The sequence below is a fragment of the Shewanella sp. GXUN23E genome (genome assembly GCF_050865035.1).
GTDB lineage: Bacteria > Pseudomonadota > Gammaproteobacteria > Enterobacterales > Shewanellaceae > Shewanella.
Window position 1 is genome coordinate 230687 of sequence record NZ_JBOZWP010000002.1, and the last position, 57671, is coordinate 288357.

Genomic DNA, 57671 nt, shown 5'->3' on the forward strand with positions numbered 1-57671 from the left:
GTGTCATATGTTCCGCAGAACCAAAATCGTGACCACACTCGGCCCTGCAACCGACCGCGATGACAATCTTCGCCGTATCATCGCCGCCGGTGCCAACGTCGTCCGCATGAACTTCTCCCACGGCTCCCCTGAAGACCACCTAGAGCGTGCCAACGCAGTCCGTCAAATCGCCAAAGAACTCGGTACCCACGTCGCTATTCTGGGCGATCTGCAGGGTCCAAAAATCCGGGTTTCGACCTTTAAGGACAACAAAAAAGTCCAGCTCAATATCGGTGATACCTTCACTCTCGATGCCGAACTGGGTAAAGGTGAAGGCGATCAGCATGCTGTAGGTATCGACTATAAAGAACTGCCAGATGATGTCGCCATTGGCGATATTCTGATGCTGGATGATGGCCGGGTTCAGCTGAAGGTGGAAAAGGTTGAAGGCCGCAAGGTTATCACCAGTGTGGTCGTCGCCGGTCCCCTGTCCAACAACAAAGGCATCAACAAGCAAGGTGGTGGTTTGTCTGCCGCGGCATTGACCGATAAAGACAAAGCCGACATTCTGACCGCGGCAAAAATCCAGGTGGATTATCTGGCCGTGTCTTTCCCTCGCTGTGGTGCCGATTTGGACTATGCGCGCAAGCTGGCCCGAGAAGCCGGCAGCAATGCTCTTATTGTGGCTAAAGTGGAACGCGCCGAAGCGGTTGCAACCCAGGAAGCCATGGATGATGTCATCAATGCCTCTGATGCCGTAATGGTGGCCCGTGGTGATTTGGGTGTTGAGATTGGTGATGCCGCGCTGGTTGCCGTGCAAAAGCGTCTGATTGCCCGCTCCCGTCAACTGAATAAAGTGGTGATTACTGCGACGCAGATGATGGAATCCATGATCTCCAGCCCTATGCCAACCCGCGCTGAAGTGATGGACGTCGCCAACGCCGTCCTGGATGGAACTGATGCCGTGATGCTGTCAGCAGAAACCGCTGCCGGTGACTTCCCGGAAGAAACCGTAAAAGCCATGGCTAACGTATGTCTTGGCGCTGAAGCACATCCAAGCGTGCGTGTGTCCAAGCACAGACTGGATGAAACTTTCACTACCGTGGAAGAAACCATTGCCATGTCAACCATGTACGCCGCCAACCATTTGCCAGGCGTGAAAGCCATTATCGCGCTGACCGAATCAGGCTCCACGCCGCGATTGATGTCCCGCATAACCTCTGCACTGCCGATTCTGGGTCTGTCCCGTCATGAGACAACACTGGCCAAAATGGCACTGTACCGTGGTGTGCAGCCAATTTATTTTGACTCAACCGCTTATACCGCAGATGAAGTCGCTTCCAGTGCGCTGAAAATGCTGCAGGAAGCCAACTATCTGCAATCAGGTGATATGGTACTGATGACCAAGGGCGATGCCATGGAAACCATCGGCGGAACCAACACCTGTAAAGTGCTGATTGTCGCCTGATAGAGGGCAATCAAAACAGAAAAAAGGAACGCTTAGCGTTCCTTTTTTGTTTGTGTCAGCTGACAAGCTAGCAGTTAACTCACTGAAAAATAATTACTATACATCCGCGCTTTCTGCCACAGTCCGCTCATTGTCAACGTTCAGGGCGGTTAAACGTGGCAAACTCATCCACGGCAATCGCACGGCTTCTTAACTTATCCGCCTCTTTGAGCGCGATGCATCCCTCTTCGTCTATGATGCCAGCAGCCCAAGCCGCCTCAAAACGGCATTGACCAGCGACAACTTTCAACTCACCTTTACGCAGCGCAGTGTCTACCCTGCGACGCAACGCCCGGGTTTGATACATAGCGTTAAATGCCTGTTCAACCTCAGCAATGCCACTGTTATCGCCAGGAACATCCGGGCACAGGAACGTCAGTCTGGCGCGGACCGGACCAGGCTTCAGCATGCTGCCGGCCACCTGGCGCACCAGTTCATCCCCCGGACCATTGAAGTGATTTCCCAGCGGGAAGATCAGTGCCTGCAATTTCCATTTAAGCAACCTGCTTGGGAAGTTGCGAATGACCGCTTCCAGTGCGGCCGCCCCCTGCTGCAGACGGCTTTGCAGGACATAATGCACCAAGGGCAATTCATCCTGCTGACGACCGTTATCCTCGTACAGTTTTAATGTCGCCGACGCCAGATACAACTGACTGAGCACATCACCGAGGCGGGCTGACATCATCTCCCGGCGTTTGAGCTCGCCCCCCATCACCAACATGGCGAAGTCGGTGGCAATGGCCAACGCCGATGACAATCGCTCAAGCTGCTGATAGTAAACTTTGGTGTCACCGCTGACCAGAGCTCCGGCAAAGCGACTGCCACTGAGGGCGTGCCCAAAAGCCCGCGCACCGTTCTTCATCGCATACAGAATGTGAGAGATCAGCAACTCATCAAACTGCTCAAGGCCGGCTTCCTCGTCAGTCATCGATGCAGCCGCCATCTCCTTCAACACAAAAGGGTGACAGCGGGTCGCACCCTGGCCGAAAATCATCAGGCTGCGGGTAAGGATATTTGCCCCCTCCACAGTGATGGATAACGGATTGGCCATGTAGTGATACCCCAGGTAATTCTTTGGACCCAGCTGGATCCCCTTCCCGGCCTGAATATCCATGGCATCATTCATCACCTGACGGCCAAACTCTGTCATGTGGTATTTGGCTATCGCGGTCACCACGGAAGGTTTGACCTTCATATCCAGCCCGGTAGTGGTCAGCCGTCTGGCCGCTTCCAGCTGATAAGTGTTGCCGATCAGTCTGGCCAGCGCTTCCTGTACCCCTTCAAACTGACCAATGGCGACACCAAACTGCTCTCTGACGGCGCAATATGCCGAGCTGGTTTTAGTGGCCATATGCCCGCAGGCAGTAGCCAGTGCCGGCAGGGAAATACCACGACCGGCAGACAGGCATTCCACCAGCATACGCCAGCCATGTCCGGCATACTGTTGACCGCCGATAATCCATTCCAGCGGAATAAACACATCTTTACCCCGGGTGGTACCGTTCATAAATCCAAGTCCCAAAGGATCATGTCTGGCACCGGTTTCAACACCTGGATGCGACACCGGAATGAGCGCGCAAGTAATTCCGATGTTTTTGGTTTTCCCCAACAATCCTTCAGGGTCATACAGTTTGAAAGCCAATCCCAGCACAGACGCCACCGGCGCCAGCGTGATATAACGCTTATCCCAGTTAAGACGAATGCCGGTGATCTCCTGTCCATTAAATTCACCGCGACACACAATACCTGTGTCAGGGATCGCACCGGCATCAGAGCCAGCTTCCGGTCCGGTCAGCGCAAAACAGGGGATCTCGTCACCTTTGGCCAGTGCCGGCAGCCATTTCTCCCGCTGCGCCTGCGTACCATAATGCGCCAACAGTTCTCCCGGTCCCAGTGAATTGGGTACCATGACTGTCACGGCGGCGCTGATACTGCGACTGGCCAACATGGCAACTATCGTGGAGTTGGCATAAGCGGAGAATTCCCGGCCGCCATACTGCCTGGGGATGATCAGTGCAAAAAAGCCTTCTTTTTTGAAAAATTCCCACAATGCTGGCGGCAGATCCCGACGATTGTGCACAATGTCATAGTCATCGATCATCTTAAGCGCCTGTTTAACCTGCACTTCGACAAATGACTTCTCTTCAGCGGTCAACTGACTTTTACCAAAGCCGTGCAACCTGTCCCAGTTGGGCTTGCCACTGAACAGCTCCCCCTCCCACCAGGTATCACCGGCTTCCATCGCCTGCCTTTCCGTATCAGACAAAGGCGGCAGGACCCGTTTAAAAAAGCCAAAAGCAGGTCTGGATATTACCTGCCTGCGCACACTGGTTACACCCAGCAGCACTATAAGCAGTGCTGCCAGCAACAACAGAAAGCTAATCATACAACACCTACTTATCTGCACTCAGTTGTGAAGCCTTCACACCCGCAGCCATATAAGGAATAACCCGGCGGATAACAGCCTCAATATCATTTTGTTCATTGAAGTCCGCTGCGGCGATCTCCATCAGGGCGTCCGCAGACGCCATGGTGAATACTATGGTGCCCAGAGTAAAGTGTAATCGCCAGAACATCTCTGCCTTGGGAATTTCCGGCGCACTGGCGGAAACTGCATCAACGAAGTACTGCAGATGTTCACCATAGTGCGTGGTGATAAACCAACGAAGATGCCCCTGACTTTCTATGTAACCCCGTCCCAGCAACTGCAAAAACAGCGTGGTTCCCTCGGGCCTGAGGCGGTTGAGTTGCAGCAATGGATTGACCAATACCGAAAATACCTGTTGCAGCGGGATATTATCACTGCCGGCGCGCAGGACTTTCAGCTCATCAGTGGCCTGTGGCATAAATACATCAAGATATCGGGCCAACACGGCCCTGATGAGCTCTTTTTTTGAGCCAAAATGATAATTGACAGAAGCCAGGTTCACTTCCGCTTTACTGGTAATTAGGCGTAATGAGGTTTCTGAGAACCCCCTTTCGGCGAACAACTTCTCAGCCGCATCAAGAATTCTGGTTTTAGTATCACTTCGGCTTGCCATTGAGTTTACCCGCTTATTTAAAACACTCGTTTAAATTAAACAGAGGTTAATAGATTGTCAAACGGTAAATCATCAATGTTGACAGCATACATCAGGAAAACCAAAGACCTCAGGCTACCTGCCTGATTCAGGATAAGGTAAACTCAGCAACAAAAAAACAACACAGGAAGGAATTATGTTTCAAATGAGAGCCAATGCGGTCGCGACCACGCTGTTGCTGGTGTGGGGGCTTGGCGGTTGTGACGGCGCGCCAAAAGCAGTAGCGGCTAACAATGCCATGCAAAGTCCGCAATCCCAGCCTACTGTCAACGAAGCCATCGCTTTTATTGAACAGGCCGAAGCGCAGTTGGCGGCACTTTCTAATGAGCAATCCCGCGCCGAGTGGATATACAGCAATTTTATTACTGACGATACAGCAGCGCTGGCTGCGGATATGGCTGAAAAGGTCACTGCAGCGCAGGTTAAGTTTGCCACCGAGGCCGCCCGTTTCATCGACGTTCCTCTGGATCCCGCCAATCAACGAAAACTCAATATCCTGCGCAGCGCACTAGTGTTACCTGCACCACTGGATCCAGCTAAAAACAAAGAGCTGGCCAATATTACTGCCGAGCTTAATGGCATATACGGCAAAGGCAAATACTGTCTGACTGATGGCAACTGCCTCACTTTACCTGAATTGTCGACAATCCTCGCTCGCTCTGATGACCCAAATGAAATGCTCAATGTCTGGCAGGGATGGCGGGAAATATCCCGTCCAATGCGTCCTCTGTTCGCAAGAGAAGTCGAACTGGCCAATGAAGGGGCCCGAGATCTCGGGTTCAGTGATTTGTCTGAGCTGTGGCGCAGTCAATATGATATGGAACCCGCGGCCTTCAGTCAGGAACTCGACCGCCTGTGGGGTCAGGTTGCGCCTTTATATGAATCCCTGCACTGCTATGTCAGGGGGGAACTCAATCAACAGTATGGTGACGATATCGTACCGCCAACCGGCCCGATTCCGGCCCATCTTCTGGGAAATATGTGGGCTCAGCAATGGGGCAATATTTACGATAAGGTCGCTCCCGACAATGCGGACCCCGGTTACGACGTCACCCAATTACTGGCCGCCCACCAATATGATGAATTGCAGATGGTTAAACAGGCCGAGTCGTTCTTCACCTCGTTGGGATTCGAGCCGCTGCCGGATACCTTCTGGACTCGCTCTTTATTTACCCAGCCGAAAGACCGGGACGTGGTATGCCACGCATCGGCCTGGGATCTGGATAATCAGGATGACCTTCGTATCAAAATGTGCATCCAGAAAACCGGTGAAGAGTTTGTGGTCATCCACCACGAACTGGGGCATAACTTCTACCAACGAGCCTACAAACATCAGCCTCATCTGTTCAAAAACAGCGCCAACGATGGTTTTCATGAAGCCATAGGCGATACTGTGGCGCTGTCGATTACACCGGTCTATTTACAACAGATTGGCTTGCTGGAACAAATCCCTGATGAGAGCAAAGATATTGGACTGTTGCTCAAACAGGCACTGGATAAAGTCGCCTTCCTGCCTTTTGGTCTGATGATAGATCAATGGCGCTGGCAGGTGTTTTCAGGAAAAATCACGCCGGCTCAATATAATCAGGCATGGTGGGCGTTAAGGGAAAAGTATCAGGGTATCACCTCACCTGTTGCCAGAAGCGAGACTGACTTTGATCCGGGCGCCAAATATCATGTTCCGGGGAATGTACCCTACACCCGTTACTTCCTGGCGCACATACTGCAGTTTCAATTCCATCGTTCTTTATGCCAACTGGCGGGCGACACCGGTCCGGTTCACCGCTGCAGTATCTATGGCAGCAAAGAGGCCGGAGACAAACTCAACGCTCTGCTGGAAATGGGGATGAGTCAACCATGGCAACAGGCACTGAAACAGGTTACCGGCAGCGATACCATGGACGCGGGGGCGGTACTGGAGTATTTTGCGCCACTTAAAATCTGGCTGGCTCAGCAGAACAAGGTGGCCAATCGCCAGTGTGGCTGGTAAGCCCACGCCAAAAAGCTACAACGACCGGCACGCAGGTGCCAGTGTCAGAAGCGTAAAAGCCCGCTCCGCAGCGGGCTTTTACTTATCTTCACCGACTATCGCTTATCGAAAACCCGAGCCTTTGTGATGAGTCTCCCTGGCGGCATCTTTCTGTGTCTGGGATTTCGCCAACATCACATATAACGCACCATTGCCGCCCTCTTCCTTGATGGCAGAATGAAATGCCATCACTTCATCCAATTGTGGCAACCAATTATTCACAGCCGATTTGATTAATGCCGGAAAAGGTCTATTGCCAGCGCCTTTGCCGTGGATCAGCAGCACACACCGCTCCTCCCGCTCAAACGCGGCCAACAGCCCCCGAACCAGAGTTTCTCTGGCATCCCGCAGTTTCATTGCGCGCAAATCCAGCAACGTTGGATGCTTATACTTGCCCAACCGGAGATTTTTAAACACCTGCTCCTGCACCCCCTGACGTTTAAACGACAAAGGGTCGTCCGGTGCAACAGGCTTAATCAGACCGGCGTCAAGCGTCAGCCGATCTAAATACTCATTGGCCTGCGCCGCAGCCTGCCGATTGAGCTGGGCGTGGGTTACCGTCACGGGATCATTACTGAACACCCGATCACTTTGAGCAAGAGGCTTAACATCCGCCATTTCTGCCCAAAAAAGTTCATTATCGTCTCTGGTCATCACCGCCCTCCTGACACAGCGACAAAGTTACACAACACACTTTGTAATGATCTAATACTTTAGTTAGCTAGCTGCATTTATTATATTTATTCAATCTAAAGCAGACACAGTAATTTTTTAATGCGACAGTTTTTTCGGGGTATTTTTGTCCTGCTGACACTGATGACGATCCCCTCCGTCTGGGCCCACACCAATCCAGAACTCGATCAGAGTATCAATACCCACTATCTGCAGCTGATGAGCGCCTTCAATAAGCTGGATATTGCACAAATCGACGCCCTCTATGCCGACAATGCCTGTTATTTACCCGAAGGGCAAAATAAAGCCATCATCATTGGCAAAGACAACATTCTGGAGTTGCACCGCAGTTTTTTCTCCCGCATCAAAGCCAAGCAAGCGCGTATTGAAGTAGACTTTCGGGTGATCGACAGACAGATCACCGGACAGCAGGTCACTGATGTGGGATATTTTTTGGTACGTTTCTTCCCGGCACCGGAAACCGGCGAATCCACCAGCGAATTTGCCGGCAAATATGTGTCTGTGCTTGAGCAAAATAAAGATGGTATCTGGCAAATGATGGTCGACAGCAGCCACCGAGCAGATCCTTCTTTGTTTTTCTCAGCAAAACCAGTCGATAAACTGTATTATGGCGAGTCCTTCAGTCCGTTAATCACCATGAAAGAATGAGCGCTATCCCATGCCCCTGCCAGTCCGGCAGTCTTTATGAACATTGTTGTGGCCTGCTGCATCAGGCCAAAGAGTCAGCAAGCACACCTGAGCAGCTGATGCGCTCACGCTATTGTGCTTTTTATATGCAACAGTGGTCTTATCTTATCAGCACCCACCACCCTCAAACCCGTCAGGGACTGACCGAGGAGGCACTGGCTCAGGGACCTCACCCTCAGTGGCTGGCACTGGATGTGCTTCAGGCAAGTGAAGATGGCGCCCACGGACAGGTAACCTTTAAGGCCTGGTATAAAAATGCCGGCAAGGTGGATGCTATCTATGAGTGTTCGGACTTTGTCAAACAGGATGAGCAGTGGTTTTACACCACAGGTGAGCAAATGAGGGCACGCTTGCCGGGACGCAACGATCCCTGTATTTGTAAAAGTGGCAAAAAATTCAAACAGTGCTGCGGAAAATAACGTCTCACACTAGGTCTTTCTGCCTGTCCTTCAGATTAATGAAGTCATTGAAGTCCGGTCCACGCAGGGCCGGACTGTAGAGAAAACCCTGGGCCTGATGGCATTCACAGTCAGACAAAAAGGCTTCCTGCTCACTGGTTTCCACCCCTTCTGCCGTCAGTGAAATATTCAGGGCTTTGGCCATGGCGATAATAGCGCTGACGATTTCACGGCTTTCGCGGCTGACGGTGAGATCGGCAATAAACGAACGGTCGATTTTGATTTTACTGATCGGGAACTGTTTTAAATAACGCATTGAACTGTACCCTGTGCCAAAGTCATCGATGGCAAGCCCCACCCCCAACTCAGATAACTCCTTACACAAATGAGTGGTGTGCAACACATCTTCCATCAGTTCAGTTTCGGTGATCTCCAGGATCAGAGTGCGGGGTTTGATTCGATATCGGGTCAGCAGTTGCCACACCTGTTCGTACAGCTGCCCGCCAAAGAATTGCCGGGCAGAAACATTCACGTGCATCGACAGATTAATATTATGGTGCTGCCATAAATTCAACTGCTTACAGGCAGCTTCGAGCACCCAGTTACCTATGCTGCCAATCAAACCACTCTGTTCGGCGACATCGATGAAACTCCCCGGATACAACACCCCTTTTTTAGGATGATGCCAGCGGATCAGGGCTTCAGCCCCTATGTACTCCTGGGTTTTCAGATCTCTCAGTGGCTGGTAATAAAGTTCAAACTGGCGGCCACGAATGGCGACATGCAGCTCCCGCTCAATTTCAGAGTCCTGATAGAAGCTGCTAACCAATGCACTGTTGAAAAACTGCACATGATTAGCCTGTTTTTTCTTGGCGTATTGCACCGCGATATCGGCACCGGCCATGGGAGAGATCACATCTGCTACCTCACCGATATTGACGATTGCCAGCGCAGGTTTAGGGTCAAGTTGCTCTCTGCCAACCACAATCTGCTGACTTAACTGTTGATAGAGTCGCTCCACCCTGGCTTTACATCGTTCCGGGCTGACACCCGGCAGCAGCAGCGCAAACTCATCGCTGCCGACCCGGGCAATCTCGATGGCGCTGTGAATATCGGCAAAGTGCCGGATCCGTCTTGCCATTTCCACCAGCAGTGCATCTCCCTGCTCGTGTCCATAGGTGTCGTTAAATCGCTTGAAGCCGAGCAGATCGACCAAAATCAGCACGCCTTCACGGGTTCTGTCCAATACCTGGTTGAAATGCGTGCGATTGAACAGTCCGGTCAAGCCACAACACCAGGCCAGTCGCTCCAGTTCAGCCTGGTATAAATGAGGACGGGTATTATCTTCACTGTGAACCAGCGCATAAATATTGTGACGTTCAGTCACAAAAGGAGACGCATGATATTTCAGATAGTAACGCTTGCCATCAGGACGGGTCAGCGGCACTTCGCCACTGACAGGTTTGCCGGCACGTAACTCATCCATGACCAGATCAGCATGATCCGGATACTGGCTGAAAAACGCCAGATTGCGCACACTGTGACCCTGAATTTTATCTCTGGCCATGCCGGACATCCGGCTGTGAGCTGGATTGATATATTCAATCAACTCTGTCTTCAGATTCACCAGCATGGTCACATAATCAGACTGCTCAACCGCACTTTGAAACAGCGACAGTATTTCCTGCTGCTCGTATCCCTGCTGAGTCGCCAGCGTCAGTGCCAGTTGATCCGCGCATTGGCAGGCAATGTAGATTTCGCTGTCTTGCCATGCGCCCTGAGATTGCGAGCGCTCCAGACACAATACGCCCTCAAGACGACCATTGATACGTATGGCAACATCCAGTGTGGAACTGATGTGGCGGGGAGTCAGAAACAGCAGCCGGATATCGGCGACCCGCTGGTCGGCCTTGGCATCACTGGCATCGATATAACGCTGGGATTTAAGGAAATGAAGATATTGGTTGCAGCGACTGATATCCGTCCCGCGAAACTGAAAGCCAGCGCCCTGTTGAGCAAATTGGGCCACGGCATACTGGCGGCACAAATCGAGACTGAACCGCCAGGCACTGGCGGCATCGATGGTCAGATGCTGGCACAGCAACTCAGTCACCAACTCTGCGGTCGCCCGAAAATTCCCCTGAGATTTGGCAGGAGAATTGACGACTGTTTCAACAATGTGTTGATATTTACGCCGTTTCACGTACATCCCTGAATACCGGCCAACTTACTTTGCCGGTGCTGACTACTGTTATTATTGTTGTGTTGATATCACCGCAGCGATATCACATCTGTACGTTACTAACCGCCATTGTCACTTTCAGTGCAATTCAGCGCTGAGCTGAAAACAAACCGGAAAGGCTGCCCCGAAGCATTTCCGGGACCAGACAATCCGGTTTTACTGACCGGCAGGTTACAGGAATTCAACCTGTAACATCAAGCTGTTAACCGTGATTTTTGAAATCCGGCAACAGTTAATTGCTCATTTGAAAAATCATTTTCTCCACGCTGACATCAAACGTCAGCACCAGCTCTACACCATCTTCCAGGGGCTTGATATCGAAACTGGTTTTAGGAAAGCGGCTGACTGCACGCTCAGCCAGGGCTTCAGCCTGAGATTGCGCTTCATCTCCGGAAAAGCTCACTTTCAGTTGAGTATCATCAGCTTCTATTACTGCGCCAACATCAACAAAGCTGCCACAGTATGTACAGGTATCATTAATCGCGTCAGATTGTGCATCTCGGATGGCTTTCATCACTACATCTCCGGTTAAAAACCACATTATATGCCAGCCAATCTTCCCTCACCATGCCAGAGTCACGTTAATCCGGCCAATTTGCGGCTGAAATTACGCTGGTTGGTTAATATCTCAGCCAATGGCGGTGATTGAGGGAGCTGTGCAGCGTCACCATGGTGGCGTAGTCGAGCGGACGGCTCAGTATTGGCCAGTGCCAATCCCAAATCAAAGGGTATCGCCCCCCGTATCACCAACGCTTCAGGAGTCAATGCCTGGTGCAACTGAAAACTGCGGGCTCCCTGCTCGATAAAGAACGTGCTGTTATCTGTCACCTCATCATCCTGGGACAGATCCGCCAGCAGAGGCGCTGGTTTGGGCAGTTCAAAGGTTAACTGCAAACGCTCGGATTCCGGCCTGACTTGCTGCAACCTGAACTGCGCCATATCGCCTGCATCGGCGGACAGCATCGCCAGTAACAGACCAAACTCACCCCGGCGATTGGCTTCAACCGCCTGATTCAAACGGTTACCCAAATGCAGTTCATTGATTAAAACTGACTCAACAAGCATATAAAAACATCAGAAAAACAATTCCTTGGTAGTTAATCGACCAGTTGAACCGGAACTTTAGGAGAATTTTTCAATTGGGGCTTTACATGCAAATGGATAATGCATACTATTGCCGCCGCTGATGAGGAGGGGTTCCCGAGTGGCCAAAGGGATCAGACTGTAAATCTGACGGCTCTGCCTTCGAAGGTTCGAATCCTTCTCCCTCCACCACTTCAGCAACAACAATTTGAAAGTACGCGATTGAATTCGTGGAGGGGTTCCCGAGTGGCCAAAGGGATCAGACTGTAAATCTGACGGCTCCGCCTTCGAAGGTTCGAATCCTTCTCCCTCCACCACTTTCAATTCAAGTACATCGCCATGATGGAGGGGTTCCCGAGTGGCCAAAGGGATCAGACTGTAAATCTGACGGCTCCGCCTTCGAAGGTTCGAATCCTTCTCCCTCCACCATCTTCCTTGTTGTTTTAGTTATAAAAGTTGTTCTGGCTAAAAGCAGTCATTCAGACTGTTAAAATCTCCAAATGTGGAGGGGTTCCCGAGTGGCCAAAGGGATCAGACTGTAAATCTGACGGCTCCGCCTTCGAAGGTTCGAATCCTTCTCCCTCCACCACTTTCTTCGTTCCATTCGCAATATCTATTGTTCTCTCGCTGTTCTTCCATCAACTAATTCTTTATCATTCTGCGCTATGAATAATAACGGATTGTTATCAACATGGATGCTTCCTGGGTCAATCAGGCCATAGACAAAATCGAAGCTGATTTTCAGCGCAGTGCCGACACACACCTTATCAAACTTGAATTGCCATTCCTCAACGGGATCGACATCTACCTGAAAGATGAAAGTACCCATCCTACCGGCAGTTTGAAACATCGCCTTGCCCGTTCCCTGTTCCTCTATGCCCTGTGTAATGGCTGGATTAAGGAAGGCACCACAGTCATTGAGTCTTCTTCCGGCAGCACGGCAGTTTCCGAAGCCTATTTTGCCCGCCTGCTTGGTCTGCCCTTTATTGCGGTGATGCCCAAGTCCACAGCCAAACGTAAGATCCAGCAGATCGAGTTTTACGGAGGCAAATGCCACTTTGTTGATCATTCCAGTGAGATCTATGCGGAATCAGAAAGACTGGCCAAAACGCTGGGTGGTCACTACATGGATCAGTTTACCTACGCCGAGCGGGCCACCGACTGGCGCGGCAACAATAATATTGCCAACTCCATCTTTAGCCAGATGCAACGTGAGCCGTTCCCGACTCCGGAATGGGTAGTGATGAGCCCAGGGACCGGCGGCACCTCAGCGACCATTGGCCGTTATATCCGTTATCAGCGCCTGAGCAGTAAACTCTGTGTGGTCGATCCGGAAAACTCGGTATTTTACGATTACTACACCACGGGTAATGCCACTATCAGTTGCAACAAAGGCAGTCGTATCGAAGGCATTGGCCGGCCCAGAGTTGAACCCTCCTTTATCCCGGGCGTAGTGGATCATATGATCAAAGTCCCGGATGCGGCTTCCATCGCGACCATCAATTGGCTCGAGAAACTGATTGGTCGTAAAACCGGCCCGTCTACCGGTACCAACCTGTTCGGGGCGCTATTGTTGGCGGCGGAAATGCAAAAAGCCGGACAACAGGGCTCCATCGTGACGCTGATTTGCGATCCCGGCGAGCGCTATCTGGATACCTGCTATAACCCGGATTGGATTGCCGCCAAAATAGGTTGCTACCGCCACTATTCTGAGCAGCTCGAGCAGATGGAGCGCACCGGGGCGCTGACCTTGACTCAGTGCAGTTAAACCTGCATTGACGTCACAATAAGCCCTGCCGCCCAGGATACTTACAGCACGATATTGGCAAACGCTGAGATAAGCAAAGCGTCGACTTTACTTAATCTCGGCCATGAAAAACGCCTCCACATTGGAGGCGTTTTTCATGGCTGACTGCCGATGCTGAATTTTAGGGACTAATCTAATTATCAATCAATATTCAGATACTTATGGGTCTGGATGGATAATCGCCAGTTGCGCTGAATACAGGTTGCCATCGCCAATTCAGTCGCCCTTGGCTTTTGACTGATAGGCTGTAAACAGATGGTCTTGCCTTCAAGTGCAATGGGTTTGAGCAGTGCATCCAACTCATCAATATGGGTTTGAGTCGCAACCGGATGCTTGATTTCATTGGCACGTTCGAGCGTCTGGGACAGCACACTCAGCCCGCCCTTCATATTCACCTTGGGCGACACAGTCACCCAGGTATCTGCACTGCATTTCACGGCAAAGGTGCCGCTGGTCTCTATCTGGCAGTGGTAACCCGCCATCTCAAACTCCTGCGTCATCTCAGTGAGATCATGGATACAGGGCTCGCCGCCGGTGATCACTACATGTTTGGCGTTAAAGCCTTTAGCTGCAAAGGCGACGATCAGCTCCTGCGCACTGAGCATGGCCCAACGCCCTATCTGGCCATCCACAGCGATAACCTCTGACGGGGCAACCTTATTTTGCTCCAGCACCTCCCAGGTATGACGGGTATCGCACCAGGAGCAGCCTACCGGGCACCCCTGCAGACGCACAAATATGGCTGGCACACCGGTGAATACACCTTCGCCCTGAATGGTTTCAAATACTTCATTGACCGGATAGCGCATGCTCTTGCCTTACTGTGGGTCACCGTTAATGGCCCGCAGTTATAGAGGATTTTGCCCACAGGCGCAAGCAGATGGATTTGCATCCCCCTGACCTCGGGCTACAATACGCGGGTTTCAATATGAAGGGCTTATCTCATGGCAAAAGCGGTTGTGGTATTCAGTGGCGGACAGGATTCAACCACCTGTCTTATTCAGGCAATGGGACAGTACGATGAAGTCCACGCCATTACCTTCGACTATGGTCAACGTCACCGTCAGGAAATTGAAATTGCCGCGCAACTGGCCAGCGAACTTGGGATTGCCAGTCACAAAGTGCTGGATGTGGGTCTGCTCAACGAACTGGCCATCAGCGCGCTGACCCGGGACAATATCCCGGTATCCAATGAACTGATGGATAATGGATTGCCGAATACCTTCGTGCCCGGTCGCAATATCCTGTTTCTGACTCTCGCTGGCATTTATGCCTATCAGTTGGGCGCCGAGGCAGTCATCACCGGTGTCTGTGAAACGGACTTTTCCGGTTACCCCGATTGCCGCAATGACTTTGTCAAAGCGATGGAGTCGGCCCTGATCCAGGGTATGGACCGACCATTACAACTGATCACGCCATTGATGTGGCTCAATAAAGCGGAAACCTGGGCGCTGGCAGATAAACTGGGGCAACTCGAACGGGTTCGCCACCACACCCTGACCTGCTACAACGGTCTGGTGGGTGACGGCTGTGGCGACTGCCCGGCCTGCAGACTGCGCCGTCAGGGATTGGAAGATTATCTCAATAATCAGACCAGTGTGATGCAATCGCTGGAGCAAAAATGCAGCGAACAATGAGCCAGAAGCTCAACAGTCCCTGGGGCGTGGCGCTGCTGCTGAGCTTGCTGGCCGCCGCGTTATACGGCACAGCACAGTACGCCAGCACCCTGGATGGTGCACTGGCGTTTCGCCGGACACTGATCGGTGACGGTCAGTGGTATCGATTGCTTACGGGTAATCTGCTGCACACCAATCACTGGCATCTGCTGATGAATCTGGCCGGTCTGTGGGTGATTATTGCCCTGTTTCGCTGGCCCTTCAGGTTTGCAGGCTTTACGCTGTTGTTTCTGACATTGTGCGCATTGGAAGGCGTTGGACTGTATCTGTTTTACCCGTCGCTGATGGGCTATGTGGGGTTAAGTGGCGTGTTGCATGGGCTATTTGCTTTTGGCGCCACCCGCGAAGTCTTGGGTGGCATCAAAATGGGCTGGGCACTGCTTGGCGGACTGATCCTCAAAGTCGGCTATGAAACCGTTACCGGTGGCAGCGCCGATCTGGCTCAACTCATCAACGCCCGGGTCGCGGTTGAATCACATCTGGTCGGCGCTGTCGCCGGTATCCTGCTGGCACTGCTTTATTCGCTTGGCCACAGGTGGTATCACTCAGCGCCCAAAACATGCTAATGCGTTTATTTGTTTTGATCTGCATGCTCAACAACAGAACATGAGCATTGGCACTCCCATCAAGCCTTGTCTCCCGGCGAGGGATCGCAAGGCTTAAAGATTGTCGCCCGCGGTGGCAACGTTTTGACCACTGGTAAACGCAACCACTGCAGATAAAGATCAGGCGACAATTTTTCCGGCGTTTTTCCGCAGCAACAGATCCTGCTCAATCTTGTCGATGATCATATCTGCCACCGACACACCGGTGGCCTTTTCTATGCCCTCAAGGCCCGGAGAAGAGTTGACCTCCAGCACCAGAGGCCCACGGTTAGAGCGAACAATATCCACCCCGGCAACCTTCAGCCCCATGGCCTTGGCTGCCATCACGGCGCATTTGCGCTCGGCAGCGGTTAATTTGGCAACCGTGGCCGAGCCTCCCCTATGCAGGTTGGAGCGAAAATCCCCCTCCTTCCCCTGCCTGAGCATGGCTGCCACCACTTTATTACCCACCACAAAGCACCTCAAATCGCTGCCGTTAGACTCACGAATATACTCCTGAATGAGAATATTGGCCTTCATGCCGAAGAAGGCTTCGATCACACTCTCAGCCGCTTTGCGGGTTTCCGCCAGTACCACGCCTATACCCTGGGTGCCTTCGAGCAATTTAATCACCAAAGGCACACCACCCACCATATCGATCAGATCGGCAATATTATCGGGTTTGTTGGCAAAGCCTGTAATGGGCATCCCAATGCCCTTGCGCGACAACAACTGCAGCGCCCTGAGCTTATCCCGTGAACGGGCAATGGCGATGGAGCTGTTAAGCGAATACACTCCCATCATTTCGAACTGACGCACCAGCGCGCAACCGTAAAAGGTGCTGCTGGCGGCGATACGTGGAATAATCGCATCCAAATCAACGGCCTGACCATCAAGGTGAACAGAGGATTGAACGGCATTGATATTCATGGAGCAATGCAGAGTGGATACAACCCTGACTTCATGGCCGCGTTGTTGTCCGGCTTCGACCAGACGACGGGTTGAATACAGCGAGGGGTCAGACGACAAAATACCTATCTTCATGATGGCACCAATAACAACCTTGTAGTGAAAACATCCTGTGCGGGACAATGAAGATTGCACGGGAAGCCTGTGCCAGAAGAGGGTTACTTCCCGGTTCAATCTTCAGTAAGTATCATCAGCAAAAAGCCCTTTGCAAGGGGGGTTGAGAGCCATAGACAAAAAATATATTTCTTGCTTTTTCAGGCCGTTGATGCATAACAATGACACTAACGTGCCAGCCAGTGCCCATCGGGATTCAACCCTCCTCAGGCCAGTCCGATGTTAAGCAGTTAAGACCACCACAATCGCTCAAAATAACTGCACCTGCGTCATGAATGCTGCGTTATCGTGATAAAAATCAGTAAGATCAAGGCAAGTCCCAACAGCGCACACTATGATGTTCAGAAGCACTGGATTTTTAAAAAGCTATGGATATTCAGCAACTGTGTGCCACTTTTGCAGGGAAAGGAATCAAATGACACCTTCAGAAGAAAAATACTGCCAGCACATTAGAACACTGTCTGATGAACTGGTGCGGATCCAAAAGCCCATTCAAATCCTTGATGCCATCAAATGGCCCCAGGGGATTGAACAGGCATTTCTGGCCTCCCCCAATGAACTGCCCCCCCTGCCCGCCGATTATTACCAGAGCAAACCTTTGCCCTTTGATCACGCCAGTCTGAAACTGCAGCTGTATGATCTGCGCAGCGCCATCGTCAACATCCTGGGGAAACGTGACCGGCTGGGACAGATCCTGTTTAACACCACAGAGCAGTATCTGCTGGTGCTGGATATGCTGGAGCAACGAGGCAAGCCGGCGTTTGGTGAGTTCAGCAAACGCCTCTACGGCTCCTCCAATGATAAACTGCATGGCGATCGCCATTCACTGTACGAGCTTGGCTGCGGCCTCAGTCATCTGTTTTCTCTGCCGGCAGCCAGACTGGCCGCTGCGCGGCACGAGAAAGTCCACAGCGCCCAGGCAGCGGTGGATATTCTGACACAAAAACTCACCCCCTATTTTCACAATGACGAAGTTAAAGTCAGGCTCAACGACGGCATTATGTCGGACGCCGCCGTGGGGGGCGACACCATTAAAATCAACTCCAACGCCAGCTTCAGTGATGCAGATCTGAATATCTATGAAGTGCATGAAGGCTGGGTACACGTGGGCACCACGCTCAATGGCCGGGCGCAGCCCTACGCCTCCTGGTTGAGCGTCGGGTCGCCACGGGTTGCGGCGACTCAGGAAGGCCTGGCTGTACTGCTGGAAATGCTGACGTTAAGCTCGACTCCCGGAAGGGCAAGACGCATCAGCGACCGGATAACCGCGGTCAACATGGCGGAAAGTGGCGCCGATTTTCTGGAGATCTATCGTCACTTTGTTGATCAGGACATCAGCGCCAGGGATGCTTACCGCATCACCCAGCGGATTTTCCGCGGCGGTATGGCCTCAGGTGGCAGTTACTTTACCAAAGACATCTCCTATGTCCGAGGCTATGTGGAGAACGTCAATTTTATTCGCGCAGCCATCATGTCCGGCGTACCTCAGCTCATCCCTATGCTGTTTATCGGCAAGCTGGCCATTGAAGATATTCCAACGCTGTATGATGCCTGTCAGCAGGGGATTATTCAGGCGCCCAGTTATCTGCCCCCGATGTTCGCCGATTACAGCGGCTTGTACGCCTGGTTTGGTTTCGCCAGTGGCCTGGCCAACATTGACCTTAAAGGGGTGCAGCGGCACTTCCACAAACTCTTCAGTGAACTGCCCCACGCCCAGCCCAGCACAGTGCTGGAAGAAACTGAGTTTGGTTAACCCAAAGATCAAGCGGATTCCCGATATACCATTCTCTGTGAAAAATGCCGGCGATGTTTGTTCATCGTCGGCGGCTGTTTTCGACGCCAATAAGATTGGCAATATTGGGCTGTGTTTATCGTGCGCCCGGGAAGGCGTCCGTATCACCGCTATTCCAATAGCCAGTCACACCATTAACGCCCAGCCGGTGCATACTGGCGCAGGAAGTTCGCCCCATTGCGGACATCAGGACCAAAGTTCCGGTCTTCGGTGACGTAACTGACAGATTGTCGGTAGGCATTGAGCAGATCAGATGTTCCCTCACCCATAGTCAGTTGCTGAGTACGACGCCGCAAATCCATCCCCTGTGTGCTGTGCAGCACTTCGAAAGCGTAAACCTCGTACCCGATATCTACCAGGCGTGCCAGTCTGGCAGCCACGTTGTTGACGTTACTGAAGGTTTCCTCGATACCCACAGAGGTCGGCACGCCATAGAGCGTTGCGCTGTTGGTCAGCGCCATGGCCTCAGCATAGATACCTGACATCGATTGCGCTATGTTGGCAAAGCCGTCCCCGCCTTTGTTTTCCGGTGCAACCAGGTACATGGGAAGCTTGGTTCTGCCAGAGTCAGCCAATTGGGTGGTACGCCATGCCGAAGTGTGGATCACCTGCGCCACCGCGCGACTCAATGACTCCAGCTGGATCGCCAGTTGGGTATTATCGAAATTGGCGCCGGAGTTGACGAAAACATTGGTGTTTTCCACCCTCAGCGCATTCACCGCATCCGAGTCGCTGTACCAGAGATTATCTTTGGCATTGGTGTGCACAATTGGATTATCCGTGGTGTGATTGATAGCGGTATTGAGCAACTCTTTTGCCTGGCGCAGCTCTTCCAGTGCCGCCGCCAGAATGTAGCCGGATGCACGGAACGACAGCGGGTCCTGAAGATTGCGCTTGTCATTGTTATCCCACAGGAAAGAGCCTTTCAGATGCGCCAGAATAGCTTCCCCGGCTTCATGCACCTGCGGCCAGCCTTTGGTCTCTACCGTATGCCACAGGAAAGGTGACACATTGCCATTCAACGCCTCCAGACTTGATGCGATGATCACAGGAGAAGTATTGAGCAGATGCTCTGCCGTTTTTACTGCCGCAATAGACTGGGCCTCAGCCACATTGCCATTGGATAAAATAGAAATGCCATCCATGCCAAATGGTTGATAACGCTTCAACCCCAGTTCTTTGCGGACTTCAGCAGCATCACGTCTTTGCCCCTGGTACATAACGTCCCACTCGCCCATCAGCGACAGACCTATATGGGTCACCAGACTCAGGTCATTGGAGCCGTTGGAGCCTCGTCCCGGAATGAGGGGGGTCACATCATGGTTGATGTATTCGATATAGGCGTTGGCTGCTGCTTCGCTCATGCCGGTATAACCCGCAGCCATCTGATTAACCCTTATAATCATCGCCATTTTGGACTGCTGCTCAGGCAGAAACGGGCCGAATCCCGCTGCCTGGATGCGCATTTGTCGCTCGTTGAACGCGATTGAAGCGCTTCTGTTAGGCTCATCTTCCACCGATGAACCTGAGACTCTTTTATCTTTCAGCGCCCCATAATTAACGGTCAACCCGTAAATGGCGCGGCCATCCTGAGCGGCATTGATTGGCGCTTTATAGGAGGCTCGAATGCGTTGCCAGCCTTCGTCGGAAATCTGAATATCCTCTCCCGGTTTGGATATTTCCCACAGCTGATCAACGGTTAAACTTTTGCCGTCTAAAATATGAGTCGCGGCCTGCACATTACCAAATAATAAAGTAGCAACCATTATTGCTGCGATTGATTTATACATATTCATGCCTTTATATAATTTTACTACACAAGATAATTAAGCGACTGACTACTTAAAGTTTTCAAACTCGACAATATGACAGTCAACACAAATCGCATGTGACTTTTTGTGCTCCCTGTGACAAGTCATACATTCCAGCGTATCTTCATAATGATGAGAATTATGAGGATCTTTATCAAATCTATTACTCGCCACAGGTATTTCACTCATCCCACCATGACAATTAATACAGGTTTGTGAAGAGGGTCTGCTCTTTTTACCTGCATCAGTGTGGCAAGTATCACAATGCTTACCCTCTCCGAATGCCTGTGCATGATGTGGCTTAATATTAAAAGCTGATTTATTGGTATCAGCATATGCCATGAAATTAACCAGGATTGCTGCTGCCAATACTGCAGAATTAATTAACGACTTCATCATTTTAACCTTACACATTTCGTCTGGCCGCAGAACGACCCGCAATCTGACCGAATACCAAACCATCAACAGAAGAGCAGCCCCCCAGCCTGTCCATACCATGGGTTCCTCCCGCCACCTCTCCGGCGGCAAACAATCCGGATATGGGTTCACAGGTATTGGCGTCTATGACTTCGGCATGTTGGGTGATCGCTACACCGCCCATGCAATAATGCAGTTTGGGAGACAATCTCAATGAATAGAATGGCGGTTTGAGGATGGTTTTTCTGTCCAGGGGTTTGTTGAACGGGTCCGATTTTTCACCCCGAACTATCTGATTCCAGTCTTCAATGGCCTGTTGCAACAATCCCGCATCCACCTGATGCAACTGTGCAAGTTCAGCAACCGTCATGGATTTTCTGACGGCACCATCCCGGTACGCCGCGGCAAAACCTTCGGCGCGTGTCGTGGTTTCCTCACCACAGAAGGTAAACGGATAGTTGGGGTTGGCGGTCGTGCCTTTCTTTAATACCTCCATCTGCGCTTCTGCCCGGGTGCGGCGATCGGCCAGCTCATTCATGAATCGCGCGCCGGTGGTGGGATCAATGGCAATGCCTTCGGCAAATGCATAGTCGGCGAAGAAGCTGGCGGGACCAGCCCCTTTTTCATCCGGCGATGCCCAGGGGCCAAGCTGGAACATGTCCAGCATCACCGGCAATGCACCAATCGTCAGCATGGCTTTGATCATCGTGGCTGTGGCGCCCGGTTGAGCGGTACTTTCCAGATCGGCATACACGGGCATGGAGGTACTGACAAATTGTTTGTCTTTGCCCCAGCCACCGGAGGCTACTACCACGCCTTTTGTGGCTTTGATATATTTGGCCGCACGGCCTTTGTTGGCATAAAAGTCATAATCCGCCTGAACTTTTACCCCTTCCACGCAATCGCCATTTCTGATCACGTCAACCACATTGCAGCGGTTGCGAAACTGAATGCCGCGACTGCGCAAATACTTGTGCATCGGGACGACAATCCCGCCTCCTGAAGCGTTTTCCGGCATATGAGCCCGGGGAACGCTGTGACCGCCCAGACGAATCACTTTGTCTTTGAATTTAACCCCACATTCAATCAGCATGTCGTATGCCGTGCAGGCCTGACTGGCCAGCGTCTGACACAGCAGCGGGTGATTAAATCCGCGACCGGCTTTCACCATATCCCTGACCATCAGCTCAGCCGAGTCTTCAATACCGAACTTTTTCTGCAGTGGCGTCAGCGGCATGCACATCAAACCACCACAAATGGCTGAGTTACCGCCGAACATCTCCATCCGCTCCAGTATCAGGATATTTCTCAAACCTTCGTGATATGCGCCATAGGCAGCAGCCAGTGCGGCGAAGCCACTGCCGACAATCACCAGATCAAATTGCTCATCCCAGTTCACACCAGGACTCTCAGCCCGGGCGTTAAAGGGCACCGCCAATACCGAGGCCGCAGAGGCAATGGACACCCCGGTTGCCAGCTTTAAAAAATTTCTTCTTGCTGTCATTTTTATTTCCAATAAAAACCACTGAATTATTTCCATGCTGCCGAATACTGGCATTGCATGGCTTCAAGGTATTATTTATTGAGTCATATAAACGTGATCCTCTGCCGCCATTATCAGCCATAAAAAATCGTTATACCCGCAGCTCAAATATTGATGACTGTGACCTGCCTCAAAGCCACCTCATAAATGGTGTCCACGACACAAGTTCCCACCACCAAAATTGACATATGAATTTATTAAAAATAGCCTGCCAAAGTGTATACCCGTACAGTTGCTTACCTATGTTCAACTCTCTCACCATCCACGCCTTCTATTATTCGGCGAAATTTTCTTCATTTTCCAAGGCCGCCGAAATACTGGATACTTCACAGCCAAATATCAGCAGTAAAATGATTGGACTCGAAAGATCTCTGGGTACCAAATTGTTTGTCAGGAAACAAGGACGGGTTGATTTATCACCTGAAGGTGAAAAACTGTATCTGGCCGCTGAGAAAATAGTGAATGGTCACCGTGAATTTGACAGCATAGTTCAGCACTTTATGTCTGATGATCCAATTATTATTGTGACTCAACCACGGCTTTATAAAAAATATCTGGCGGACTATATCACCAGGGAATTTGTCAGCGGAAATCGGGTACATATCCGTACCGGTGAGTTATCCAGTATCAAAAACTGGATGGAGAAAGAGGAAGCCGACATAGTCGTCACAGAAGGGTTATTTGATGACTATCCGTTGTATCGCAAATATCAGGAAATTGAATGCCTTAACTTTATCTGGGCGAAAAGCACCCAACTGCCGCCCAGCAAACCTATGCCGGTTATCGCCCATTCAAAGGTCTGGGACCACTGGCATGATTTAACCAGTGTATTGCAGCACAACGATGACTATCAGGTCACACTGGTGCTCGATACGCCGGACTTTGTCCAGTGTCTGGTTGAAAAAGGCATAGGTATCGCCCTGTTGCCCGAAACCACTGTGTTGGCCAATCCGCTGCTGGAACCCTGTCCGGGTCCGACCCAAGGTAATGTCGCGGGCCCCATCAGCATCTATATCAAAAAAGGCAGTCATCAGCGCAAGGTTGACCCGGTTCTCAGGCTGTTCAGTTAAATTGCTGCTCAGCAACAGTGCAGTTGGGTTGGCCGTCTGCGGATTAAAGTGGCACACGATGCCAGATATCAGCAACAGAAACGCGATAGCAGTCGAGAAAACCGGTGCACGCCCAATTTGAATGTTCTGCGCGATAAACCATTAAAAAAGCGGCCATACCGGCCGCTTTTGCTACAGGCGTCGGATCACGCCTTTATCATCATTTCCCGCAGTTGACCGATCTGATCCCGAAGTGCTGCGGCCTCTTCAAATTCCAGGTTGCGGGCATGTTCGTGCATTTGCTTTTCCAGCCGATCAATTTCATGACTGAGATCAGCCGCATCCCGCACCAGATAAGCCCCCCGCGACTCGGCAACCCGCGCCACTTTGGGCTCAGCCGCGCGGCGGGCGCTGCGACGATCGCTGTCCCCGACATCCATGACATCGGTGATCTTCTTGACTACGCCCCGTGGCGTGATGCCATTGGCGAGGTTAAACGCATGCTGCCTAGCGCGGCGACGCTCGGTTTCCCCCATGGCTCGGGCCATGGAGTCAGTGATCCTGTCAGCATACAGAATGACCTTGCCATTGACGTTACGGGCGGCACGTCCGATAGTCTGGATCAGTGAACGCTCGGAACGCAGGAAACCTTCCTTATCGGCGTCCAGTACACACACCAAAGACACTTCCGGCATGTCCAAACCTTCCCGCAGCAAGTTAATGCCAACCAGTACATCAAACACCCCCAAGCGCAGATCGCGGATGATCTCAACCCGCTCCACTGTGTCGATGTCCGAGTGCAGATAGCGCACTCTCACACCGTGCTCATCGAGATATTCGGTCAGATCTTCTGCCATGCGCTTAGTCAGGGTCGTCACCAACACCCGCTCATTGACCGCTGTCCGCTTACCGACCTCTGACAACAAATCATCTACCTGTGTACCAACCGGCCGCACTTCAATTTCAGGATCCAGCAAGCCGGTGGGACGGACCACCTGCTCAGCAATTTCACCATCACTTTTATCCAGTTCATAGGCCCCGGGCGTCGCCGACACAAAGATAGTCTGTGGTATCAGCGCCTCAAACTCTTCAAACTTCAGCGGCCGGTTATCCAGTGCCGAAGGCAAACGGAAGCCATACTCCACCAGCGTTTCCTTACGGGAGCGGTCACCTTTGTACATGGCACCAATCTGCGGCACTGTGTTGTGAGACTCATCGATGATCAGCAGCCCGTCAGCCGGCAGGTAATCCAGCAGCGTTGGCGGCCCCTCACCTTCAGCACGTCCTGACAGGTATCTGGAGTAGTTTTCGATGCCCGAGCAATAACCAAGCTCGGTCATCATTTCGATGTCATACTGCACCCGTTCGGTGATCCTTTGCTCCTCTATCAGCTTGTTGTTGGCCAATAGCTGTTGTTTTCTGAGCTTCAATTCCTCTTTTATGTATTCAGTGGCTTCAAGGATTTTTTCTCTGGGAGTGACATAGTGAGTCTTGGGATAGACAGTCGTGCGCGCCAGTTTGCGTGTTACCTGTCCGGTCAGGGGATCAAATTCACTCAGGCGCTCAATTTCATCGTCGAATAATTCCACCCGAATGGCGTCCCTGTCAGAGTCTGCCGGGAAAATATCGATCACTTCCCCACGCACCCTGAAAGTACCGCGCTGCAGATCCATATCATTGCGGGTGTATTGCAATTCACTCAGACGCTTGAGTATGTCCCGTTGTCCCATGAAATCACCCTGGCGCAGATGCAGCAGCATCTTCATGTAAGAATCGGGATCGCCCAGGCCATAAATGGCGGATACCGAAGCAACCAGCACCACATCTTTGCGCTCCAGCAACGCCTTGGTCGCGGACAGACGCATCTGCTCGATATGGGCGTTTACCGACGCGTCTTTCTCAATGAAGGTGTTGGATGCCGGTACATACGCTTCCGGCTGGTAATAGTCATAGTAAGAGACAAAGTACTCTACGGCATTGTGGGGAAAGAACTCTTTCATTTCCCCATACAGCTGGGCCGCCAGGGTTTTATTGGGGGCCATGATAATAGTGGGTCTGCCCAGGGTGGCGATGACATTGGCAACCGTAAAGGTTTTGCCTGAGCCTGTAACCCCCAGCAGCGTTTGCCTGGCCAGCCCGGACTCTATGCCTTCCACCAACTGTTTGATGGCGGCGGGCTGATCCCCGGCAGGGGTATAATTTGATTGCAAATCAAAGACGGTATTGGACACGGACACTATTCCTTTTGGTTAGAGGGCTAGTGTACCCAAGGGCGGGTTCCCGCTCCAGTCATACAACTGCCTGTCTGCCCGTATAAAAGGCGGAGTCGGACGATGTTGAAAGTTTTCGACAGATGTAACCCGGCGCGAAAGTGTGACAAATTGCTCCGGACCCAAGCTGTGACGGCAATTTAATGCACAACTCAGATATGCACCTGAAACCTTCGGGCAACACTTACTCAAAATCCATCCTATTGTCGACTTGCTTTTTATATCTGTATGAAAAATATTCAGTTTTAATTATTCACCAAAACTCGCCCATTTTAACTGAAATGCGCGTCCACTCTGGGCTACAGGGCATTACGATCAGCAAACTCACAGGCTTATCCACAGAAACAGTGGATAACTGAATACAAGCCTTGAGAATCGGGGGATTCGGGCCTGTGGATTTATGCCCCTGTTTACCGGCTGGAAATGAAACTTTATTACATTTGGAAGCGACGGTAACTGATTTCCAATAGAATCAGTCACTCGCCCAAACTACGACCAAGGATATAACTCAACATCCACTACGGCCTGCCAGGCATCATTCTGCGCCGATTCAGATACCCTTCAATGCATGAATAATTGGCAAAAGGGCGCATTTATTCAACAAGTTGCCTGTATTCACGCCAGTCATGCACATTAGATGAGCACTTGATGCATTAAAACGGTTTTTTTTGGATTCCCGAGTTGACTCATATGACTGAGCGATTTACTATGCGCTCCGTTCTCAGCGAGACGCTGTTGAAAACGTTTCCCCCGTAGTTCAGTCGGTAGAACGGCGGACTGTTAATCCGTATGTCACTGGTTCAAGTCCAGTCGGGGGAGCCAATTCAACATAAGTGATTCCCCTGTAGTTCAGTCGGTAGAACGGCGGACTGTTAATCCGTATGTCACTGGTTCAAGTCCAGTCAGGGGAGCCAAGCTGAGTAACACGTTTGTAAGTAATTGAAATTCCCCCGTAGTTCAGTCGGTAGAACGGCGGACTGTTAATCCGTATGTCACTGGTTCAAGTCCAGTCGGGGGAGCCAATTTCAGATACAAGTACGATTCCCCTGTAGTTCAGTCGGTAGAACGGCGGACTGTTAATCCGTATGTCACTGGTTCAAGTCCAGTCAGGGGAGCCACCTACTCCGTATCGCAATGTTGATGTATTCCCCTGTAGTTCAGTCGGTAGAACGGCGGACTGTTAATCCGTATGTCACTGGTTCAAGTCCAGTCAGGGGAGCCAACATCACCAATCTATTCCCCCGTAGTTCAGTCGGTAGAACGGCGGACTGTTAATCCGTATGTCACTGGTTCAAGTCCAGTCGGGGGAGCCACTTACCTGCAAACACCTCTTTGTTGACCGATTCCCCTGTAGTTCAGTCGGTAGAACGGCGGACTGTTAATCCGTATGTCACTGGTTCAAGTCCAGTCAGGGGAGCCAACAACAAACAACCTCTCGATTCCCCCGTAGTTCAGTCGGTAGAACGGCGGACTGTTAATCCGTATGTCACTGGTTCAAGTCCAGTCGGGGGAGCCAATTTCTGACTTGTCATCCCCAAATTATCGCCAATCAAACAGCCATCACTCCTTCTCAGGCTCGTATTCACAAAATTTTCTTAGCCAGATCCATCTGTTAAGGTTACAATTTGCACTATTGTGATAACAGTGCAGACAGATATCCGGTGTAAACTGGCCGTGGCCGGACTCGGTTCATCACATCAGGGAACCTCAGGGTGACCAACAGGGACGTGTAATACTTAGCCTCTGACACTCAATGACTGAATGTTGGGCAGTGAAATGGATGTCTACAACCGGCAATACTCAGCAATAATCCTTCCGCGCCGGCCAAAATACCCTGAAACTGACAGAATTCGAGTCATACTTTCAGTAAGCGAATGGTATGAATTAACCACCGCTTGAGTGCTCAGCTCTATAGACAAGGACGATGGTGGAAAGGTTATGGGAATCAGAATCCCCTTTCATCTTATACTTCTGGCAACCTTTGCCGGGTTACTGGCATTTCAGTATCAGGATACCCGCCGGGATTATGAACAATTGGTAGCCGCGCAGGCACAACTGTTCCACGAAACCCTGCAGCAACATAGCTCGCAGGCATCCGGTGAAGCCTTATACAAGGCGCTCAGTCAGCAGATTTCACTGCAGTTTTTCCAATACATCGACAATGAAGACAGCCGGGCAAACTTTACTTTTGGCGCACTGAGCAGCACTCAGTCACCTTTGCTTGATAGTTTGTTCCCCCTGGAAAACCGCTTCCGCCAACCGGTGCCTCCCGCCAATTTACAGGTGGCACTCAATAGACCCGCTCAAACCAGCGATTTGATGGACGGGCTGACGCGGACCGCTATCCTGTATCTTGGTGCTTATTTGCTGTTGGCCATCACATTTACCCTACTGATGGGAACGCTGAAACAGCGGATTCGTTATGCCGCCAGATACATTGCCGATCTGCCGAAACTTGAATACAACAACTTTGCTGCGTCAAAACTCAGCGGCCTGCTGTCACCGCTGTCCGAAGCACTGGATTCATGCCGCCGTGAACTGAAGAAAACCATGGAAGCGTCGGCGGCAGAGCACGATCAATTGCAGCGAGTCGCCTTTCATGATTATCTGACCGGATTTGGCACTCCGCAGAAATTCTCTGCCAAGCTCAACAGCATCGCCAAGGATGACAAACCCAGACTGGGGATTATTGCGCAGGTTAAAGCTACTGAGCTTGCCGCCATTAATCAGGATAAGGGGCGAACAGCCGGTGATGATTATTTGCTTGATATTGCAAACACTATCCGCACCGTATTGCAGAATGTCGCGGAGGCAGAAAGCTTCCGGATAAGCTCGGGCGACTTTGCCATTTACATTCCGGATCTGTCGATAAACCAGGCCGAAGCCGTACTTGGCAAACTCAAAGTGGGTTTCAACGACATTCAGGTCAAATATCAAACCGACAGTATTGCCTATACAGGCGCAGTCCCTTGTCAGACAGGTGCAGAACCGTCGGTGGTGCTCGGCATGCTGGACACCGCCATCACCATTGCCCTAACTCAGTCTCCCAACACTGTGTTTATCATGGAAAAAGCACCGGACGATGCGAAAGCCGGCGAGCATCAGTGGCAAACCATCATCAACGCCATTATCGACAGTCGTTCTATCGGCTTTCATCAGCAGCCCATTCAGTCCTGCCGAAGCGGCACCGAAGGATATACTGAGCTGCTGGCACGCTTTTACAATCACGCCGGTAATGTACTGCCCACTCAAACCGTGCTGGCCATGGCCAAACGTTATGAAATGAGTGTTCAGGTTGATAAGGCCATCATGACCTCGGTGTTGCAGATCCTCGAGCAGAATCCCACCCTGTCAGGCCACTATGGCATCAACATCAGTGGCAGCAGTATTGCCGATCCACAGTTTTTATCCTGGATGAAGAACGCCCTGATAAACCGCCGCGCACTGGCTGCCAGGTTGGTCTTTGAAGTGGCCGAATCCAGCATGCAGACCAATTTGCTGGCGGCTGCCAGATTTGTAAAACTGGCGCACGCACTGGGCGCAAAAGTGTCAGTCGAGCAATTTGGTCACGGTTTTACCTCATTTAAGTTTTTCCGTGAAGTATTGCCCGACTATATCAAGCTGGATGGCAGTTACAGCCAGCGTATCGATGAAGATGGCAACAACCGATTTTATGTCAGAACTCTGGTGGATATTTCCCGCCGGGCCGGTATTCAGGTGGTCGCTACCGCAGTTGAACGACAGGAAGAAAAAATCGAACTGGAAAAGCTGCTGGTTGACGGATTGCAGGGGTTTTATATCGCCCGTCCCCAGGAATTACCCGGAAGCCGCAAGGCCATGTAATCGACAACCTCAAGGGCAGTATCAATGACCCTTTTGCGCCGAACAGTGCCACTCCCGGTGCCTGTGTGAAATAACGGCGGCCTGTGCAAATTTGTAGCAAGGGCCAGAAACCCTGCATTTACCGTGTTGTTTATACCCCCCAAAAGGCAGATAATATTGTCAAGCCCCGACTAAACATATGATGAGATGAGCGAATATCTACTCTTGTTGATCAGTACTGTACTGGTCAACAATTTCGTTTTGGTCAAATTCCTTGGCCTTTGCCCCTTTATGGGGGTATCCAGCAAACTGGAGTCCGCGATTGGTATGTCGATGGCCACCACGTTTGTGCTGACCCTGGCATCCATTCTCAGCTACCTGGTCAATGTGTTTCTGCTGGCTCCATTCGAGCTGGACTACCTCAGGACCATGGCATTTATTCTGGTAATTGCCGTCGTGGTGCAATTTACTGAGATGCTGGTACAAAAGACCAGCGCCACCCTGCACCGGGCACTGGGCATCTACCTGCCGCTGATCACCACCAACTGCGCCGTGCTGGGTGTGGCGCTGCTGAATATCAACGAGCACCACGACTTTATGCAATCCGCCATTTATGGTTTCGGCGCAGCGGTCGGCTTTTCTCTGGTATTGATCCTGTTTTCCGCCATGCGTGAACGTCTGGCTGCAGCTGACGTGCCCGCGCCTTTCAAAGGTGGCGCTATCGCCATGATCACCGCTGGCCTGATGTCGCTGGCCTTCATGGGCTTTACAGGACTGGTAAAATAACAATGACCACCATCATTACAGCTGTCGTGCTGCTGACACTGCTGGCACTGATCTTCGGTGTCATTCTGGGATTTGCCGCGCAGAAATTCAAAGTCGAAGGTAACCCCATCGTTGATCAACTGGAGGCAACCCTGCCCCAGACCCAATGTGGCCAGTGCGGTTATCCCGGATGTCGTCCCTATGCCGAAGCCATTGCCAACGGCGAAAAAATCAATCGCTGCCCTCCAGGTGGTACGGCCACCATGGAAAAACTGGCTGAGCTGATGGGCGTCGACCCTGAGCCGGTTGCCGCTGCCGAGGAAGAGCCGGTTAAAAAGGTCGCCTATATCCGTGAAGCCGAGTGCATTGGTTGCACCAAGTGTATTCAGGCCTGCCCGGTGGATGCCATTATCGGTACCGGCAAGATGATGCATACCGTGATTGCCGCCGACTGTACCGGCTGCGATCTGTGTGTTGAACCCTGCCCGGTTGATTGTATTGATATGCTGCCCGTTAAAACCGATCTCAGAAACTGGGATTGGAAACTCAAGGGCGTTGAGACTATTGCGGTTAAGTTTGTGGAAGAGGAAAAGTCGTGCTGACTAATTTGGAACAACTGGACAATGGCGTAGTTTGGCGCATTCCCGGCGGCATCCATCCACCCCAGCAGAAAACTCTGTCCAATCAAACTGCTATCGAATCATTGCCGCTGGATGAATACTATTATCTGCCTGTTCCTCAGGTCGGCGAGCAGGCGACTCTCGCCGTTAAGGTCGGGCAGGCTGTGCTTAAAGGTCAACCGCTGACTCATGGTGTGACCCTGCAACATCTGCCGGTGCACGCCCCCACGTCGGGCACTGTCACGGCCATCGAACCCAGACCCAGCAATCACCCCTCAGGTTTGCCTGTGCTGACCTGCGTTATCCACGCAGATGGCCTGGATAGCTGGACGCCGCTGCAACCTGCACGCCTGGATGAACTCAGCGATGAGCAGATCATCGCCAGAGTGCACAGCGCCGGCGTTGCCGGTATGGGCGGGGCAGCGTTTCCCAGCCATATCAAACTGTCACCGGCCAGTGATATTGAACTGGTGATCATTAATGGCGTGGAATGTGAACCCTACATTACCTCTGATGATCGGCTGATGCGTGAACATGCCGCCGAGGTGATTTCAGGCATGCAGATCATCTATCGGCTGCTCAGTCCGCAGCGAATGATCATCGCTATCGAAGACAATAAACCTGAAGCTATAGAAGCCATGTCGCAGGCGCTGCAACAGGTACAGGACGCAGAAACCCTGCCAAAGGGCGTGGCCAGAGTCACAGTGGTGCCCACCAAATACCCTTCCGGCGGCGAGAAGCAACTCATTCAGTTGCTGACCGGCAAAGAAGTGCCATCCGGCGCGATCCCGGCGCAATTGGGCATACTGGTGCACAATGTCGGCACAGCCATGGCCATCAGTGACGCCGTACTCAAGGGACAACCTTTGATTGAACGTATCGTCACAGTCACAGGTAACAGCGTTGCAAAGCGGGGCAATTACCGGGTGCCTGTTGGTACCCGGGTGGATCATATTCTCAATGCTTGCAGCTTTACCCCGGCGCCGGATCAGAAGGTGATTATCGGTGGCCCCATGATGGGCTATACCCTGCCCCAGCTGCAGGTGCCCATTCTCAAAGGCACCAACTGTGTCCTGGTGCCGGATGCCGCAGAAATGGCGATGACGGTGCAGGAACGAGCCTGCATTCGTTGCAGCGAATGCGCCAACGCCTGCCCTGCCAGTCTGTTGCCACAACAGTTGTACTGGCACGCCAAATCCACTGACTATGACAGAGCCGCCGACTACAACCTGCGCGACTGCATTGAGTGCGGGTGCTGCAGCTATGTATGTCCCAGCGACATTCCGTTGGTGGAATACTTCCGTGTTGCCAAATCGGCGCTGCGTAATGCGGCTGAGGAGAAACTCAAATCTGAACGTGCCAAGCTGAAATTTGAAGCCAAACAGGCCCGTCTGGAAGAGGAAAAACGTCAGCGTGAGGCCAAGGCCAAAGAAGCGGCCGAGCGCCGTCAGGCCAGCATGAGTGGCAATGATAAGGATGCCATTGCCCAGGCCATGGCGCGCATTCAGGCCAAAAAGGCCGCTGACAACGCCGCGGCCCAGGTGGCCAGCAACCCGGCAGAAAAGCAAGCGCCGGTCGATCGCAAGGCCCAGGTGGCTGACGCCGTTGCCCGGGCCAAAGCCAGAAAGGCCGCACAGGCTAACGGCGACAGTTTATCGCAGCCGACGTCTCACACTGAGCCACAGGAATTATCGCAAAAAGATAAAGTTGCCGCTGCCATCGCCCGCGCCAAGGCGAAAAAAGCCGCTGCCGCCGGCAATGCTGGCTCAACAGAGACCGATGCGCCAGCATCAGCCTCGCCAGTCCAACACTCAGCCAGCTGTCAACAGGACAAGGTCGCCGCGGCGATTGCCCGAGCCAAAGCCAAAAAGGCTGCCCTCAAGGCAGAGCAGCAGGAAGACTCAGAGTCTGAGATGAATCACGCTATACAGGCAGCTGGCACAGAGCCTGCGACGGCGCAGCAAGACCCGGCAGAGGACAAGAAAGCCAGGGTTGCCGCGGCGATTGCCAAGGCCAAAGCCAAAAAGGCTGCCGATAGTGCTGCAAACAGTGTAAGTACGGACAACCAGAGCACAGAGGTCAAACAAGATGCCGAGCCCATGTCACCAGCTCAGGACGCAAAAAGCTCACTGAGCGAGGATGACGTCAGGAAAGCCCGGGTTGCTGCCGCCATTGCCAAAGCAAAAGCCAAAAAAGCTGCCCAGGCACAGGACAAGGCTGCTTTGACCACTGACATTAATACAACTGAGGCTGCACCTGAATCTGAGCCCACGCCGGAATCTAAGCTCAAGCCCAAATCAGAGCATGGTTGTGAGTCAGCACCAGTTGACGCTGATGAAGCCCAAAAAGCCCGGGTTGCTGCCGCCATTGCCAAAGCAAAAGCCAAAAAGGCGGCGCAAAATCAATTCTCTGACTCAGCATCAGGTACTGGTCCAAAAGTGGAACCTGAAGGTGAGGCAAAGGTTGATGATGCTGCGGTGATTACAACTGCGGTTGCCGACGCAGCGTCTGATGACTCAGTGCCACAGGTAAGTGCCGACGAAGCTAAAAAGGCTCGGGTTGCCGCCGCCATTGCCAAGGCAAAAGCCAAAAAGGCCGCCCGTGATGCAGAAGATAAGGAATAACAGATGGCGTTTAAAATAACCTCATCACCCCATGTGAATAAAAACACCCACACAGCAACTGTAATGCAGCGGGTGATCTTGTGTGCCCTGCCGGGACTGGCCGTGCAGTGCGTATTTTTCGGTTGGGGCAGCCTTATTCAGGTGCTGCTGGCAATAAGCGTTGCCCTGATAGCAGAAGCTGCTGTCATGAAGCTGCGCAAGCGCAGTGTCAGCTACGCCATCAGCGATTACAGTGCCGTATTGACGGCCCTGTTACTGGGGATTGCCATCCCGCCACTGGCGCCCTGGTGGCTCATCATCATAGGTACCCTGTTTGCCATCGTAGTGGTTAAGCAGCTGTATGGTGGTCTGGGTAACAACCTGTTCAATCCTGCCATGGCAGCCTACGTATTACTGCTTATCGCCTATCCGGTACAGATGACTTCCTGGATCGCCCCGGCAACGGTGGCCCAGCACAGTCCGGATTTGCTCAGCAGCCTGATGCAGATTTTCCTGCCCCACTCAGGTGATATCAGCACCTTCAGACTGGGCATAGACGGCATTACCATGGCCACGCCGCTGGATACCATGAAGACCAATTTGTCTTTGGGCATGACCACATCGGAAATTCTCGCCAAGCCTTCGTTTGAATCCGGTGTCGGCGTCGGCTGGTTCTGGGTCAACCTGGCCTATCTGGCCGGTGGCCTGATCATGTTGAAACTGGGACTTATTCGCTGGCAGATCAGCACAGGTGTGCTGGCAGCCTTGTTTGTCTGCTCCGGCATCGGCTTTATGATGAACCCGGATACTCACGGCTCCCCACTGTTCCACCTGTTCTCCGGCGCGACCATGCTGGCGGCGTTCTTTATTGCCACCGATCCTGTAACGGCAGCGACCAGCAATCGTGGACGGCTGATTTTCGGCGTCCTGATTGGCGTGCTTATCTATGTGATCCGCCAATACGGCGGCTACCCGGATGCCGTGGCCTTTGCCGTGTTGCTGGCCAACCTGTGTGCGCCTTTTATCGATTATTACGTGCGTCCCCGTACTTATGGTCATCGCGCCGGTAACTGATTTTCAGGAGAGATAAGTGAAAAAATCCATGTTGAAAAACGGGTTGCTGCTGGCACTGTTCGCACTCCTGTGTACTGCGCTGGTCGCTGTGGTGAACGACCTCACCAAAGATCAAATCCGCGCTCAGGAGCAAAAACAATTGCTGCTGGTACTGGAGCAGATCATCCCCAATCAGCTGCACGACAATATGCTGACAGAAAACTGCACCCTACTGAATGACCCGGATGCACTGGGCACTAACGAAGACATGCCGGCGTTTATCGCTACCCGTAACGGCAAGCCTGTGGCGGTCGCCATCGAAACCATCGCCCCAGACGGCTACTCAGGTGCCATCAAACTGATTGTCGGCATCAGCGCCGAAGGCAAGGTACTGGGTGTCCGTACCCTAAATCATCAGGAAACCCCGGGACTGGGCGATAAAATTGAACTGAAAAAATCCCGCTGGGTGGAAGAGTTCAATGGCAAAAGCATCAACAATGCCAACGAGAAAAGCTGGGGCGTGAAAAAGGACGGTGGCGACTTTGATCAGTTTACCGGCGCGACCATTACCCCCCGCGCTTATGTCAAAGCCGTGCGCAAAGCCCTGCTGTACTTCAATGCCAATAAACAGCAGATTTTCAGTCAGCCGCTGACCTGTGGAGTCACCCATGAGTAATTATCGTGAAATCGCCTGGCAGGGACTGTGGAAAAACAACCCCGGACTGGTACAACTGCTGGGGCTGTGCCCTTTGCTGGCGGTCACGGCCACTGTCACCAATGCCCTGGGACTGGGCGTGGCCACCATGCTGGTGCTGATTTTTTCCAACATTCTGGTGTCTTTAGTGCGCGACTATGTGCCCAAAGAGATCCGTATTCCGGTATTTGTGATGATCATTGCCGCCCTGGTGACCACAGTGCAGCTGCTCATCAACGCCTACGCCTACGGTCTGTATCTGTCACTGGGGATCTTCCTGCCGCTGATTGTCACCAACTGCGTGATCATTGGCCGCGCCGAAGCCTTTGCCTCCCGCAATACCCCACTGAAATCCGCCTTTGACGGTTTGATGATGGGTATGGGTTTTACCGCCGTATTGGTGGTGCTGGGAGCCATCCGCGAAATTCTCAGTCAGGGCACCCTGTTTGCCGGCGCAGACCAACTGCTTGGCAGTTGGGCCGCCGATATGACGATTCAGGTCTGGCATGTTGATACCTCTTTCCTTTTGGCCATGTTGCCCCCCGGCGCCTTTTTGGCCATGGGTTTTTTGATTGCCGCCAAAAATGTCATCGACAGTAAATTGCAGCAAAAACAGCCTGAAGCCGAACAACCGGAAGTTACCCGTGCCCGAATCACCAAGGTAAACTGATGAACGCAGAAAAACGACGCCAGATCCTCGAGCGCCTGCGGGCCAACAATCCCCATCCGCAGACTGAACTGAATTTCTCGACGCCGTTCGAGTTGTTGGTGGCTGTCACCCTGTCGGCACAGGCCACAGACGTGAGTGTCAACAAAGCCACCGACAAACTCTTTCCTGTCGCCAATACGCCGCAGGCTATCTGGGATTTGGGCGTTGAAGGTTTGAAGGACTATATCAAAACCATAGGCCTGTATAACGCCAAAGCAGAAAACGTCCACAAGCTGTGCCGGATTTTACTGGATAAGCATCACGGCGAAGTTCCGGAAAATCGCGAAGCGCTGGAAGCCTTGCCAGGCGTGGGTCGCAAGACCGCTAATGTGGTACTCAATACCGCGTTCGGCTGGCCTACCATAGCAGTGGATACCCATATCTTCCGGGTTTCCAACCGCACCAAATTCGCCACTGGCAAAGACGTGGTCGCTGTAGAGCAAAAGCTGGAAAAAGTGGTGCCCAAAGAGTTCAAAGTGGATGTGCATCACTGGCTTATTCTGCACGGGCGCTACACCTGTATTGCCCGCAAGCCTCGCTGCGGCAGTTGCCTGATTGAAGATCTGTGTGAATTCAAAGACAAGGTCTATCCCGAAGAGTAATACCAGGACATAAAAAAACCGCTCAGCTGAGCGGTTTTTCTTTGCTTTTTATTTACTTTCTGTTTGGTAGCTGCAGTCAATTGACTCAGAACATAGACACCAGAAAGGCAGCAAACATCATTGCAATTACGCCCACGGTTCCCAGTGCCATTTTCAATTCAGTTGTCATGGTAAATCTTGCTCCCTGTATTATTGCGTGTTCATTATTACCAGCAGCAAAATCAAATCCCATATTCATCATCAGGTTTTGTGACTCAGTTCAGAAATTAGTTTTCTGATACCACCGAGCAGACTCAGCTTGCTGAACACAAAGGAAAAAAGCATAAATCATGCGGCAAAAATCATATACCAGAAGCCCATCCCGGACGCCCCTTTGGTATACTCGGGCGACTAACAACAAGGAGTAAATTCCCTATGTCACAATTACTGCATACCATGCTGCGAGTCGGCAATCTGGAGCGCAGCATCGCGTTTTATACCAAGGTATTGGGCATGAAACTGCTGCGCCAGTCTGAAAATCCTGAGTACCAGTACACCCTGGCATTCGTTGGCTACGGTGAAGAGTCTTCCGGGCAAGCGGTCATTGAATTGACCTACAACTGGGGCACAGAAAAGTATGATCTGGGCAATGGCTTTGGCCATATCGCCATTGGCGCCGAGGATATCTATGCCCGCTGTGATGCCATTCGCGCTGCAGGCGGCAAAATTACCCGGGAGCCAGGTCCGGTAGCCGGTGGGTCAACCGAAATTGCCTTCGTTGAAGATCCGGATGGCTACAAAATTGAGCTGATCCAAATGAGCAGTGCCCAGAAAGGTCTGGGGTAAGTTCATCCTGGCTGCCAGCCAGCTCTGGCAGCCCGGTACTGGCAAACGTCAGCCTGTCTGCCATAGTTAAGAGTGATCTTTCATGGCGTTACAGGAGGGCGTTTATCGACACCCCAACTGACAATCCCGCATCTTATCTTCCCAAAAAAACCAGTCTGCTGACTCATCTGGTGGCAGTGGTGAGTTTACTGGGATTCTCGGGATACCGCTTTTACATCAATCGCTACTGGATAGCCGCCATTTTACTGGTGTCGGCGCTGGTATTGCTCTACTCAGCCTGGCTTGAGTGGCAGGACAAACCCAGCCTCGCCATGAAACAGCTGAGTCTGTTGGTCACCTCGGTCGCCGTCTGCCTGGCCTGTTACTCAATGGGCTATAAGGCACTGGTGTATATCTTTCCCATCAGTTTCATCTACTTCATTCTATTTCCCTGGCACAGGGCACTGATGCTGGCGGCGCTGTTCAGTTTGCTGGCAGTATGGGCTGGCAGTTTCAGCGAACCCCTGCCGGTACTGGCCCGATACGCCATTGCCATTTTCAACAACCTGCTGTTTGCGGCGTTACTGGCACAAGTGGTTGCCAAACAAAAAGCAATGCTGATAGAGCTCGCCCAAACTGATGAGCTAACCGGTTGTTTGAACCGCAAAGCGCTGATCCCGGATTTACAAAACACCATAGATGATTTTCACCGCTCACAAATCAACAGTGTGATACTGCTGATCGACATAGATCACTTCAAATCCATCAACGATACCTATGGTCATCAAAGCGGTGACCGGGTATTGCAGCATTTCGCAGCTCACCTCAAACACAAGGTACCGCCAGCCGCGCGGGTATACCGCTACGGCGGCGAAGAGTTTTTGATTTTGCTGCGGGATTGTTCAGTCACAAGGGCCATCAACATCGCGCAGCCGCTGCTGCAAATGCCCAAATCGGAGGCGCCTGAATCTCCCCCTCTGACAGTGACCTGCAGCATTGGCCTGGCCGCATTTTGCCGCGGGATCAGCCTGGATTTCTGGCTCAAACATGCCGACATTGCGTTATATGAAGCCAAATCACTTGGCCGAAACCGGCTCGAGTTGATCGATCCGAAACATATTCAGCTATCTTCAGACCAGCTGACATGACACAGATGGGCAGGAAGGTCCAGCAGTGACAGTTGTGACAGCCACAATCGCTGATTATCCCGCAGACTGTCTCCCGGACCTTTGACCTCCACCCATTCCAGCCTTGGTCCGGTAATATCCTCAACCAGCAGCAACAGATCCGGCATGCCGGCACGCATAAAACGCAAATCTTTGAGCATCAGTTCAAGCAAGCCGGTCAATTGCGATGACGTCAGGTGCCGCAGCACAGTGCTGATGAGCGTTTCATCCAGCGATTTCCAGTTCACCCAGGCGTTGGCTATGCCCCGCTTGGTGTGCAGATGAGTGGTTATGGGTGATAGATCTCCTCCGGCAAGCTGCGCCAGTCTAGCCGCCAACATGGGCGCTCTTCTGGTAGTAAATTCCGGATGCCACATATCCAGTGGCGCAAGCTGAAAAGGATGCACAAACATTCCCTTCTGGCGGGCAAAAATGATGTCCCAGAATGCCAGGCCAAATACCGCGCACAGCAGTTGATTCTCCACATACCAGGCCTTTGCCGGCTTGCCCTGCCACCCCGCCTGATGAATATGCGCGATCAGGCTGTGCTCTGCACTCTGATGCCGGGCGATAACCAGATCGACCCGTGCAATGCCCAGTTTGCTCAATGGCAGCTGCGCCAGCGGCTCAGCCGATAGCCCAGATGTCATTGGAAGCCCAAGCTTGTTGGCGCGGGCAACCAGCCGGCGGCCAAGGCGCTTGATACCATCGCGCTCCTCCAGCGGCAACAGAGGGTTACTCAGCGTAACGGCCAGTAACTGCAGCGCGTCATCCCAGCGCTGCAGATGTTCAAGACATCGAATTGAGCGCTCCCGCGCCGGTGCCAGCGCAGACAACCGATACAGACTCAGGGCCAGATCATACGCCCCCTGACGTTCGGCATGGCGGGCACAGGCATTTCTGGCATTGTCCAGTCTGCGCTCGACGGCAGGATGCCCTGAACGGCTGGCGCGCAGCAGTGACAGCAACTCGGCAGATAAAGGGGCGGGTGCGCTCTCACTGTTGTTTGAGGGGGTCTTTGCATTATTTTTTGAGACAGCCTTAGAAGGATCCATCAAGGGCACCATCAGACTGTCCAGCGTGAGCCACAAATCAATGTCCTCACGGCAATCAAACTTCCTGTCCTGTTGCAAAATCGGATATTGCTCGTAGGTTTGAATGCCCAAATCCACCAGCACAAACTGACTGAGCTCCTGATAGCTGTTGCCGAAATAACACAGCATCAGGGTGTTCACGGCCGCCCGGCAATTTAACTGAACCCAGGCAAAGGGTTGCAGCTCAAGGATGCATTCGGCCTCATTTTCCAGCGCCTGTGTCAACTGGGATTTATTGAGTTTAAGACCGGTGCCAGGGCCAATGCTGCCATCAGAGCCCTCGCTGAACGGCTCCCTGCGCCTGAGCAGCTCCCTGAGTTCAGCCAGCGTGACACCTTTGACAAACACGTCCCAAGGCGGGCGCTGAGTGATCAGCAGGCCCCTTGCAATTAGCTCATCCGCCGCATTCTGCAGCTCAGCGATTTCCTGATAATTAAGCTTATCGAGCCGAAACCACTCGCCACTGCGGCACAGCAGGCGTACCAACAGACAGGCAGCGCCATGACTCAGTTCACCGAACCCTTTGATAAACTGCTGCTCGTCTGCAGACAGCAGGTCGGCGTAAAGTCGCTGAACATGCTCAATCAATCCGCTAAAGTGCTGCAGATAATAATCCGGTGCCAGTTCCCCCGGCGCTGATGTCGCCAGACTCTCTGGCTCTGCCTCGGCAGCAGGATTGTCAATACCCCGGAATGCAGGGCTGGAAACGGATGAGGCCATCGAATGTTGCTGATTAAAACCTGAGTGGCAAAAGAGGTGTTCAGTGTAACACCGCTGCTGCACCGTCACTATTGCCTCAGCCCTCCTTTGCTGAGGCTGGGGACTCGCTCCGTTACTCAGGCAAGTACTTAAGCAAGTTTGGGCAACGACTTAAGCGAGGCCTTAAACGTCAAGCTCGGCCATAGTGCTGACTGATAACAGCAACCAAAGGGTTGGCGCATGCCAGCTTAAGGTTACAATACAAGTAATTGTATTTGCGGGAGTCAAACCATGTGGAGCCAGAAAGAGATCCGCCTGAAAGCCAGAAAGCGGGGATTTCATCTGATCACCGAGGAGATCTTAAGCCAACTGCCGGAGTTGGCGCAGTATCAGCTGGGGCTGATGAATATTCTGATCAAACACACCTCGGCATCACTGACCATCAATGAAAATGCCGATCCCAGTGTCAGGGTGGATTTCGAGTCCCATTTCAATCGCATGGTGCCGGAAAATGCGCCCCACTACACCCATACCTATGAGGGCGATGACGATATGCCCGCGCACCTCAAAGCCAGCCTGCTTGGGCCCTCACTGACCCTGCCCATTACCCGGGGACGCCTGAATCTGGGTACCTGGCAAGGCATTTACCTGTGCGAGCACAGAGATCATGGCGGCAGCCGTACTCTGGTCATCACCCTGCAGGGGGAATAACGCTAGGGCACGCCTGAGCAGCTCCCCAAAACAAAAAAGCCACACAATTCAATTGTATGGCTTTTCTTTATTGGGGGGACTGACAACAGCGCCCGGCTTACTCGGCAATACGCTCGATACGTGCCAGATAGAAGCCGTCAAACCCTGAGGTTGCCGGAGTGATGGTTTCATCATCCAGCAGGCGGAAATTAGGGTGCGCAGCCAGGAACTTATCCACTTGTTCGCGGTTTTCCTCCGGCATTATCGAGCAGGTAGCGTACACCATCAAACCACCCACTTTCAGCATACGGCTGTAGCTGTCGATGATATGCGCCTGCAGCTCCTTGAGCACCTGCAGACGCTCCGGGGTATCACGCCACTTGGTATCTGGGTTGCGCTTGAGCACTCCAAGGCCGGAACAAGGCACATCCAACAGCAGACGATCGGCGGACAATTTCAGGCGCTTGATGGTTTTGCTGGAAGCAATGATGCGGGTTTCCACATTGTGAGCGCCGGCGCGGCGCGCCCGCTCTTTTAGGTTATCCAGCTTCCACTGCTCCACATCCATCGCCAGCAAGCGACCTCGGCCCTGCATTTGCGCGGCCAGATGCAGCGTTTTACCGCCCGCACCGGCACAGGCGTCGATCACCCGCATGCCGGGTTTGGCATCCAGCGCTGCGGCCACCAGCTGCGAACCGGCATCCTGCTGCTCAAACCAGCCGTCTTTAAAACAGGCGGTACGAAACAGCGCCGAATCGGACTCCACTTCCACCGCGCTTGGCACGTCAGCCACAGCGCAAACACGCACGCCCTCTTTTGCCAGACGGGCGATCAGACCATCACGGTCGCATTTCAGGGCATTGACCCGCAGGTAACGGGCAGCAGGCTGGGCCATTGCGGCGCGCTCCGCTTCCCAGGCCTCGCCCAGCTGCTCATAGCCCAGCGCATCCAGCCAGGCCGGACAGCCGTCCCACAGTGCACCGTCCAGCCTGGCGGCAGCGATGCGCTCATTGAGCCTGTCATCTGACAGTGGCTCACAGTAACGGAATTTGGGCGGGGGAAGTTGATGAAATCTGTGCCAGACATTGAGCAGCAAAGTGCCCTTTTGCGCAACCTGCTCCGGGGTCATATCCGCCAGAAAGCAGTAGAGATTCAAACGGCGCATGATGTCACCGGCAACCCGGGTAATATCGGCCTGCACCTCAGGTGCCAGCTTCAGACCGGAAAAGGCCAGCGAATAGGCACGGTCCAGTGGACGGTTATCACACAGGGCGCTGGTGAGCACATTGATCACCAGATCTGCGGCCGCAGCCGACAGGGAAGATTTCAACATAATTCTATCCGGGAAAAGAAAACCGGGGGATCATAGAGACTGGGCCGGTGCTTGGCAACCGGCCCAGAGGAAAATGTCCCCGCATGACAGTCCATAACGGGGAACTGAGTCAGTCAACAGCAGACCAACTCATGCCGGGGCTCAGTAATCTTCCGGCTCGTCGGCAAAGTGCCAGTAACCACGGGCAATCCAGCCGGTCAGCAGCATGATGACTTCGTTGTTGTCCAGCCAGGGGCGGATCTGTTGCCATTGCAACTCATAGTCGTTGCACAGCAGCGGAATTAAACCGGCGCATTCACCCGGCAGGCGGACTTGTTCACCATTGAGGTAAAACAGCCCTTTGCGATAGCTGTGCTCAAAATAATGACAACGCAAACCGCCGACACGCAGCAGCGGCTCCTGCTGCAGTTGCTCCAGCCATTCATCGGCACTGATGTCGGCCACTTCTTCAAACAGATCCAGCTGGCACTTGGACTGAGTCAGCAGGCGACCGGCAAAATCACTGATACAATCATCGCTCAGCGCACTGAGCAATTGTTCACGGATACGGGCCAGATCCTGATTGTCGATGCAACCTGGTGCGTCAGTGACCGCTCGGGCGGGATCTTCAATCTGGGTCTTACCCAGTTCGTTGTCGATCAGATAGTCGGCAAAGGCACTGAACATGTCTTTGGCACTGGCGGTTCGAAAGCCCACCGAAAAGCTCATGGAAGTTTCCAGCGTCACGCCGTCATGGGGGAAACCGGGTGGCAGATACAGAATGTCGCCGGGCTCCAGCTCCACATCGATAATGGGTTCAAAGGGATCTGTGTGCAGCAGCGCTTCGTGCGCGGCAAACTCACGATGTTCACCTTTATCCCCTACCCGCCAGCGACGACGGCCTGAGCCCTGACAAATAAACACATCATACAGATCAATATGGGGGCCAACGCCACCGCCCGGCACGGCGAAACTGACCATCACATCATCGAAACGCCAGCGGGGAATGAAATCAAAGCAGCGTGCCAGCGACTCAGCTTGCGGTACCCAGTTGTTCAGCGCCTGCACCACCAGGGTCCAGTCCTGTTCACCCAGATGGTCAAAGGACTCGAACGGCCCAAATGCCGCCTGCCAGTTTTCTCCGTCACGCCAGATAAGACGCGACTCCACTTCCTCTTCCATGGCCATGCCCGCCATTTCATCAGGGGTCAGCAGGTCTTTGAAATGTTTAAAGCCCTGACGGATCACCACAGGCTTTTGCTGCCAGTATTCCGCCAGAAATTGCTCAGGTGTCAGGTTATTCAGATTCAGTTGCATCAAATGCCCCCGGATAGGTATGGGTCTGCAGTATTGCCACCGGCGGTTCACAACACAGCCAAAGGCAACGAAAAAAGGGCACGCATACTAACAGGAACATCAAGCTAAAAACGTGAGCTGCAGCACAAGGCAATATTGTTGTGAAGCCAATAAAAAACGCAGCGATAGCTGCGTTTACAGGCAGGATGAATCTATGCCGGAGTGATATCAGGACTTGCGAGAGCCATGCTTGGCCAGCAGGCTGTCAGGATCATAGTCTTCATCCATATCGCCGGCATCCAGACGAATAAACTCACTCTGATTCATGGAGAATTCCATGTAAAAGGTATGATTGTCTTCGGTCATAAAGGCCATACGGCTGATCACCGGATGATCCAGATTGGCATCAATGGCGATATTCAGCACTTTATTGATAGTCAGCATTTTCGGCTGACTCTGGTTGATGGAGGTCTGCAACTCACGGGCAATTTTGGAGATAAAATCGCCGATGATCTGGTTGGTCAGCTCCCCCATCACATTGCTGACATCGTCAGAGGTGTGATGATAAGCCAGTTCGCTCTCTTTGAAATTCATGTTTATCATGTACTTGCGGTAGATTTCCACCGCTGCCTCGCCGGTAAAATTGAGTACCACCAAACCGGAAAAGCCACCGTCAAACACCGAGAAACAACCGATATCCGGCTTGAGCTTGGTTTGACTGATCCGCTGCACCATACCTGAATGGCGGATCCTGGAATCGGTGGTATTGGATAACACCTCTGACACACTGCGACACAGGGTCAGTAAAATATCATCGGAGGTGACGACTTCTTTAAGAGCTTTTGCGTTCATGAGTCCTTCCATTTGCCTTTAAATGTCCAGTGCTTCACTAAAGCTTGTATGCCAAGTCCTGAAAATGCAAAGTTCACCCCTATTTTTCATCCCGCGAAAAATAAAATGCCACCCAGTTAACATATTGTGTTCCCGGACATTAACAACCACTTCCATTGTCGTAAGATGTGTGATACCCGGATTCGACTGGAAATTATCCAATGGCATTTTTGCGACAATTCACTATTTTACAACGGCTCATTCTGATGCTGGTGCTGGCCGCCTGCGGCACGCTGATTTTCGCGTCTTTCTCTATTCTGGAGCAGCGTAGCAATCTGCTGACCCAACAGCAGTACCAACTTAAAGGACAGCTGCAAACCGCCTCCAGCCTGATAACGGCACTGGCATCCAGGCCAGCAACTGAAACTCCTTTGCAGCTTATCAGCGAGCTCAGTTATGCAAAGAATGGCCGGTTTGTGGTGTTGTCCGCTGCCGGAGAGCGCCTTGCCGGACTGGCACCGCTGATGGATAAGGTAGACCGGGCGCAGTGGCAAACATTGACCCGCGCGACCCAAAATGGCGGTTATGCCACACTCAGCATCGACTATCGTCAGGCCGATGGCAGCAAGGACACACTGACTCTGGCAGCCATGCAAACCCATCATCCTGACTGGATAGTGGCCACAGCCCAGCCGGAGAGTGACATAGACGCCACCATGATGGCGCTGGCAATAGATTATCTGCTGATTATGCTGGCAATCTCATTGCCTATCTTCGCCTTTTTCATTGTCCTCAATCAGTCTATCTGCAGTCCACTTGGACAGGCGATTCAGGCCCTCAACAATATTGCCCGGGGCGATGGCGATCTCACTCAGCGACTTGATACCCGCGGCAAAGATGAAGTTGCCCGCCTGAGCGAAGCCTTCAACGAATTTGTGGCCAAGCTGAGTCATACCATCAACCAGCTGCAGCCTCTGGGCAGCGATTTGGCGGCAGAGTCAAGCCGGCTTCAGCGGGCTTCCCATGATGCCAACGCCAGCGCAGAACACGTGCATGAAGAAACTTCCGCAGTTGCCGTTGCCGTGCGTCAAATGCTCTCCACGACCCGGGAAATGGCAGTGAGCACCCAACAGGCTGCCGATGCCGCAGGCAGTGTTCGCCAGCAGGCCGCTGCAGGATTAAAACAAGTGGACAACACCACCCGCATGATAGCCGGACTGGCCGGAGAGCTGGGACAATCACGCAGCGTCACTGAGTCCCTGCAGCACGCCAGCAACCGGATTGGCGGCATTCTCGATGTCATTCGCGGGATATCAGAACAAACCAATCTGCTGGCACTCAACGCTGCCATTGAAGCCGCCCGGGCCGGCACCCAGGGGCGCGGCTTTGCGGTAGTTGCCGATGAAGTGCGGGCGCTGGCTAACCGCACTCAGGCATCGACCGAGCAAATTCAGTTAATCATCAAAGAGATCCAGCAAGGTGTCGGTGCGGTACTGGGCAGCAACCAGACCACCCTGGAGCAATCTGACGAACTGCAGCGCCAGGCGCTGGAGGTCGCAGGTGCCATGCAAACTATCCTGGAGCTTATCAACCAAATCAGTGATATGAACACTCATCTGGCCAGTGCAACAGAAGAGCAATCTCTGGTCACCGAAGAGATCAGCCGCAATGTGGGCAACATTACTGAGCTGACCGAAGTGGCGTTGCAGGCCAATCAAAGCAATGCCAATGCCGCCGAAGTATTACAATCCATGAGCGAGCAGCTCACCTCAGGCCTCAGTCAATTCCGGGCATGACCGCATAAAAAGGGGCCGCTGGGCCCCTTTTACTTCCTGTTGCGACATCAGCCACAGCAAAGATATGCAGCGGCAATGCCCCCCCCCTCTGATGAACCCTTTATCCGCTCTCTCCCCCCTTCTCTTCAAGCGTTATGCGGCAATTAATATTGTGTTAAGCTTGAGGTTAATCGACGTCGTCCAGTGAGGGATCCAAGGTGAGACTGACACTTGCAGTACATTCGCAACTCTACACCATCCACAGTTTCAGCCCTGATACTGAAATCCCTTCAAGCGTATTTTCACAACCGGTTTTCTTTATCGGCAAAACCCGCGAAGAATTGTCCATTGTGGTGCCTTCCGATCTGCCACTCGACAGCCTGGAGCAGGAGGACGACTGGCGCTGCCTGGAAATTCTCGGGCCGCTTGGTTTTTCCATGACAGGTATTCTGTCACGGCTCTCCGGCACACTGGCTGACGCCGGTATCAGCATCTTCGCGATTTCTACCTTTGATACCGATTATGTGCTGGTTAAAAAGAACACTCTTGATGCGGCCAAGGCGGCACTGAGACAAAAACAGTATCAGCTTATCGACTATTAACAGGCCACAGCATGACCCAGGAATATTCCCAGACGCTGACCATTCAGGCCAGACATGGCATACACACCCGCCCCGGCGCCCTGTTTGTGAAAGCGGCCAAAGCCTTTCAGGCGGATATTATTTTAAGTTGTGGCGGTAAGGAGGCCAACGGCAAGAGTCTGTTCAGGCTGCAAACCCTGCCGCTGTCCAAAGGCGCGCAGGTTTCACTGATCGCCCGTGGCGACGATGCCAGGGCTGCCGTCGACGCTCTCGCCCAACTGCTGCTGGAGCTGGAGTAACCCATGGGACAGATAGCCCACGGCATCGGCGTATCTGCCGGTATTGCCTTTGGTGAAGCGCTGATTATGCCACCGGCAGTGGATTTTGATGCCAACCAGCGCCTTGGTGCCAGTCAACTTGATGCCCAGCAGCAGGTGTTCGCCGATGCCTGCGAGCAACTTGCCGAAGGTTTTGGTCCCCTGCTGGCTCAATTTGCCCCTGACTCTCCTCAGGCACAATTGCTTGATGCCGAGCTGATGATACTGCAGGACGATGAGTTTACCGGGGCCGTCAATCAGGCGATTACCACCCTGCATCTGCCTGCTCATGTCGCCGTACACCGGGTCACTCAACAACACGCCGACGAACTGCAGGCCATGGATGATGATTATCTGGCGGCCAGAGGCAACGACATTCTGAGCCTGGGTCAAAGACTTATCCGGCAAATACTCGGGGAGCAATTACCCGATCTGCACGCGTTAACCACTGACACCATTATTATCGCCGAAGATATGACACCGGCGGAATTTACCGCCCTGCCGCTGACCCACATAGTCGGTCTGGTGCTGACTCAGGGCGGATTGACCAGCCACACGGCCATTCTGGCGCGGGCAGCCGGTATACCGGCATTGCTCAACTGTGATCTGGACCGGCAGCAACTGACCAACGGCTGTGGGCTGATCCTCAACGCTAACGCCCAGACGCTGCACATTGACCCGTCGGCGCAAACCGTTGAGCGCCTCAAGGCATCTTTGGCTGAATTTCTGGCCCGCCAGACGGAACTGGAAGGCATTCGCGACCTTCCCTGCCAGACCCGCGATGGGCAGGCCGTGCCACTGCTGGCCAACGTTGGCTGTGAAGCGGATATTGACCAGCTGCTTGGCAGTGGCGGAGAAGGTGTAGGATTGCTGCGCACTGAGCTGATGTTGCTCAATGCTGCCACGCTGCCGGATGAAGACACTCAGTACAAGGTGTATCTGGATTGCCTGCGCCGGCTTGATGGCAAACCCTTTACAGTCAGAACCCTGGATATTGGCGCAGACAAAGCGCTGGCCGCCCTCAAGCTGCCCGCCGAAGCCAATCCGGCGCTTGGCAACCGCGGGATCAGATACAGCCTCAGTCACCCGGATCTGTTTCGCAGCCAACTCAGAGCCTTACTGCGGGTTGCCAATCACGGACCGGTCAAATTGATGTTTCCGATGATCAATCAGCCCGAAGAGCTTGATGCCGTATTGCAGGAACTGGAACTGTGCCGTCAACACCTGCTTGAACGGGAGCTGGGCTTTGGCGATCCCGCGCTGGGAATTGTGGTGGAGACGCCGGCAGCAGCCCTGAATCTGGATAGCATGTTGCCACTGCTGGATTTTGTCAGCATAGGCACCAATGATCTGACTCAGTACACTATGGCGGCAGACAGAACTGTACCGGAGCTGACACGGACGTTTCCGGCACTGTCGCCGCCGTTGCTGAAACTGATAAAACTATGCATTGATGCCACCCACGCGCGAGGTCTCAGGGTGTCAATGTGCGGTGAACTGGCCGGCAATCCAGCAGCTACAGCGCTGCTTTTGGGCATGGGGCTGGATGAATTCAGCCTCAGCCCCAGTGGTTTGCTGGAGGTCAAAGAGCAAATTTTAATCACCCACATGACTGACGCCCGGTTGCTGGCACAAAAAGCGCTCAAATGTCAGCGATTGGATGAACTGCACAGCTGCCTTGCCACTGTCAATTGTGCTGCGGATTGAGTATCCTGATGCTCGGTTAAATTAAGGATAGCAGGCAACAGGTTATGGGATTTTTCAGCCGGATCAGGCGCATGATATCGAGCCAGCCCCCCGTCGAGGGCGGCATAGCAATTCTGGCGCCGATCAGTGGTGAATTGATACCGCTGGATCAGGTACCGGATAAGGTGTTTGCGGAAAAAATCGTGGGTGATGGTATTGCCATCGACCCCACGGGTAATCAATTGGTGGCGCCGATCAGCGGCACTCTGGCCAAGATCTTCGAAAACAATCACGCCTTCAGTATCGAAAGCCCTCAGGGAATCGAGCTGTTCGTTCACTTTGGTGTGGGTACAGTTGAACTCGGTGGAAAGGGTTTTACCCGCCTGAAAGAAGAAGGCAGCCAGGTCGTCGCCGGTGAGCCAGTCATTGCGCTGGATTTAAAAGCCATCAAGCAGGAAATTCCCTGCGTACTCACCCCTGTGGTCGTTGCCAATATGGAAGATATCGGCAGTATGACTCCAAGAACGGGCAACGTCAGTGCAGGTAAAGACCCCATTTTTATCGTGACCATGCAATGATGACCACTGCAAATCCTTTGATTACGCCTGCAGGTTATTACGCCTGCAGGAGTACCCAGGTGACCCTTAAAGCATAAAAAAGGCGAGCGCCTGATTATATGAGCAATACAAGGTTATAAGTCACTGCTCATCTAAGGTAGATCAGTATTCTCTCGTTAGCCGTAAGTCACCGGCCTGGCTGGTGACTTACAGCACTGTCTTGATGACAGAATGACTCAAAACAAGCTGGTAAAATACTTCAGACGAGCCCTGAGCTTAACTTACTCAGTGAAAGCACTCTTCAATAACGTCAATAAAACCAAACATTAATCCTCTGGAAATAGCTTTATCCGCCATATTTATTTGCAGCAATATGTTTGACGTCATAACCCTATAAGTACGAAGTCTTTCGCTTGCATTTGGGTTCAAATGAATTCCAGCTATTGTTAATTCTTCAGCACTTTATATATCTGCCTTGGCAACAGACATATTCAATCTGGATACAGACAGCCTCAGATGCCCACCACCAAAGTGTATCCCTGGAAAGGATTCTCCTTAAAACGACTTCTGCAGGACACCAACAACAGGGCAAGTCATATTTAAGAATATTCAGCAAAAACATTCTGCATACACGTGAAACACAATGCATCGCAACCTGATTAATGTTCAATTAATAATTATTAAGTAGGGAAAATAACATTTTCAAATAGTTAATCCGCACGCCTTTAATTGTGATCATTTTTACAGTTTTGAAAATGTTAATACGCCATTCTGACATGCAGTACCTATAACGAGGTACTCATTAAGAATTAAGGCAAAACTAATGAAAAGAATAACAAAGTTTAGAATGGCAGTATTTATTGCTGCCGCGCTGGGACTTTCAGCATGCGGCAGCGACGGTAAAGACGGCAAACCCGGAGAACCCGGTGAACCGGGTATTCCAGGGCTGCCAGGCGAGCCTCCTGTCGTAACGACTTCTGCTGTGGCGAAAGTGCTGGATTGGCATTTTGGTGACAATGTTATTAATGTTGAATTTTCTGTTGAAAATCAGGATGGTGTCGCCGTCGAAGATCTCGACCGGGTTGAATTACTGTCGACAGTGACCGACGCAGAAGGTTTACTTGCAGATACCGTGTCACTCACTTACTTTTCCGGTGACAGTAATTCCAAAGGAACCCTGACCCATGTTGGAGACGGCGTCTATCGTCTGGAAATGCCCAGAGAAGGCGTCAAACCTGAATCTGTTGGTATTGGTTATATCCGCCCGGGTAACGGCAACAATGGCATGCCCCGAACGAAGCGGATCATGCTTACCCAAACCGAGCAATATGCCCAGGTACGTACCACGGATGACAATAAGTGCGTCACCTGCCATGGTGATTTCACTGCAGCCACAGGCAACTCTGCATGGGGCTGGCACCAGCATCATCATGCACTGGACAACGACCAGAACATCGTCATCGTTGACGCATGTCTGAGCTGTCACACTCAAACAGAGCAAAAAGATGGCGGACACGCCAAAAATACCATGGCAATGATTGGCCATGGAAAGATGTCTGACGGTGAAGGTGGAAAAATATCCAAAGGTCACGCAGCGCTTTGGAGTAACTACTCCATGGATATGAAACGCTGCTCTACCTGCCACATAGACGATGTCGATTTTACCGCGTCAATCAACGGCTGTACGACCTGCCACACCAGTCTGTTGTCAGAGGATCGCGTCGGCAATATTGATCATAGTGGTTTCACCAATGCCAGCTGCAACAATTGTCATGGGCCTGAAGGCTATATGTATGCTCACCAGAATGGTACCGCACGGGATGAGGCGCTGAACCGTTACCGGTTTGAGCTTATCTCAGTCGTTCGTACCAATGACAAATCCGGTATTCTGGTGACCGTGAATGCAACCAATGTTGAGGGTCAACAGGTCGACATCGCCAACATCACCGATGCATCCCCCCGTGGCTGGGCTACGGTAATGAAAAACGGTGAAGCCATGCTGCCCGGGCGCGATGATGGTCATGTAGCCCGTTCTGTCAGCGGTATGACCAATGCTGATGGTTCCTATACCTACCTCATCACCCACGCCATGCCCTACGAAGAAGGAGAGGTGCTGGCTGGGGGTATCGATGGGCGAATCAGCTATGGCAGTAAAAATGCACCTATCAGCATTTCCAACATCAAGCAGGTGCGTCGCACCAGCTCCGATGGCCTGAAGTGTCTGAACTGCCACACGGAAGGACTTGACGGGCACGGCAGCAACCGCGGTGGTTTTGATTTGGGTGGTGACGCCTGTACCCAGTGTCACAGTGCTTATAACTGGACACCGGCAAAACAAGGGGAAGACTACGTCATGGCGTGGGGCCCACTCGTCCACAATATGCACTTTGGCGACTACAAAGATGGCCGCGCTGTCAATGATATGCCGACCACTGACAAAACTAAAAAGGTCGAGTGTGTCGCCTGTCATACCGGTGAGATTAACCTGGAAAATATCGCCCCGGCTGTCGTGCTCAACGGGCTGGATGCTGACAACGTCTACGGGATTACCCCCATTTCCGCCAATTGTGTCAGTTGTCACAGCAGCGAGCCTGCCAAAGCACACATGCTCAGTCAGGGAGGAGACTTCAACATCGCTGTGACACCTGCAGGAATTCATCAGGGCGAAAAAGGCACCTTTACCGTATTTGATCCCGCACCTATCGTCGAATCCTGCTCAGTATGTCACAGCCCAGACCGAATGGCTGAAGCACACCAGTATTAACTATCCGAGTGAGTTAAAATGTCAGGAGTCATCTCTATCCAGGCTCCTGAACATAGAGCCAACCAAGCATGGGGCATAACATTTTAATCTGAATTGTCATGACCTGTTGCTCCGAGTTTGTCTCTGTCGCAGTAAGCATATCTCCCTGCAAAATGTGGTATGCAGCAAAGGGGCTCAGGACCCTTTTTTCATTCGCCAACGCCTGATTTCAGGTGCCACGTCCAAACTCCAAATTCAAGAGTAACAATTTCACTGGCGTACGCTGCGTGTCAGTCCTGTACTCATCCATACCGCGATAAATGACGCCTGCAAAAGACGCATCGGCAAAATGCCCTTGAGACACGGCTCATCGTATTCTCATCGGCATTACCTTCACCGAATCATTGAATTGTTTTCACCAGAACAGCCATTGTGCTTCAATCTGCTCAGTGTTGTTGAACATCTGCCGGGAGTAGGCTTTGGTAGTGCTCATCAATTTCTCCTGTGGTATGTTAGCTTCAACACAAACAACCAGTTAAATCATATGGGCGCCGCCAAAATCCCTCAAACAATCCTATACGGCATAAAAAATTGCGACACAGTGAAAAAGGCCCGCAAATGGCTGGAAGCCAATGACCATGAAGCCAGCTTTCATGATTTTCGCGAGCAGGGTCTGGACGAAAAGACACTCAGTCACTGGGTCAATACGCTGGGGTGGGAGACGGTATTCAACAAACGCTCTACCAGTTTCCGGGAACTGCCTGATTCAGACAAAACGCAGCTCGATGCCGCTAAAGCCATCACGCTGATGCTGGCTAATCCGACGCTGGTTAAACGTCCGGTGCTGACCGATGGCACCCGGGTCATGGTGGGCTTCAAGGCCGCTGACTATGAGGCATGGTTCGCCTGATGAATACTGAACTTATTGATATCGCGAAGGATTTAATCGCACGCCCATCAGTCACTCCTGAGGATGCAGGCTGTCAACAAATGATGTCTGAGTATCTGGCCCCACTTGGCTTTACTATCGAGCCAATGGTGTTTGCCGATACCACCAATCTCTGGGCTCGTCGTGGTACCGGCGGCCCGCTGTTCTGCTTTGCCGGCCACACTGACGTGGTGCCGGCAGGCGATCTGGCGCAGTGGCACACTCCACCTTTTGAACCCAGAGAAATAGACGGCTATCTCCATGGCCGCGGCGCCGCCGACATGAAAGGCTCACTGGCTGCCATGATGGTCGCCACCCGCCGCTTTGTGGAACGCCATCCAGATCATCCGGGCTCGATTGCCTTTCTGATCACCAGCGACGAAGAAGGTCCTTTTATCAACGGTACGCCCAAAGTGATTGACACTCTGGAAGCGCGCAGCGAAAAGATTACCTGGGCACTGGTAGGAGAGCCTTCATCCACCCACCTATTGGGCGATATTGTCAAAAATGGCCGCCGCGGCAGTCTCACCGGCAACCTGACCGTCAAAGGTGTGCAGGGGCATGTAGCCTACCCTCATCTGGCTGATAACCCGGTGCACAAAGCCGCGCCTGCGCTGGCGGAGCTGGCCCGTATTTGCTGGGACAAGGGCAATGAGTTCTTCCCGCCGACCAGTTTCCAGATTGCCAATATTCACGCCGGAACCGGAGCTTCCAATGTCATTCCCGGCGCGCTTGATGTGATGTTCAATTTCCGTTACTCCACCGAGGTCACAGCTGAATCGCTGATCGAACGGGTACTGGGCATTCTGGATGCTCATGGTCTGGATTACGACATCAGCTGGGTTTATAACGGCCTGCCGTTTCTCACTGACAACGGGCCGCTGCTGCAGGCTACCCGCGAGGCGATTTTTGAGGTAACAGGTTTACATACCGATCCCCAGACAACCGGCGGCACCTCTGATGGTCGTTTTATCGCGCCAACCGGTGCGCAGGTCATTGAACTGGGTCCGGTCAATGCCACCATCCACAAAGTCAACGAATGCGTCAAAGTTGCGGATCTTGAGCTACTGGCCTGCTGCTATGAAAAAATCCTGGAAAAGCTGCTGTGCAATTGATCCCCGACGGCCGACTGTACGGCACCAATGAACAGGGTCTGGTTGACGCTGAGGGTATCCTGCTGACGCCTGAGACTCTCGCCGCCTTCAGCGCCATGCAACAGGCAGCAACGGCAGAAGGCATAGATCTCAGGATTTGCTCTGGCTATCGCAGTTTTGAGCGGCAACAAACGATCTGGAATGGCAAAGCCAGCGGCAGACGCCAGCTGCTGGACAAATACTGTCAGCTGGTCAGCCCTGCAGATTATACCGAGGATGAGCTGGTGCAGCTCATCCTTATCTGGTCTGCCCTGCCGGGATGCTCAAGACACCACTGGGGAACCGACATCGATGTATTTGATGCCGCGATGATAAGCCGGGATGATTTGCATCTGATCCCTGCTGAATACCTCGCCGCAGGCCCCTGTCACCAGCTCTACCAATGGCTGCTTGAACATGCCGCCGGATATGGCTTTTATTTTCCATTTCAGGCCGGATTGAGCGGCGTCAGCCCTGAACCCTGGCATTTAAGTTACTTCCCGCAATCAGGCGACTATCTGGCTGCATTTGATATCCAGCAACTGACAACACTGCTGCAAAACAGCGAGTTGCGATTAAAAGGGTCGGTATTGTCGCAACTCGACAAATTGCTTGATGAGTTTGTCTACCGGGTCGCCCCGCCACCAGCGTAACACGCTGCAGGATAGACCAGTTGGCGGGAAAACTGCTGATAGACTTCCGCCGGTGGTAAAACCCCACCTTGACTAAGTAAATTCCAATGAAAATCTTGAAACCCCTGTTTGACAACAATCGCCTGTGGGCAGAGCGGATCCGTCAGGAAAAGCCCGACTTCTTTGAACAACTGGCCCAACAGCAAAATCCGGAATACCTGTGGATTGGCTGCTCCGACAGTCGGGTACCTTCCAATCAAATCATCGATTTAATGCCCGGCGAAGTGTTTGTGCACCGCAATATCGCCAACATGGTGATCCATACCGATCTCAACTGTCTGTCGGTTATTCAATACGCCGTGGAAGTGCTCAGGGTGAAACATATCATGGTGGTTGGCCACTATGGCTGTGGCGGCGTCAAAGCCGCGCTTACCGAGCAACGCCTGGGCCTTATCGACAACTGGCTTGGACATCTGCGCGATGTGTACCGCCTCTACCGGGATGAGATTGATGCGCTGCAGGGCGCCCAAAAAATTGACCGGCTGTGTGAGCTCAACGTCATGGAGCAGGTACACAACGTCGTCAACACCTCTATTGTTCAGGACGCCTGGCAACGGGGTCAGACACTGTCTGTTCACGGCTGGATTTACAGTATCGATAATGGTCTGCTGACCGATCTGGATGTGACCCGGGATCAACACAGCACTTTGCGCTGAACCCATCAATATGATTATTTTTTGATCACTTAAGCATTTGCTTAAGATATACTCGACCGGCATTGTTTCGCTTGCAGAAAGGAGACTCAAATCAATGCCGGGATTCGAATTATTCGGAGCTGAAGAGCGTCAGGAAGTGGCTGATGTGATGGCCAATGGCTTTACCTTCAGATACAACTTCGACGGAATGCGCAACGGTCGCTGGAAGGCCGCTGAAATGGAGCGCATGTTGCAGGACAGACTTCAGGTCCGCCATGCTCATCTGGTATCAAGTGGCACGGCTGCACTGCAAACCGCACTGGCGGCATCCGGCATTGGCGCCGGAGACGAAGTCATTGTTCCACCTTTTACCTTTGTCGCCTCAGTTGAGGCTATCGTCATGGCCGGTGCCATTCCGGTGTTTGCGGAAATTGACGATACCCTGTGCCTCTCCCCCGAAGGCATTGAAGCAGCCATCACCCCCAGAACCCGCGCCGTCAACCTGGTCCACATGTGTGGCAGTATGGGACGGATTGACCAGATCAAAGCCCTGTGCGATCGCCATGGACTGATGTTGCTGGAGGATGCCTGTCAGGCCATTGGCGGCAGCTATCACGGTCAGCCATTGGGCACTTTGGGTCAGGTCGGCTGTTTCTCCTTTGACTCAGTCAAAACCATCAGCTGCGGCGAAGGTGGCGCCATTGTCACCCAATCTGAGACCATCTACCGCAATGCCCATATGTTTTCGGATCATGGCCATGATCACCTGGGCAATGACCGGGGTGCAGAGGGGCATCCCATCATGGGGCTGAATTTCCGGATAAGTGAAATGAACGCGGCCCTGGGAGTGGCACAGCTTCGCAAACTCGATGACATTCTGGCGATTCAGCGTCGCCACAAGACCATGATTAAATCAGCCCTGGCTGACATCGACGAAATCCAGTTCCGGCATCTGCCAGATCCTGCCGGTGACAACGCGGGATTCCTCAGTTTCATGCTGCCCACGGCCGCACGAGCGGTGGAAATCAATCAGAAACTGGGCAGCGCCGGAGTCGACGGCTGTTTTTACTGGTATGGCAACAACTGGCATTATCTGAAAAACTGGCAACATATCCAGCAGCTGAAGGGGCCTGCCAAACTGCCTGTGGCACTTAACAGTGATCTGCCGGATTACCGCCACATTGCACTTCCCCAATCCGATCACATCATGAGCCGCACCCTGTCACTGCTGATCAAACTCAGCTGGAGTGAGCAGGCCATCGCAGAACGCATTCACCACATACGCCGGGCATTTGGGCAAAACTGATAATAAGGAGCGCCACCATGGCATTCAGAAATTTCAAAACTGTGCCCAGGATGATTTTCGGGCGCGGAGCTTTCGCTCAACTGGATGAAGTTCTGGCAGCAGAGCGCCTGCAGGAGCAGGACTTTGTGGTGTTTCTGGTCGATCGGGTACACCAGAACAACGCATTGGCTAAACGTATTCCCAGACAGCCACAGGATATGCTGGTGTGGGTCAATGTTGACGATGAGCCATCAACCCTGCAGGTCGACAGTATCACGCAGGAAGTACAGCGCTTTCATCACCAATTGCCGGTCTCGGTCGTGGGTCTTGGCGGAGGCTCCACCATGGATGTTGCCAAGGCGGTGGCACTGATGCTGACCAACCCGGGCGGCAGTGCCGAATATCAGGGCTGGGATCTGATTAAACAGCCAGCGGTGCATCATATTGGTATTCCGACCATATCCGGTACCGGCGCCGAAGCCTCCCGCACTGCGGTGCTGTGTGGTCCGGTGCGCAAACTCGGACTCAACTCAGATTACACTGTGTTTGACCAGATTATCATGGATCCTGAGCTGACCGATGGCGTGGCAAAAGATCAGTGGTTTTATACCGGTATGGACTGTTATATCCATTGCATCGAGTCGCTGCAGGGCACGTATCTCAATGAATTCTCCAGGGCATTCGGGGAAAAATCGCTGGCACTGTGTCGTCAGGTATTCCTGGAAGATCATCCGGAATCGGCAGACAAGCTGATGATGGCCTCCTATATGGGTGGCATGAGCATCGCCTACAGTCAGGTTGGTGCCTGTCATGCCTTATCCTATGGACTTTCATATGTGCTGGGTTACC

The 57671-nt window shown here is 52.5% G+C and carries 49 protein-coding genes and 12 tRNA genes (1 of these 61 cut by a window edge); 44 read left to right on the forward strand and 17 right to left on the reverse strand.

Annotated elements, in window-relative coordinates; translation table 11 throughout:
* Positions 1-7: 7 nt before the first annotated feature.
* On the forward strand, positions 8-1447 hold the full coding sequence (pyk, locus tag ACRRUX_RS03185) for a pyruvate kinase (protein ID WP_432527106.1): 1440 nt from the start codon (positions 8-10) through the stop codon (positions 1445-1447).
* Positions 1448-1580: 133 nt separating this feature from the next.
* Here pyk and ACRRUX_RS03190 read toward each other — a convergent pair whose 3' ends face one another.
* Both ACRRUX_RS03190 and ACRRUX_RS03195 read right to left on the reverse strand, forming a co-directional pair.
* Positions 1581-3872 carry an acyl-CoA dehydrogenase gene (locus ACRRUX_RS03190; protein WP_432527108.1) on the reverse strand — a complete coding sequence of 764 codons (2292 nt, stop codon included), beginning with the start codon at positions 3870-3872 and terminating at the stop codon, positions 1581-1583.
* A 7-nt stretch (positions 3873-3879) separates the two neighbouring features.
* Positions 3880-4527, reverse strand: a complete 648-nt coding sequence (locus ACRRUX_RS03195) for a TetR/AcrR family transcriptional regulator (protein ID WP_432527110.1) — start codon at positions 4525-4527, stop codon at positions 3880-3882.
* A 184-nt stretch (positions 4528-4711) separates the two neighbouring features.
* Between ACRRUX_RS03195 and ACRRUX_RS03200 the strand changes: the two genes are divergently transcribed.
* Entirely contained in the window at positions 4712-6556 is a 1845-nt protein-coding gene (locus ACRRUX_RS03200; RefSeq protein ID WP_432527323.1) for a M2 family metallopeptidase, read from the forward strand.
* 102 nt (positions 6557-6658) lie between these two features.
* Here the strand turns inward: ACRRUX_RS03200 and smrA are convergent, their stop codons facing one another.
* A complete protein-coding gene (gene smrA / locus ACRRUX_RS03205; RefSeq protein WP_432527112.1) occupies positions 6659-7249 on the reverse strand; it encodes a DNA endonuclease SmrA in 591 nt (196 codons plus the stop codon).
* A gap of 120 nt (positions 7250-7369) precedes the next feature.
* Between smrA and ACRRUX_RS03210 the strand changes: the two genes are divergently transcribed.
* Together ACRRUX_RS03210 and ACRRUX_RS03215 are read left to right on the forward strand one after the other, a co-directional pair.
* Positions 7370-7936, forward strand: coding sequence for a YybH family protein (locus ACRRUX_RS03210; RefSeq protein ID WP_432527114.1), 567 nt, complete (start codon positions 7370-7372; stop codon positions 7934-7936).
* Positions 7933-8394, forward strand: a complete 462-nt coding sequence (locus tag ACRRUX_RS03215; RefSeq protein WP_432527116.1) for a YchJ family protein — start codon at positions 7933-7935, stop codon at positions 8392-8394. The genes ACRRUX_RS03210 and ACRRUX_RS03215 overlap by 4 nt, the downstream gene beginning before the upstream one ends.
* A gap of 4 nt (positions 8395-8398) precedes the next feature.
* On the opposite strand, the gene ACRRUX_RS03220 is transcribed toward ACRRUX_RS03215, so the two are convergent.
* The 3 genes from ACRRUX_RS03220 to ACRRUX_RS03230 all read right to left on the reverse strand — a co-directional run bounded on the left by ACRRUX_RS03220 (position 8399) and on the right by ACRRUX_RS03230 (position 11644).
* Entirely contained in the window at positions 8399-10576 is a 2178-nt protein-coding gene (locus ACRRUX_RS03220; protein ID WP_432527118.1) for a putative bifunctional diguanylate cyclase/phosphodiesterase, read from the reverse strand.
* Between the two features lie 271 nt (positions 10577-10847).
* The gene (locus tag ACRRUX_RS03225; protein WP_432527120.1) at positions 10848-11129 is read right to left on the reverse strand and encodes a DUF406 family protein; all 282 of its coding nucleotides are present in this window, start codon (positions 11127-11129) and stop codon (positions 10848-10850) included.
* 62 nt (positions 11130-11191) lie between these two features.
* A complete protein-coding gene (locus tag ACRRUX_RS03230) occupies positions 11192-11644 on the reverse strand; it encodes a VC2046/SO_2500 family protein (protein WP_432527122.1) in 453 nt (150 codons plus the stop codon).
* Between the two features lie 161 nt (positions 11645-11805).
* Between ACRRUX_RS03230 and ACRRUX_RS03235 the strand changes: the two genes are divergently transcribed.
* From ACRRUX_RS03235 to ACRRUX_RS03255, 5 genes are all read left to right on the forward strand, one after another.
* Positions 11806-11890 (forward strand) — tRNA-Tyr (locus ACRRUX_RS03235).
* A 40-nt stretch (positions 11891-11930) separates the two neighbouring features.
* A tRNA-Tyr gene (locus ACRRUX_RS03240) sits at positions 11931-12015 on the forward strand.
* Between the two features lie 27 nt (positions 12016-12042).
* Positions 12043-12127, forward strand: a tRNA-Tyr gene (locus tag ACRRUX_RS03245).
* A gap of 75 nt (positions 12128-12202) precedes the next feature.
* Positions 12203-12287, forward strand: a tRNA-Tyr gene (locus ACRRUX_RS03250).
* Between the two features lie 102 nt (positions 12288-12389).
* Complete coding sequence (locus ACRRUX_RS03255; protein ID WP_432527124.1) at positions 12390-13466, forward strand: PLP-dependent cysteine synthase family protein; 1077 nt, start codon at positions 12390-12392, stop codon at positions 13464-13466.
* Between the two features lie 179 nt (positions 13467-13645).
* Here ACRRUX_RS03255 and queE read toward each other — a convergent pair whose 3' ends face one another.
* Positions 13646-14314 carry a 7-carboxy-7-deazaguanine synthase QueE gene (queE, locus tag ACRRUX_RS03260; RefSeq protein WP_432527126.1) on the reverse strand — a complete coding sequence of 223 codons (669 nt, stop codon included), beginning with the start codon at positions 14312-14314 and terminating at the stop codon, positions 13646-13648.
* A gap of 135 nt (positions 14315-14449) precedes the next feature.
* Here queE and queC point away from each other — a divergent pair, with 135 nt between their 5' ends.
* Both queC and rrtA read left to right on the forward strand, forming a co-directional pair.
* The gene (gene queC, locus ACRRUX_RS03265; RefSeq protein ID WP_432527128.1) at positions 14450-15142 is read left to right on the forward strand and encodes a 7-cyano-7-deazaguanine synthase QueC; all 693 of its coding nucleotides are present in this window, start codon (positions 14450-14452) and stop codon (positions 15140-15142) included.
* Complete coding sequence (rrtA, locus tag ACRRUX_RS03270; RefSeq protein WP_432527130.1) at positions 15127-15747, forward strand: rhombosortase; 621 nt, start codon at positions 15127-15129, stop codon at positions 15745-15747. Before queC ends, rrtA begins: the two co-directional genes overlap by 16 nt.
* A 159-nt stretch (positions 15748-15906) precedes the next feature.
* Here the strand turns inward: rrtA and rimK are convergent, their stop codons facing one another.
* Positions 15907-16809: a 30S ribosomal protein S6--L-glutamate ligase gene (gene rimK, locus ACRRUX_RS03275; RefSeq protein WP_432527132.1), complete on the reverse strand. Its 903-nt coding sequence runs from the start codon at positions 16807-16809 to the stop codon at positions 15907-15909.
* Between the two features lie 454 nt (positions 16810-17263).
* On the opposite strand from rimK, the gene ACRRUX_RS03280 reads away from it, so the two are divergent.
* Positions 17264-18601: a flavohemoglobin expression-modulating QEGLA motif protein gene (locus tag ACRRUX_RS03280; RefSeq protein WP_432527134.1), complete on the forward strand. Its 1338-nt coding sequence runs from the start codon at positions 17264-17266 to the stop codon at positions 18599-18601.
* Positions 18602-18774: 173 nt separating this feature from the next.
* Here ACRRUX_RS03280 and ACRRUX_RS03285 read toward each other — a convergent pair whose 3' ends face one another.
* From ACRRUX_RS03285 to ACRRUX_RS03295, 3 genes are all read right to left on the reverse strand, one after another.
* Positions 18775-20406: an HAL/PAL/TAL family ammonia-lyase gene (locus ACRRUX_RS03285; RefSeq protein WP_432527136.1), complete on the reverse strand. Its 1632-nt coding sequence runs from the start codon at positions 20404-20406 to the stop codon at positions 18775-18777.
* Between the two features lie 72 nt (positions 20407-20478).
* Positions 20479-20850: a cytochrome c3 family protein gene (locus ACRRUX_RS03290; protein ID WP_432527138.1), complete on the reverse strand. Its 372-nt coding sequence runs from the start codon at positions 20848-20850 to the stop codon at positions 20479-20481.
* Positions 20851-20857: 7 nt separating this feature from the next.
* Complete coding sequence (locus ACRRUX_RS03295; protein ID WP_432527140.1) at positions 20858-22372, reverse strand: flavocytochrome c; 1515 nt, start codon at positions 22370-22372, stop codon at positions 20858-20860.
* A gap of 281 nt (positions 22373-22653) precedes the next feature.
* On the opposite strand from ACRRUX_RS03295, the gene ACRRUX_RS03300 reads away from it, so the two are divergent.
* Positions 22654-23481, forward strand: coding sequence for a LysR family transcriptional regulator (locus ACRRUX_RS03300; RefSeq protein WP_432527142.1), 828 nt, complete (start codon positions 22654-22656; stop codon positions 23479-23481).
* A gap of 185 nt (positions 23482-23666) precedes the next feature.
* On the opposite strand, the gene uvrB is transcribed toward ACRRUX_RS03300, so the two are convergent.
* Complete coding sequence (gene uvrB, locus ACRRUX_RS03305) at positions 23667-25691, reverse strand: excinuclease ABC subunit UvrB (RefSeq protein ID WP_432527144.1); 2025 nt, start codon at positions 25689-25691, stop codon at positions 23667-23669.
* Between the two features lie 785 nt (positions 25692-26476).
* On the opposite strand from uvrB, the gene ACRRUX_RS03310 reads away from it, so the two are divergent.
* The 16 genes from ACRRUX_RS03310 (at position 26477) to nth (ending at position 36598) form a co-directional block, all read left to right on the forward strand.
* Positions 26477-26552, forward strand: a tRNA-Asn gene (locus ACRRUX_RS03310).
* 16 nt (positions 26553-26568) lie between these two features.
* Positions 26569-26644: transfer RNA gene (locus ACRRUX_RS03315), tRNA-Asn, on the forward strand.
* Between the two features lie 32 nt (positions 26645-26676).
* A tRNA-Asn gene (locus ACRRUX_RS03320) sits at positions 26677-26752 on the forward strand.
* Between the two features lie 20 nt (positions 26753-26772).
* Positions 26773-26848, forward strand: a tRNA-Asn gene (locus ACRRUX_RS03325).
* Positions 26849-26876: 28 nt separating this feature from the next.
* Positions 26877-26952 (forward strand) — tRNA-Asn (locus ACRRUX_RS03330).
* A gap of 15 nt (positions 26953-26967) precedes the next feature.
* Positions 26968-27043 (forward strand) — tRNA-Asn (locus ACRRUX_RS03335).
* Positions 27044-27074: 31 nt separating this feature from the next.
* A tRNA-Asn gene (locus ACRRUX_RS03340) sits at positions 27075-27150 on the forward strand.
* Between the two features lie 20 nt (positions 27151-27170).
* Positions 27171-27246 (forward strand) — tRNA-Asn (locus ACRRUX_RS03345).
* 422 nt (positions 27247-27668) lie between these two features.
* Complete coding sequence (locus ACRRUX_RS03350) at positions 27669-29573, forward strand: EAL domain-containing protein (protein WP_432527146.1); 1905 nt, start codon at positions 27669-27671, stop codon at positions 29571-29573.
* A gap of 186 nt (positions 29574-29759) precedes the next feature.
* The gene (rsxA, locus tag ACRRUX_RS03355; RefSeq protein WP_432527148.1) at positions 29760-30338 is read left to right on the forward strand and encodes an electron transport complex subunit RsxA; all 579 of its coding nucleotides are present in this window, start codon (positions 29760-29762) and stop codon (positions 30336-30338) included.
* A gap of 2 nt (positions 30339-30340) precedes the next feature.
* Positions 30341-30919, forward strand: a complete 579-nt coding sequence (gene rsxB / locus ACRRUX_RS03360) for an electron transport complex subunit RsxB (protein WP_432527150.1) — start codon at positions 30341-30343, stop codon at positions 30917-30919.
* A complete protein-coding gene (rsxC, locus tag ACRRUX_RS03365; protein WP_432527152.1) occupies positions 30913-33561 on the forward strand; it encodes an electron transport complex subunit RsxC in 2649 nt (882 codons plus the stop codon). The genes rsxB and rsxC overlap by 7 nt, the downstream gene beginning before the upstream one ends.
* A 3-nt stretch (positions 33562-33564) precedes the next feature.
* Positions 33565-34614 (forward strand): electron transport complex subunit RsxD, encoded by a 1050-nt coding sequence (gene rsxD, locus ACRRUX_RS03370; protein WP_432527154.1) that lies wholly within the window; start codon positions 33565-33567, stop codon positions 34612-34614.
* 16 nt (positions 34615-34630) lie between these two features.
* Positions 34631-35269, forward strand: a complete 639-nt coding sequence (gene rsxG / locus ACRRUX_RS03375; protein WP_432527156.1) for an electron transport complex subunit RsxG — start codon at positions 34631-34633, stop codon at positions 35267-35269.
* Positions 35262-35957, forward strand: coding sequence for an electron transport complex subunit E (locus ACRRUX_RS03380; RefSeq protein ID WP_432527158.1), 696 nt, complete (start codon positions 35262-35264; stop codon positions 35955-35957). Before rsxG ends, ACRRUX_RS03380 begins: the two co-directional genes overlap by 8 nt.
* Positions 35957-36598, forward strand: coding sequence for an endonuclease III (gene nth / locus ACRRUX_RS03385; RefSeq protein ID WP_432527160.1), 642 nt, complete (start codon positions 35957-35959; stop codon positions 36596-36598). The genes ACRRUX_RS03380 and nth overlap by 1 nt, the downstream gene beginning before the upstream one ends.
* An 85-nt stretch (positions 36599-36683) precedes the next feature.
* Here nth and ACRRUX_RS03390 read toward each other — a convergent pair whose 3' ends face one another.
* A complete protein-coding gene (locus ACRRUX_RS03390; protein WP_432527162.1) occupies positions 36684-36839 on the reverse strand; it encodes a hypothetical protein in 156 nt (51 codons plus the stop codon).
* Between the two features lie 173 nt (positions 36840-37012).
* Here ACRRUX_RS03390 and gloA point away from each other — a divergent pair, with 173 nt between their 5' ends.
* Positions 37013-37423 (forward strand): lactoylglutathione lyase, encoded by a 411-nt coding sequence (gene gloA / locus ACRRUX_RS03395; protein ID WP_432527164.1) that lies wholly within the window; start codon positions 37013-37015, stop codon positions 37421-37423.
* 179 nt (positions 37424-37602) lie between these two features.
* Complete coding sequence (locus tag ACRRUX_RS03400; protein ID WP_432527166.1) at positions 37603-38550, forward strand: GGDEF domain-containing protein; 948 nt, start codon at positions 37603-37605, stop codon at positions 38548-38550.
* Here the strand turns inward: ACRRUX_RS03400 and ACRRUX_RS03405 are convergent.
* Complete coding sequence (locus ACRRUX_RS03405) at positions 38523-40382, reverse strand: VRR-NUC domain-containing protein (protein ID WP_432527168.1); 1860 nt, start codon at positions 40380-40382, stop codon at positions 38523-38525. The two genes, ACRRUX_RS03400 and ACRRUX_RS03405, sit on opposite strands and share 28 nt — an antisense overlap.
* Positions 40383-40652: 270 nt before the next feature.
* On the opposite strand from ACRRUX_RS03405, the gene ACRRUX_RS03410 reads away from it, so the two are divergent.
* On the forward strand, positions 40653-41072 hold the full coding sequence (locus ACRRUX_RS03410) for a secondary thiamine-phosphate synthase enzyme YjbQ (protein ID WP_432527170.1): 420 nt from the start codon (positions 40653-40655) through the stop codon (positions 41070-41072).
* Between the two features lie 97 nt (positions 41073-41169).
* Here ACRRUX_RS03410 and ACRRUX_RS03415 read toward each other — a convergent pair whose 3' ends face one another.
* From ACRRUX_RS03415 to ACRRUX_RS03425, 3 genes are all read right to left on the reverse strand, one after another.
* Positions 41170-42384 (reverse strand): RsmB/NOP family class I SAM-dependent RNA methyltransferase, encoded by a 1215-nt coding sequence (locus ACRRUX_RS03415; RefSeq protein ID WP_432527172.1) that lies wholly within the window; start codon positions 42382-42384, stop codon positions 41170-41172.
* Positions 42385-42525: 141 nt separating this feature from the next.
* Positions 42526-43680 (reverse strand): JmjC domain-containing protein, encoded by a 1155-nt coding sequence (locus ACRRUX_RS03420; RefSeq protein ID WP_432527174.1) that lies wholly within the window; start codon positions 43678-43680, stop codon positions 42526-42528.
* Positions 43681-43887: 207 nt separating this feature from the next.
* Positions 43888-44511 carry a DUF3334 family protein gene (locus tag ACRRUX_RS03425; RefSeq protein ID WP_432527176.1) on the reverse strand — a complete coding sequence of 208 codons (624 nt, stop codon included), beginning with the start codon at positions 44509-44511 and terminating at the stop codon, positions 43888-43890.
* 200 nt (positions 44512-44711) lie between these two features.
* Between ACRRUX_RS03425 and ACRRUX_RS03430 the strand changes: the two genes are divergently transcribed.
* The 12 genes from ACRRUX_RS03430 to ACRRUX_RS03485 form a co-directional block, all read left to right on the forward strand.
* Positions 44712-46286: a methyl-accepting chemotaxis protein gene (locus ACRRUX_RS03430; RefSeq protein ID WP_432527178.1), complete on the forward strand. Its 1575-nt coding sequence runs from the start codon at positions 44712-44714 to the stop codon at positions 46284-46286.
* A gap of 197 nt (positions 46287-46483) precedes the next feature.
* Complete coding sequence (locus tag ACRRUX_RS03435) at positions 46484-46867, forward strand: ACT domain-containing protein (RefSeq protein WP_432527180.1); 384 nt, start codon at positions 46484-46486, stop codon at positions 46865-46867.
* 11 nt (positions 46868-46878) lie between these two features.
* Positions 46879-47145 (forward strand): HPr family phosphocarrier protein, encoded by a 267-nt coding sequence (locus ACRRUX_RS03440; protein ID WP_432527182.1) that lies wholly within the window; start codon positions 46879-46881, stop codon positions 47143-47145.
* 3 nt (positions 47146-47148) lie between these two features.
* A complete protein-coding gene (gene ptsP, locus ACRRUX_RS03445; RefSeq protein ID WP_432527184.1) occupies positions 47149-48870 on the forward strand; it encodes a phosphoenolpyruvate--protein phosphotransferase in 1722 nt (573 codons plus the stop codon).
* A gap of 44 nt (positions 48871-48914) precedes the next feature.
* Entirely contained in the window at positions 48915-49427 is a 513-nt protein-coding gene (crr, locus tag ACRRUX_RS03450; protein WP_432527186.1) for a PTS glucose transporter subunit IIA, read from the forward strand.
* A gap of 826 nt (positions 49428-50253) precedes the next feature.
* Entirely contained in the window at positions 50254-52170 is a 1917-nt protein-coding gene (locus ACRRUX_RS03455) for a multiheme c-type cytochrome (protein WP_432527188.1), read from the forward strand.
* Positions 52171-52693: 523 nt separating this feature from the next.
* A complete protein-coding gene (locus tag ACRRUX_RS03460) occupies positions 52694-53059 on the forward strand; it encodes an ArsC family reductase (protein ID WP_432527190.1) in 366 nt (121 codons plus the stop codon).
* On the forward strand, positions 53059-54192 hold the full coding sequence (dapE, locus tag ACRRUX_RS03465; protein ID WP_432527192.1) for a succinyl-diaminopimelate desuccinylase: 1134 nt from the start codon (positions 53059-53061) through the stop codon (positions 54190-54192). The genes ACRRUX_RS03460 and dapE overlap by 1 nt, the downstream gene beginning before the upstream one ends.
* A complete protein-coding gene (locus ACRRUX_RS03470) occupies positions 54183-54863 on the forward strand; it encodes a M15 family metallopeptidase (RefSeq protein WP_432527194.1) in 681 nt (226 codons plus the stop codon). The genes dapE and ACRRUX_RS03470 overlap by 10 nt, the downstream gene beginning before the upstream one ends.
* Before the next feature lie 86 nt (positions 54864-54949).
* The gene (can, locus tag ACRRUX_RS03475; protein WP_432527196.1) at positions 54950-55558 is read left to right on the forward strand and encodes a carbonate dehydratase; all 609 of its coding nucleotides are present in this window, start codon (positions 54950-54952) and stop codon (positions 55556-55558) included.
* Between the two features lie 94 nt (positions 55559-55652).
* Positions 55653-56843 (forward strand): DegT/DnrJ/EryC1/StrS family aminotransferase, encoded by a 1191-nt coding sequence (locus ACRRUX_RS03480; RefSeq protein ID WP_432527198.1) that lies wholly within the window; start codon positions 55653-55655, stop codon positions 56841-56843.
* A 17-nt stretch (positions 56844-56860) separates the two neighbouring features.
* Positions 56861-57671 carry the 5' portion of an iron-containing alcohol dehydrogenase family protein gene (locus ACRRUX_RS03485; RefSeq protein ID WP_432527200.1) on the forward strand. It continues 260 nt past the right edge of the window, so 811 of the gene's 1071 nt are visible here — the first part of the coding sequence; it begins with the start codon at positions 56861-56863; the stop codon falls past the right edge of the window.

What these genes read in the sequence shown, in the direction of transcription:
- ACRRUX_RS03285 (WP_432527136.1), bottom strand. Translation starts at nt 20,406, where the DNA reads ATGGTTGCTACTTTATTATTTGGTAATGTGCAGGCCGCGACTCATATT.
- dapE (WP_432527192.1), top strand. Translation starts at nt 53,059, where the DNA reads ATGAATACTGAACTTATTGATATCGCGAAGGATTTAATCGCACGCCCA.
- rimK (WP_432527132.1), bottom strand. Translation starts at nt 16,809, where the DNA reads ATGAAGATAGGTATTTTGTCGTCTGACCCCTCGCTGTATTCAACCCGT.
- ACRRUX_RS03405 (WP_432527168.1), bottom strand. Translation starts at nt 40,382, where the DNA reads ATGGCCTCATCCGTTTCCAGCCCTGCATTCCGGGGTATTGACAATCCT.
- ACRRUX_RS03455 (WP_432527188.1), top strand. Translation starts at nt 50,254, where the DNA reads ATGGCAGTATTTATTGCTGCCGCGCTGGGACTTTCAGCATGCGGCAGC.
- rsxA (WP_432527148.1), top strand. Translation starts at nt 29,760, where the DNA reads ATGAGCGAATATCTACTCTTGTTGATCAGTACTGTACTGGTCAACAAT.
- ACRRUX_RS03380 (WP_432527158.1), top strand. Translation starts at nt 35,262, where the DNA reads ATGAGTAATTATCGTGAAATCGCCTGGCAGGGACTGTGGAAAAACAAC.
- ACRRUX_RS03460 (WP_432527190.1), top strand. Translation starts at nt 52,694, where the DNA reads ATGGGCGCCGCCAAAATCCCTCAAACAATCCTATACGGCATAAAAAAT.
- ACRRUX_RS03350 (WP_432527146.1), top strand. Translation starts at nt 27,669, where the DNA reads ATGGGAATCAGAATCCCCTTTCATCTTATACTTCTGGCAACCTTTGCC.
- queC (WP_432527128.1), top strand. Translation starts at nt 14,450, where the DNA reads ATGGCAAAAGCGGTTGTGGTATTCAGTGGCGGACAGGATTCAACCACC.
- ACRRUX_RS03425 (WP_432527176.1), bottom strand. Translation starts at nt 44,511, where the DNA reads ATGAACGCAAAAGCTCTTAAAGAAGTCGTCACCTCCGATGATATTTTA.
- gloA (WP_432527164.1), top strand. Translation starts at nt 37,013, where the DNA reads ATGTCACAATTACTGCATACCATGCTGCGAGTCGGCAATCTGGAGCGC.
- queE (WP_432527126.1), bottom strand. Translation starts at nt 14,314, where the DNA reads ATGCGCTATCCGGTCAATGAAGTATTTGAAACCATTCAGGGCGAAGGT.
- ACRRUX_RS03300 (WP_432527142.1), top strand. Translation starts at nt 22,654, where the DNA reads ATGTTCAACTCTCTCACCATCCACGCCTTCTATTATTCGGCGAAATTT.
- ACRRUX_RS03255 (WP_432527124.1), top strand. Translation starts at nt 12,390, where the DNA reads ATGGATGCTTCCTGGGTCAATCAGGCCATAGACAAAATCGAAGCTGAT.
- ACRRUX_RS03480 (WP_432527198.1), top strand. Translation starts at nt 55,653, where the DNA reads ATGCCGGGATTCGAATTATTCGGAGCTGAAGAGCGTCAGGAAGTGGCT.
- nth (WP_432527160.1), top strand. Translation starts at nt 35,957, where the DNA reads ATGAACGCAGAAAAACGACGCCAGATCCTCGAGCGCCTGCGGGCCAAC.
- smrA (WP_432527112.1), bottom strand. Translation starts at nt 7,249, where the DNA reads ATGACCAGAGACGATAATGAACTTTTTTGGGCAGAAATGGCGGATGTT.
- rsxB (WP_432527150.1), top strand. Translation starts at nt 30,341, where the DNA reads ATGACCACCATCATTACAGCTGTCGTGCTGCTGACACTGCTGGCACTG.
- ACRRUX_RS03200 (WP_432527323.1), top strand. Translation starts at nt 4,712, where the DNA reads ATGAGAGCCAATGCGGTCGCGACCACGCTGTTGCTGGTGTGGGGGCTT.
- ACRRUX_RS03390 (WP_432527162.1), bottom strand. Translation starts at nt 36,839, where the DNA reads ATGATGAATATGGGATTTGATTTTGCTGCTGGTAATAATGAACACGCA.
- ptsP (WP_432527184.1), top strand. Translation starts at nt 47,149, where the DNA reads ATGGGACAGATAGCCCACGGCATCGGCGTATCTGCCGGTATTGCCTTT.
- ACRRUX_RS03195 (WP_432527110.1), bottom strand. Translation starts at nt 4,527, where the DNA reads ATGGCAAGCCGAAGTGATACTAAAACCAGAATTCTTGATGCGGCTGAG.
- ACRRUX_RS03210 (WP_432527114.1), top strand. Translation starts at nt 7,370, where the DNA reads ATGCGACAGTTTTTTCGGGGTATTTTTGTCCTGCTGACACTGATGACG.
- crr (WP_432527186.1), top strand. Translation starts at nt 48,915, where the DNA reads ATGGGATTTTTCAGCCGGATCAGGCGCATGATATCGAGCCAGCCCCCC.
- can (WP_432527196.1), top strand. Translation starts at nt 54,950, where the DNA reads ATGAAAATCTTGAAACCCCTGTTTGACAACAATCGCCTGTGGGCAGAG.
- rsxD (WP_432527154.1), top strand. Translation starts at nt 33,565, where the DNA reads ATGGCGTTTAAAATAACCTCATCACCCCATGTGAATAAAAACACCCAC.
- ACRRUX_RS03190 (WP_432527108.1), bottom strand. Translation starts at nt 3,872, where the DNA reads ATGATTAGCTTTCTGTTGTTGCTGGCAGCACTGCTTATAGTGCTGCTG.
- ACRRUX_RS03290 (WP_432527138.1), bottom strand. Translation starts at nt 20,850, where the DNA reads ATGATGAAGTCGTTAATTAATTCTGCAGTATTGGCAGCAGCAATCCTG.
- ACRRUX_RS03420 (WP_432527174.1), bottom strand. Translation starts at nt 43,680, where the DNA reads ATGCAACTGAATCTGAATAACCTGACACCTGAGCAATTTCTGGCGGAA.
- pyk (WP_432527106.1), top strand. Translation starts at nt 8, where the DNA reads ATGTTCCGCAGAACCAAAATCGTGACCACACTCGGCCCTGCAACCGAC.
- ACRRUX_RS03440 (WP_432527182.1), top strand. Translation starts at nt 46,879, where the DNA reads ATGACCCAGGAATATTCCCAGACGCTGACCATTCAGGCCAGACATGGC.
- ACRRUX_RS03225 (WP_432527120.1), bottom strand. Translation starts at nt 11,129, where the DNA reads ATGAAAGCCATCCGAGATGCACAATCTGACGCGATTAATGATACCTGT.
- ACRRUX_RS03430 (WP_432527178.1), top strand. Translation starts at nt 44,712, where the DNA reads ATGGCATTTTTGCGACAATTCACTATTTTACAACGGCTCATTCTGATG.
- ACRRUX_RS03280 (WP_432527134.1), top strand. Translation starts at nt 17,264, where the DNA reads ATGACACCTTCAGAAGAAAAATACTGCCAGCACATTAGAACACTGTCT.
- ACRRUX_RS03295 (WP_432527140.1), bottom strand. Translation starts at nt 22,372, where the DNA reads ATGACAGCAAGAAGAAATTTTTTAAAGCTGGCAACCGGGGTGTCCATT.
- ACRRUX_RS03410 (WP_432527170.1), top strand. Translation starts at nt 40,653, where the DNA reads ATGTGGAGCCAGAAAGAGATCCGCCTGAAAGCCAGAAAGCGGGGATTT.
- rrtA (WP_432527130.1), top strand. Translation starts at nt 15,127, where the DNA reads ATGCAGCGAACAATGAGCCAGAAGCTCAACAGTCCCTGGGGCGTGGCG.
- ACRRUX_RS03415 (WP_432527172.1), bottom strand. Translation starts at nt 42,384, where the DNA reads ATGTTGAAATCTTCCCTGTCGGCTGCGGCCGCAGATCTGGTGATCAAT.
- ACRRUX_RS03215 (WP_432527116.1), top strand. Translation starts at nt 7,933, where the DNA reads ATGAGCGCTATCCCATGCCCCTGCCAGTCCGGCAGTCTTTATGAACAT.